Genomic DNA, 57,671 nt, shown 5'->3' on the forward strand with positions numbered 1-57,671 from the left:
GGATTAGAAAAGTCAACCTGAATCTTCCTGTTCCTTATGAACCACCTAGAAGAAAAGCGTCGTTAATGATACATTAAAGAACAGTCGAGATGAAAAAATCGTGTGACGCACCAAGGGAGGAGTATGCCCTTTTGAGGAAATCTAGCGAGGAAAAATGATACTGGAACAGCAGAAAGTAAAACTGGCCTCATGAGGAGGAAGAAAGTGGCTCATGAGGTCAGGGGTTTTGTAAGTTACATCTAGTTGAGAGAGGTATGAATGATTTGGGGGAAATCCTAATTTTTTTCTTACTGTTTTAATCCCTTTATTTATGGTAAAATAAGACTATTAAGTTTAAAGAGGATTCCCTATGAAATTACAAAAACCAAAAGGAACGCAGGATATTTTACCTGCTGAATCTGCCAAATGGCAGTACGTTGAGGGCTTTGCCCGTGAGATTTTCAAGCGCTATAATTATGCAGAAGTGCGCACGCCTATTTTTGAGCACTACGAAGTCATCAGTCGCTCTGTCGGAGATACAACGGATATCGTAACCAAGGAAATGTACGACTTCTATGACAAGGGTGACCGCCATATTACTCTCCGTCCAGAAGGAACTGCGCCCGTTGTCCGTTCCTATGTGGAAAATAGACTTTTCGCCCCAGAAGTGCAAAAGCCAAGTAAGTTCTACTACATGGGAGCTATGTTCCGTTACGAGCGTCCACAGGCAGGGCGTTTGCGCCAATTCCACCAGATTGGTGTTGAGTGTTTTGGTTCTAGCAATCCAGCTACCGATGTGGAAACCATCGCGATGGCGGCCCATTTCTTGAAAGAAATCGGTATCCAAGGTGTCAAATTACATCTTAACACTCTTGGAAATCCTGAGAGCCGTGCAGCCTACCGTCAAGCCTTGATTGACTATTTGACACCGCTCAAGGAGATCTTGTCTAAGGATAGCCAACGTCGTTTGGAGGAAAATCCTCTCCGTGTCTTGGACTCTAAGGAAAAAGAAGACAAGGTAGCAGTAGAGAATGCGCCGTCTATCTTGGACTTCCTTGATGAAGAAAGTCAAGCTCATTTTGATGCTGTGCGTCAGATGTTGGAAAATCTTGGAGTAGACTATATCATCGATACCAATATGGTGCGTGGTTTGGACTACTACAACCACACCATTTTCGAGTTCATCACTGAGATTGAGGGCAATGACTTGACAGTCTGTGCGGGTGGTCGCTACGATGGTTTGGTTTCTTACTTTGGTGGCCCTGAAACTGCTGGCTTTGGTTTTGGGCTTGGTGTAGAGCGTCTGCTTCTCATTCTTGAAAAGCAAGGTGTGGCTCTCCCTATCGAAAATGCCCTAGATGTCTATATCGCAGTTTTGGGCGAAGGGGCAAATGTCAAGGCCTTGGAATTGGTACAGGCTCTTCGCCAACAAGGTTTCAAAGCAGAGCGTGATTACCTCAACCGTAAACTCAAAGCTCAGTTCAAGTCAGCCGATGTCTTTGCGGCTAAGACCCTCATCACTCTAGGTGAGAGCGAAGTCGAAAGCGGACAAGTAACGGTCAAGAACAACCAAACCCGAGAAGAATTGCAAGTGTCACTTGATGCTATCAATCAAAACTTCTCAGAAATCTTTGAAAAATTAGGCTTTTAATAGTAGATAAACTGGTCAGGATTTTACTCCTGACCTTTTTCTTTTGCAAAATGACAAAAATCATAAACTTTTTGACAAATATGCTTGTCAAAAAGAAAAAGATGTGTTACAATATAAGCAAGTTAAGAAATAAAGAAATAGGAGGGAGCCACATGTGGGTATGGATTTTGTTTCCTTTTCTCGTCTTGATTTATATGAGTCAATCTAAGAAAATCAAGCGGATAGAGAAGAGGTTAAAGGTAATCGAAAGAAAAGAGAAAGGAAATATAGAAATGTCAAGAATCTTAAAAGAAATGATTGGAAAGAAACCAACAATCATTGGAGAACTATTTGGAACAAATTTTTGGGAAGTTGTGGATGTTGATGAGGAATGGGTCAAGCTACGATACGTAGATAAGACGGGAAAAGAAAAAATCAAGTTGCAACGTATTGAGGATATCCAAGCCGTTGAATTTGACGGAGAGTAGGTGTGTAACATGCAACTAAAAAATCGTCTAAAAGAGCTGCGGGCTCGCGATGGCCTTAATCAAACCGACCTAGCTAAGCTAGCAGGGGTTTCCAGACAGACCATTAGCCTATTAGAACGGGACGAATACACCCCGTCCGTTGTGATTGCCTTGAAAATATCTCAAATTTTCAACGAAACAGTCGAATCAGTATTTCGCTTGGAGGAGGACGAGTGATGAACAAGTATAAAGTGATTTATTATGTAGTTGCCATAGCTCTATTAGTCAGCGTATTTCTACTAATTGGAACAAATCTAGGATGGTTTGATCTCTATTACAGCGACCAATTTATCTGGGCCTATTTTGCCCTCATCCCAGTAATTGAATGGATTGAAAAGAAATCCAAAAATCTAGCAAGTGAAAAAGGAGAATGAATATGAAAAAGAAACGTAGATTGTTATTTTTGATGTCTATTGTCTTGGGGGGGTTCTTGGGCATGTTTGTAGGGATGTTTAAGGCACGTGTCGAATCCCACGAAATTATTTTAGATGTAAAAGCCTTGATGCCATGGATATCAGCTATTTGTTTACTGATAGGTTTCATTAGTATGTTTTTGACTTTCAATTTCTTAAAGAAAAGCAGAAAATTTCATTCCTTGTATCAAGAGGAAATGGATGACGATCTGAATGAAACCTATTATGTGCAAATGTACCGGAATCTTGAGTTTGGAACCATTGCTTTTAATATTACAGGTGTAGCGATTCCATTGGCTATTTTTATTTCATTAAGTGAGGTGATTATATTGCATACAAACCCTCAAACATTTTTCCTTTCTTTCTTACTCTTTGTGGTATTCTTAGTCGCTCAAAAATCTCTTTTTAAAACCATTGCGATTGTTCGTCAGTTTGATTTGGAATTTTTCGCTACACCAAAGGATGTCTTGAACTATATAAATTCTTATGATGAAGGGGAGCGTCAGGCTAATTTGGAACAGAGTTTTCGAATTTTATTCCAATTACACCAATATGTCTTACCAGCCTTATATATTTTTCTTATTATCATTTCTTTCTTGACAGGAGAGATTCAGTTACTAGCTTTCTTGCTTGTAGGAGCCATCCATGTTTATATCAATGTGATGCAGTTACCTATGGTAAAACGTTATTTCAAATAAAGGAGTTATTTATGAAATTACTTAAAAACCTTGGCTGGATTCTTCTAGCCCTTCTATCCTTTTTATTTATCTATGGCTTTATTCAGGGGCTCGCGACTGCGTCGCTTGCTTTAGGCGCTTCACCCTATGCTGTTACTCTACTCTATGTGGTCTTGGCTGGAGTATATGTGTACGGCATTTACAAATGGTATCAGAAAGCTCCTGTTTATATTGAGAAGAGCGGCTTTAACCGATTTATTTGGCTTCCTGCCTTGGTTTGGTTCTTATCTCTGGTCGTTCAATTCTTCTTGCCAGATGATCCTTCAGTAAATCAGCAAATAGCGACAGACTTGACCTTGTCTCAACCACTTTTCTCATTCTTTGCTGTGGTTATTTTTGCTCCTTTGACGGAAGAGATTGTTTTTAGAGGGATGTTAGCACGCTATCTCTTTCCTAAGCAGGACAATAGTAAACGAACCCTGATTTTTCTTCTGGTATCTAGTCTTCTATTTGCCTTGATTCATTTTCCAGGTGATGTGCAACAATTTTTTGTCTATTTTAGCCTTGGTTTTAGTTTGGGTTTGGCTTACATTAGCAGAAAAGGTCTGGTCTACAGTATTTCTCTTCACGCTTTGAATAATTTAGTCGGCTTTTTGATGATTCTCATGCTATAATAGAGTCAGGAGGTCACATGAAACGAGTAATTTTATTAGCAGTGATTCAGGCAGTCGTTCTATTTTTCATCATTGGAGCGCTAGCTTATGCCTTCAAAGGCGATTTCTTCTATAACTATCTAGCAGTTGTCTTTGCTCCTATTGCAGGTGTACTGCGTTTTGGGACGGCTTACATAACGGAAATTGTCTTGCCTCGAAAGGCAGCCGAAATCACTGAAAAGCGTAAAGCAGGCAACAATTCAAAATAAAAGAGTCCGGTGAACTTCATCGGATTTTTTGTATGGACGCTAATTTTTAGGGACTTTACCTGATTTTTAAAGACTGGCAAACTTTTCTGATGGATTTTCATGAAGAGCCTGCGCTTTTATGGTAAAATAGTAACAGAATAAAAGAGGAGAGAAACAATGAAACGTAGTATGTATGCTGGTCGTGTTCGTGAGGAACACATCGGAAAAGAAATGACCTTGAAAGGATGGGTTGGCCGTCGTCGTGACCTTGGTGGTTTGATCTTTATCGACCTTCGTGACCGTGAAGGAATCATGCAGTTGGTTATCAACCCTGAAAAAGTATCTGCAGAGGTTATGGAAACAGCTGAAAACCTTCGTAGTGAATTTGTTATCGAGGTGACTGGTCAAGTTGCTGCGCGTGAGCAAGCCAATGATAAGTTACCAACTGGTGCGGTTGAGTTAAACGTGACAGCTCTGACAGTACTTAATACAGCTAAGACAACCCCATTTGAGATTAAGGATGGTATTGAGGCCAATGACGATACACGTTTGCGTTACCGTTACCTTGACCTTCGTCGTCCAGAAATGTTGGAAAATCTTAAACTTCGTGCTAAGGTGACCCACTCTATCCGCAACTACTTGGATGAGTTGGAATTTATCGACGTAGAGACACCATTCCTTTCTAAGTCAACACCAGAAGGGGCGCGTGACTATTTGGTGCCATCTCGTGTCAATAAAGGGCATTTTTACGCGCTTCCTCAAAGTCCACAAATTACGAAACAGCTTTTGATGAATGCTGGTTTTGACCGTTACTACCAAATCGTCAAATGTTTCCGTGACGAGGACTTGCGTGGAGACCGCCAGCCTGAGTTTACCCAGGTCGACTTGGAAACGTCCTTCCTTACTGAGCAAGAAATCCAAGATATCACAGAAGGCTTGATTGCGCGCGTGATGAAGGAAACAAAAGGTATCGAAGTAACGCTACCGTTCCCTCGTATGAAATACGATGATGCTATGGCTCTTTACGGTTCTGACAAGCCAGATACTCGTTTTGACATGTTGCTTCAGGACTTGACAGAAGCGGTCAAAGGTGTAGACTTTAAAGTCTTTTCAGAAGCACCTGCTGTAAAAGCCATTGTGGTCAAAGGAGCTGCGGACAACTATTCACGTAAAGACATCGACAAGATGACGGAAGTAGCCAAACAGTATGGTGCCAAAGGTCTTGCTTGGGTCAAGGTGGTTGATGGAGAATTAAACGGACCAGTTGCCAAGTTCTTGACTGGTATCCAAGAAGAATTGACAACAGCGCTTGCTCTTGAAGATAAGGACTTGGTTCTCTTTGTGGCGGATACGCTTGAAGTGGCTAATGCAACACTGGGTGCCCTTCGTGGACGTATTGCTAAAGAGCTTGGCTTAATTGATAATGATAAGTTCAACTTCCTTTGGGTGGTTGACTGGCCGATGTTTGAATGGTCTGAAGAAGAAGGCCGCTACATGAGCGCCCACCATCCATTCACACTTCCACAGGAAGAGACTGCTCACGAATTAGAAGGTGATTTGGCTAAGGTTCATGCCATTGCTTACGATATCGTCTTGAACGGTTATGAGCTTGGTGGTGGTAGCCTTCGTATCAACCAAAAAGACCTTCAAGAACGCATGTTCAAGGCCCTTGGTTTCTCAGCTGAAGAAGCCAATGACCAGTTTGGTTTCCTTCTTGAAGCCATGGACTATGGTTTCCCACCACACGGTGGTTTGGCTATCGGGCTTGACCGTTTTGTCATGTTGCTTGCTGGAGAAGAAAATATCCGTGAAGTCATTGCCTTTCCTAAGAACAACAAGGCAACTGACCCAATGACACAAGCTCCATCAACAGTCGCTCTCAACCAACTAGAGGAACTCAGCTTACAAGTAGAAGAAGATGAAACAAGCAAAACGAATTAAGCGGTGGCGCTATTATCTGCGCCGCTTTGCTTATCAGATAAAAATTTTACGTGTCTTACAAAGTATTTCTCGAGAAAAGTATGATGAGAAGATTTCGGCCTCTCTGGTCTATGGTTTTTTATCAGCAGTAGCAGTTAATTTTTTTTTCCAACCAGGGCATGTGTATTCGAGTGGTGCAACAGGTATGGCACAGATTATCTCTGCCTTGAGTAATCACTGGTTTGGTTTTCATATTCCGATTTCGCTAACCTTCTACGCCATTAACTTCCCTTTGATGGTCTTAGCTTGGTATCAGATTGGCCATAAGTTCACCGTCTTTACCTTTATCACGGTATCTATGAGTTCCTTCTTTATCCAGTTTGTCCCTGTGGCAACCTTGACGGAGGATCCCATTATCAATGCCCTTTTTGGGGGTGGTGTTATGGGTTTAGGGATTGGTTTTGCTCTTCGAAACAATATCTCCAGTGGTGGGACGGATATCGTCAGCCTGACTATTCGCAAGAAAACAGGTAAGAATGTTGGTAGTATTTCTCTCTTGGTAAATGGGACCATCATGCTGATAGCAGGTTTGACCTTTGGTTGGAAATACGCTCTCTACTCTATGATTACCATCTTTGTCTCTAGCCGTGTAACAGACGCTGTTTTTACCAAGCAAAAACGCATGCAGGCTATGATTGTGACCAATCATCCAGATAAAGTAATTGAGAAAATCCATAAAAAATTGCACCGCGGAGCAACCATGATCCATGATGCAGAAGGAACCTATAATCACGAGAGAAAGGCAGTTTTAATCACTGTCATTACACGTGCAGAGTTTAATGAATTTAAACAGATTATGACACAAGTGGATCCAAGCGCCTTTGTCTCTGTCTCGGAAAATGTTCATATTCTAGGAAGATTTGTTGAGATAGATAATTAGTGACCAAAAAAACCAGCGTGAGCTGGTTTTTATTTTTCTATAATTTTATGGGCAATCAACTGGCGGTAACAAATTTGTTTATTGCTTTTAGCATCGTTGATAATCTGAAGAATCGTTTCAAATGATGTTTGACCAAGTTCTAGGCTATTGATATCGACATAGGCTGCCAAGTTGAGCTTGGGATTAACCGAGTCAAAGCTGAGAACAGGGACATTCAGCTGGTGTTTGGCAATATAGTTACAAACACCTTCAGCTAGGAGGCTATCGGTTGTGATGATAGCATCAATTTGTGGATCGTGCTTGAATAATCGCTTGCTAAATTTATAGCCCTTTTCTTCCAGAAACTCGTCGGCAAAGTAGATGCGATTGTTGTCAGTGGTCAGTTTGTAATGCTTAAGCGCCTGTTCATAGCCTGTTAAACGGTCTTTGGTCACGAAGAGCTTTTTACTTCCTCCGATAAAGGCAATGCGTTTGCAGCCTTTTTTGATGAAATATTCAGTCGCATCAAAACCAGCTTGAACATTGTCGTTGTCGACAAGTGGGATGAAAGGAGATAGAGATTTACCTAAGATAAGGAAGGGGAACTGTTCTTCTGCTACGAGTTTGACGAGGGGATCTTCTTCTTGGGCATAGAGAAAGATTAGCCCATCTACACGCTTGCCGTAGACCATTTGTGAAATAGCGTTGAGACGCTCCTTTTCATCTTTTCCTGTTGCTATCTGAATGGCATAGTGGTTTTCAGATGCGACTTGAGAGATGCCACGTAGAACCGATGGAAAGAAAGGATTCTGGTAGAAGGCGTCTGAGTCATCAGGAAGAACCAAACCAATCACCTGAGTGTAGCTGCTTACCAAGCTACGAGCGTTGAGGTTGGGGTGGTAATTGAGCTCCTTCATAGCCTTGCGAACGCGTTTTTTTGTTTCGTCGCTAATGGTTGATTTATTTTGAATAACACGGGTTACGGTTGAAGGCGAAACACCAGCAGCCTTGGCCACGTCTTTAATCGTAACGGGCATAAAAATCTCCTATTTATGGTAATTTGGATCACGGAAATGTGTTTTATAAAAGATAGTGACCAGATACAGAACAAAAAGAATATTTTGTACAGTAATCAGGGTTGTCATATTTTGGCCAAATAATCCCAAAATAAGTGTAATCAGAGTCGGCAATCCTAAACAGTTCAAGATAAAGTGATAGCACTCTTTAAAGGTTCTAAATGAAAAGAGGCGTGATTTCTTAGTGATATAAAGGAGAAGACTAGCTCCTAGAGAGACGATAAAGAAATTCAAACCAAAGAGGAAGCTGGCACCGAGAACTAGGAAGAGACTGATATAGACACGATTTTGTTGGTACCAGTCTTTAGAAATTGCTTGGGTCAAGCTGTCTTTGCTTTTGAAACTCTCAGTATCAATCGCTCGGTAAGAGACGCGGGTCAGCTCTTTGCTTTCCTTGCTGATGACTAGCTCATTTGTATCGAAATGCAGTTGCAAGTCTTTAGGTAATTCCTTGCTTTGGCTTGGACCAATCACAAGAGAAGGGGCTTGATTGGCAGTTCCTGTATAAGTTAAGTTGCCATCGACAATTGTAGCATGTTCAGAGAGATCCTGGACAACCTCATCTGTCAGAGGTTCATAGACATTATCGATAAAAGTTTCTAGCGGATAGGTCTCCTGGGAGCTGTTTTGGATGGCAATGGGTACCATAGACAAGCTGATAAGGAAGATACTGGTAAAGAGTAGTTGAAACCAGTTGAGTCCGAAACGTTTGGACAGGGGCTTACGAAATCCCCAAATACTTGAAAAATAGGAAAATGGATATGGAAGCATAGGTATCTTTCTAAAAGGTGTTTTCTATATGAGTATTATTATATAGTTAAATTCGCTTTATTTCAAGTCTAGGAGAAAAATTGCTTGTTGTAAGGACATTACTTACAGTGACAATCGCTAATAGTCAATGAAAATCAAAGTACAAACTAGGAAGCTAGTCGCAGGTTGCTCAAAGCACAACTTTGAGGTTGCAGATGGAAGCTGACGTGGTTTGAAGAGATTTTAGAAGAGTATAAAATGAAAAAGGGTGGCGGGGATAAATTATCCCTTGTCGCCACCACTTGTAAGTCCTGAAACAAAGTTCTTTTGTAGGAAGAAGAAGAGAATACAGATTGGAAGGGCGATGAGGATAGCACCTGCTGAGAAGTAGGCAATCTTCATGTTTTTCGCATTGTTAACGAAGGTTTGGAGACCTACGGCAACAGTAAAGTATTCTTTCTCACGAAGCAAGAAACTAGAGAGGATGTAGTCCCCGAAAGGTCCCATGAAGGCCCAGAGAGCTTGTACGGCAACCATTGGGCGAACAAGTGGAAGAACAATTTGCCAGAAGCGGCGGAAGTGTCCTGCACCGTCTAGTTTTGCAGATTCGTCTAAAGACATTGGCACTGTATCGAAGTAGCCTTTCATGAGCCAAGTATTCATCGGGATACCACCACCAACGTAGAGGAAGATGAGGAACCAGCTGTGGTTAAGGGCGTTCAACATAAGCGCCATAACGAAGAAGGCTGTCAAAGCGGCCATAGTTGGCACCATTTGGATAATCAAGAAGAAGACCAAACTTTGTTTACGAGCCAAGAAGTTGTAACGGCTGTAGGCATAACCAGCAAGTACGATGATACTTGTTTGAACAGCCATGGTAATCAAGGCAATGATCAAGGTGTTGAGGTACCAAGTACCGTACAAGGTTTCAGTGAAGAGGCCTTGGAAGTTAGCAAAACTAAAGTCGACGTTGCTGTCTAGTTTAAAGGCTACTACGTTACCAGTCTTGAAGGCTGACATAATGGTAATCAAAAGTGGATAGATAATGACAATTGATAGACCAATCAGGTAAAGGTATGTAAGGCTTTGAGTCAGTCTACGTTTGAGTTTAATTGAGTTATTCATCTTAGACGTCCTCCATATCAAATGCGTGTAGTTTCTTGAATGCGATCATAGAGATTGAGATGACAATGATAGAGATAATCAAGGTGACAGCTGCCGCCATTGAGTATTGAGGAGATGTACCTGTTGTCAAACGGTAAATCCATGAAATCAAGATATCGGTTGAACCAGCTCCACCACCGACACTACCAGGTCCTCCAGCGTTGAAGAGGTACATGATAGAGAAGTTGTTAAAGTTGAAGGTGTATTGGCTAATCAAAGTAGGTGCCGCAACAGCCAAGATCATTGGGAAAGTGATGTTGCGGAATTTTTGCCAAGCATTGGCACCGTCAATATAAGCTGCTTCGTAAAGGTCGTTAGGAATAGATTGCAAGATACCCAAGGTCAGAACGTAGATGTATGGGAATCCAAGCCAACCTTGCATCATAATCAAGGCAATCTTAGTCCAAGTTGGGTCTGTTTTCCAGGGAATAAGAGCGCCATCAAGGAAAGGAAGGAATTTAGCCAAGATTGGCAATACTTGGGTGTTGATAGCTCCGACACTATCGTTAAACATGTTTGAGAATGTCAAGATAGTGATGAAGGCTGGGACAGCCCAAGGAAGAAGGAAAATAACACCAAAGATACGTTTTCCTTTGATAAATGGTTGGTTAGCAATGATAGCTGTGAAGATACCAATCACAATCTGTAAAGTTGAGGCTGCCAAAGCCCAGATGATGGTCCAAGAAAGAACAGAACCAAAGGCAGAACGGAAGGTACTCAAACTCCAGATATTACTAAAGTTTGTCAAACCAACCCAGTCCAACAATTTGTTTGGTGGTAAGTGTTGGAAGTCATAGTTGGTAAAGGCGATCATCAAGGTTACGATAACTGGGAAGATAATCGCGAAGGTCATGGCAACATAAGATGGAATAATCAAGAGATAAGGGAAACCATTTTCATAAATCCCTTTGATCATGTCTTTGAGGGTACGTGGAACTGGAATTCCATTGTTAATGCGTTTTGCAATCGTATATGCATCTTTGATATTTGAGAAATAAAAGAGTACATAAACGACTACAAAGATTAAATGGAAGGCACCACGAATCAGCATAAAGAGGGAATTATCACGACCGGGCTTGTCACCAAGAGTGATGAGATTGCTCAATTCAGGTGCTGCAAGTGCTAGGAAATAAAGGACAAATACGATGGTTACACCAAGGAAGATAAAACCTTTGGCTTTTTGTTTATTATAAATCTGTCCTAACCCAGGAATGATAGACAGCAGGGCTGCTTTACTAGGTTGTTGCTTTTCCATAATAACTCCTTTCATAGGATACTACTTTTTTTATAAGAAAGCTAAATTATTTGTGTCTCTATTGATAAATTCAAAGGGGGATTTGAATTCCACCCCCCTTGAACAAATTTTTTATTCACCAAATTTTTGTTTGATTGTTTCTTTGATCAATGTTACAGCGTCGTTAGCAGCTGTTTTAGCATCTTTTTGACCACTTACAGTATCAAAGAGCATGTTAGCAGCTGGTTCCCAAACTGCAGACATTTGAGAGATGTTTGGAATTGGTTGAGCGTTCTTGAATTGTTTGATAACAGCTGTTGTCAACTCATCGTTTTTACCTTCAGCGTATGAACGAGCTTCAGTATTAGCTGGGATTTCGTTAGTTGCATCGTAGAAAGCTTTTTGTTGTTCAGTTGAAACAAGGAAGTCTACAAATTTCTGTGCGCCTTCAAGGTTCTTAGTACTTGAAGGAATGATCCAAGCTTTACCACCACCGAATGCAGCATATTCTTTTCCATTTGGAAGAGTTGGGATAGTCGCAACACCGTAGTTTACTTTAGCATCTTTGAGGGCTTGAGCTTTCCAAGGCCCATCAATGATAGCAGCTGTTTTACCTTCTTGGAATTGAGTTTGGATTAGGTTTCCAGCAGCTGTACCATCTTGCATACCTTTAGGCCATTTTTCGTACCAAGATTTAGCGTAGTTGATACCTGCGATAGAACCGTCGTTGGCAAGACCGATGTCTTTAGGGTCTTTACCGTTTTGTCCGAATACGTAAGCGCCGTTACCAGCAAGAAGTCCGTATGCATAGTAGAAGTTTGTCCAGTCAGCTAGGAAGGCAGAAGTTTTTCCATCTTCTCCAGCGAAGGCATATTTGCTATCTTTAGCAAGGTTTTCCAAGTCAGCAAATGTTTTGGGAGCGTCTTTTACCAAGTCTTTGTTGTAGTACATAACAAGTGACTCGATAACGGCAGGAGCACCGTAAACTTTACCGTCAGCAGCGGTTACAAGAGATTTAGTTGTATCTTCTGTTTTAGCACCATCGCTCAATTTCACTTCTGAAAGTTGTCCGTCAGAACCAAGGCTACCCACACGGTCGTATGGAGCCATCATAACGTCAGCAGCTTGACCAGATTGGTTGTCAAGAGAAAGTTTGTCAAGCCCACCAAGTTGGTCACCAGATTTGATGTTAACTGTTGTGCCTGATTGCTCTTTATAAGCTTTAGCAACTGTTTCAGCATAAGCTTTGTATTGGTCCTCAACGTAAAGAGTGATTTCTTTCGCTTCAGATGAACCAGACTCAGCAGGCTTATCAGCAGTTTTGCTTCCGCAAGCTACCAAGAGCAAGCTAGCAAGTGTAGCAGTTCCAAGCACCGCAGCGCTCTTCATGAATTTAGATGACATAGTGTATTCCTCCTAAAGAATAACAAGTTTTATTGATAAGGAAACGCAAACGTTTTCCTTTATGACCTTAGTATAGCACAAATAGAAAACGGTTGCAAGTGTTTTTGACAAAAATTTTAAAAAATTTTTAAGCTTGATTTGATAGCATGATTTTGCTTTTTAATAGAAGAAAAGTGTGAAATAGATAAGAATACAGTATTTTTAATAAAAAATAGATGTAATCTATCTAAAGAAGGAAATCAGGAGGGGCTACCTCCCTGTTTCTAATTCCTATCTATTTTCTATGGATCTTTGTGCCCCTTGCATCTAAATTCAAGTTTTCTAGAGGAGGAGTTGCACTTTGTAGACTGTTCCATGAGAGTTAAACTTTAGGATTAGATAGTTTTAATACTCTTCGAAAATCAAATTCAAACCGCGTCAACGTCGCCTTGCCGTACTCAAGTACAGCCTGCGGCTAGTTTCCTAGTTTGCTCTTTGATTTTCATTGAGTATAAGTTATCTTTGCTAAAATGGGTTAGTCTCCTTAAAAATAATCAAAAAAGTTTTTTAAAAACGCTTGCAATTATGCTTGAAAAGGAGTATACTTATAAGTAGCGCAAACGTTTGCGTCTGCAAAAATACGCAACGTTCCATTATTTTAACACACGAGGTGCTATTATGAAAAAACGTCAAAGTGGTGTGTTGATGCACATCTCTTCTCTTCCAGGAGCTTACGGAATCGGATCATTTGGTCAAAGTGCTTACGACTTCGTTGATTTCTTGGTTCGCACAAAACAACGTTACTGGCAAATCCTTCCATTAGGAACAACTAGTTACGGGGATTCTCCTTACCAATCTTTCTCAGCTTTCGCAGGAAACACTCATTTTATCGATTTAGATATCTTGGTGGAGCAAGGTTTATTGGAAGCAAGTGACCTTGAAGGAGTTGACTTTGGTAGCGATGCGTCTGAAGTTGATTATGCGAAAATCTACTATGCACGTCGTCCTCTTTTAGAAAAAGCGGTAAAACGTTTCTTGGAAGTAGGAGATGTTAAAGATTTTGAGAAATTTGCTCAAGACAACCAATCATGGCTTGAGCTCTTTGCTGAGTATATGGCTATCAAAGAGCATTTTGACAATCTTGCTTGGACTGAATGGCCAGATGCAGATGTTCGTGCTCGTAAAGCTTCAGCACTTGAAAGCTACCGTGAGCAATTGGCAGACAAATTGGTTTACCACCGTGTGACTCAATACTTCTTCTTCCAACAATGGTTGAAATTGAAAGCTTACGCTAACGACAACCACATCGAAATCGTTGGGGACATGCCAATCTACGTAGCGGAAGATTCAAGCGATATGTGGGCAAATCCGCATCTCTTCAAAACAGATGTCAACGGTAAGGCAACTTGCATCGCAGGATGTCCACCAGATGAGTTCTCTGCAACTGGTCAGCTTTGGGGTAACCCAATCTATGACTGGGAAGCAATGGACAAAGATGGTTACAAATGGTGGATTGAACGCTTGCGTGAAAGCTTCAAAATCTACGATATCGTTCGTATTGACCACTTCCGTGGTTTCGAATCTTACTGGGAAATCCCTGCTGGTTCCGATACAGCAGCACCTGGTGAGTGGGTGAAAGGTCCGGGCTACAAGCTTTTTGCAGCCGTTAAGGAAGAACTTGGTGAGCTAAACATCATCGCAGAAGACCTTGGCTTCATGACAGATGAAGTTATTGAGTTGCGTGAACGTACTGGCTTCCCAGGAATGAAGATTCTTCAATTTGCCTTCAACCCAGAAGACGAAAGTATCGATAGCCCACACTTGGCACCTGCTAACTCAGTTATGTACACAGGAACTCACGATAACAATACGGTTCTTGGTTGGTACCGTAACGAGATTGATGATGCGACTCGTGAGTACATGGCTCGTTACACGAACCGTAAAGAATACGAAACAGTGCCACATGCTATGCTTCGTACAGTCTTTTCATCAGTTAGCTTCATGGCAATTGCAACTATGCAAGATTTGCTAGAATTGGATGAGGCGGCTCGTATGAACTTCCCATCTACCCTTGGTGGAAACTGGTCTTGGCGTATGACTGAAGAGCAATTGACACCAGCTGTTGAGGAAGGTTTGCTTGACTTAACAACAATCTATCGCCGAATCAATGAAAATTTGGTAGAATTAAAGAAATAATACAATATCAGGAGACATCTTAAACATGTTATCACTACAAGAATTTGTACAAAATCGTTACAATAAAACCATTGCAGAATGTAGCAATGAAGAGCTTTACCTTGCCCTTCTTAACTACAGCAAGCTTGCAAGCAGCCAAAAACCAGTCAACACTGGTAAGAAAAAAGTTTACTACATCTCAGCTGAGTTCTTGATTGGTAAACTCTTGTCAAACAACTTGATTAACCTTGGTCTTTACGACGATGTTAAAAAAGAACTTGCAGCTGCAGGTAAAGACTTGATCGAAGTTGAAGAAGTTGAATTGGAACCATCTCTTGGTAATGGTGGTTTGGGACGTTTGGCTGCCTGCTTTATCGACTCAATTGCTACTCTTGGTTTGAATGGTGACGGTGTTGGTCTTAACTACCACTTTGGTCTTTTCCAACAAGTTCTTAAAAACAACCAACAAGAAACAATTCCAAATGCATGGTTGACAGAGCAAAACTGGTTGGTTCGCTCAAGCCGTAGCTACCAAGTACCATTTGCAGACTTTACTTTGACATCAACTCTTTACGATATTGATGTTACTGGTTATGAAACAGCGACTAAAAACCGCTTGCGTTTGTTTGACTTGGATTCAGTTGATTCTTCTATTATTAAAGATGGTATCAACTTTGACAAGACAGATATCGCTCGCAACTTGACTCTCTTCCTTTACCCAGATGATAGTGACCGTCAAGGTGAATTGCTCCGTATCTTCCAACAATACTTCATGGTTTCAAACGGTGCGCAATTGATCATCGACGAAGCAATCGAAAAAGGAAGCAACTTGCATGACCTTGCTGACTACGCAGTTGTGCAAATCAACGATACTCACCCATCAATGGTGATTCCTGAATTGATCCGTCTTTTGACTGCACGTGGTATCGAGCTTGACGAAGCAATCTCAATCGTTCGTAGTATGACTGCTTATACTAACCACACAATCCTTGCAGAAGCGCTTGAAAAATGGCCTCTTGAATTCTTGCAAGAAGTGGTTCCTCACTTGGTACCAATCATCGAAGAATTGGACCGTCGTGTGAAAGCAGAATACAAAGATCCAGCTGTTCAAATCATCGATGAGAGCGGACGTGTTCACATGGCTCACATGGATATCCACTACGGATACAGTGTTAACGGAGTAGCAGCACTTCACACTGAAATCTTGAAAAATTCTGAGTTGAAAGCTTTCTACGACCTTTACCCAGAAAAGTTCAACAACAAAACAAACGGTATCACTTTCCGTCGTTGGCTTATGCATGCTAACCCAAGATTGTCTCACTACTTGGATGAGATTCTTGGAGATGGTTGGCACCATGAAGCAGATGAGCTTGAAAAACTCTTGTCTTATGAAGACAAAGCAGCTGTCAAAGAAAAATTGGAAAGCATCAAGGCTCACAACAAACGTAAATTGGCTCGTCACTTGAAAGAACACCAAGGTGTGGAAATCAATCCAAACTCTATCTTTGATATCCAAATCAAACGTCTTCACGAGTACAAACGACAACAAATGAACGCTTTGTACGTAATCCACAAATATCTTGACATCAAAGCTGGTAACATCCCTGCTCGCCCAATTACAATCTTCTTTGGTGGTAAAGCAGCTCCAGCCTACACAATCGCTCAAGACATTATCCACTTGATCCTTTGCATGTCAGAAGTGATTGCTAACGATCCAGCAGTAGCTCCACACTTGCAAGTAGTTATGGTTGAAAACTACAACGTTACTGCAGCAAGCTTCCTTATCCCAGCATGTGATATCTCAGAACAAATCTCACTTGCTTCTAAAGAAGCTTCAGGTACTGGTAACATGAAATTCATGTTGAACGGAGCTTTGACTCTTGGTACTATGGACGGAGCTAACGTGGAAATCGCTGAGTTGGTTGGCGACGAAAACATCTACATCTTTGGTGAAGATTCAGAAACTGTTATCGACCTTTACGCAAAAGCAGCTTACAAATCAAGCGAATTCTACGCTCGTAAAGCTATCAAACCATTGGTTGACTTCATCGTTAGCGATGCAGTTCTTGCAGCTGGAAACAAAGAGCGCTTGGAACGTCTTTACAATGAATTGATCAACAAAGACTGGTTCATGACTCTTCTTGACTTGGAAGACTATATCAAAGTCAAAGAGCAAATGCTTGCTGACTACGAAGACCGTGACGCATGGTTGGATAAAGTTATCGTTAACATTTCTAAAGCAGGATTCTTCTCATCTGACCGTACAATCGCTCAGTATAACGAAGATATCTGGCACTTGAACTAATACTCTTCGAAAATCTCTTCAAACCATGTCAGCTTTATCTGCAACCTCAAAGCTGTGCTTTGAGCAACCTGCGGCTAGCTTCCTAGTTTGCTCTTTGATTTTCATTGAGTATAAGATACAAGATTTATACTAATACATTTTGTAAAAAAGCGAGTTTCAATTGAAATTCGCTTTTTTAAATGTTGTGGATTTTAGTCAATCCTGTCTAAAAATAGAGAAATTATAGATACAGTGAAGGCTTTAAATGCTGGTTTTTACTGTCTTCAGCCTTATACCCCTTGTATTCGCTTACATAAAGTATTATAATATAATTGTAGGAAAGAAGGTGTTTTTATGTGGAAAAAATATTTTTCAAAATATAAATGGACGGATTTATTTTGGATTTTATTTGTTATTTTGACCTGCCTCTATATAGGTAACCATGATTTGTTTCCTCTCAATCATCAAGAAATCTCTCTTCGAGGTAGTTTCTGGGGGTCTGTACTTGCCTTATATCACTTGCTATTTATTGATAAGTTTGTTATCTCGAATCGAAAATAAAGATTAGAACTATGCTTGACTGCCTACTTTTATGATTGATTTTGGAGGAAGATTTTGTCTCTATTATTTATTATTTTAAATTTATCTATTTTGTACAAGATTTATTCTTTGAGACGGGAAAAATCGAAATACTTGATTTATACGGCCTATATCATATTTGGGGTAAATGTACTATATGGTATTCAATGGTTATTAAAAGAACTGATTTCAACTATTTCCACTTAATATGTATGGAAACTCCAGTGATTTTTGCATAACAAAACGCATAAGATTAAGGTTTGAGTACCTGTTCTTATGCGTTTTTGTAATATTGAAGATTTTCGGTAAGTTTTATACCTTTGGGAAGTCTAGTTTAGAATGCTTTCCCAACCAGAATCTCAGCCTCAATAGTAATCTCTGTCAGTTGGCTCCAGTCAATCTTGCTCTGGTCAACGTGAAAGAGGAGAGGAGTCATACTGAGTAGGGCTTGGAGTTGTTCTACTGTGATAGTCTTAGTCAGAGAGGCAGTTTGGTTAGATAGGATGGTAAAGTGTTCTTGGAAATGATTTTTGATATTTTGGTTGGAATAGTCCTTGTTTGTCAGCTGGTCTTGTACCTTCTGACGGATTTCCTTGAGGTGATTTTCAGTTGGGATAACCTTGATCAAGATACCGTCTTTGGATAAAACGCGACGAAATTCTCCATAGTTGGCAGGCGAAAAGATATCAAGCAGAATGTCCATGCTGGCATCTTTTATAGGAAGACGAGCCAAGTCACCAACGAACCAATTGACTGCCCAGTTTGGTTCACTCTTGGCAGCGATTTGGACGGAATCTTTGGAAATATCAAAGGCATAGAAAGTTTTTTCAGAGTGACTTTCTTGGAGTTTTCGAGAGTAGAAACCTTCGCCACAACCAATATCCAAAATTGTTTTGGCAGTTTTTGAGCTTGAAAGTAAATTTGAGATGGCTTCTAAAATAGCTTGGTAAAAACCAGCTTCTAGAATTTGTTGGCGGTTTTGAAAGTTTTCCTTGTCGTAGTTGGCAGATTGCTTGATTTGAGGTGCCAGATTGACATAGCCAAATTTTGCTAAGTCGAAAGAATGGCGATTGTTGCATTTGAGACTGCTCTCTACCAGAGTCAGATTTTCTTGACAGATAGGACAGGCAAAGGCAGTCGCAGAAGCAAAACGATGAAGTTTGGGTTTGAGATTTGTATTCATAGTTTAAGTGTATCAAAAGAGGCAAATGAAAGCAACTTTAGGATGATTTGTAATAGAATTAAATAGTAGTATCATTACTTTTCAAAGTGCCAAAATTAAATTGCTTTTATATCTAAATTGCTATATAATAATGATAAGGAGGAAATAAGTATGTTAAAAGAAGTACTAACCGTTGCAAAAGTTGCGAAAAAATCATCACTCTTTTTGGGTGGTGTCGCATTTGGTACCCTTGGTTTGAAAATCTTAGCAAGTAAGGAAGCTAAAAAAGGTTATTCTAAAGCCTTGGCTAAGGCTTATAAGTTAAAAGACGAGCTAGATGCATCTGTTTCTGTTGTGAAACAACATGGAGACGATGTCTTGCAAGATGCCAAATATTTGTACGAGCAAGAGAAAAAAGAAGAGCAATTAGATAGCCTTATAGGAGAATAATATGTCTTTTAAAGTGCTACATAGAGGATACCAACATATCCGACTATCATCTTCTTTTTCACTCACCTTGGATATTCAAGACTATCTTCGTTCCTTGGCGAGAGATGAAAAGGGGATTGAGTCTATCCAGTTTTACATGGATCAACAGCACTTTACTCTACGCATAAAAGAAGGCTTTTCTGTATTAGATAATGCAGAAGCCTTTTTAAAAAGAATTGATAAAGGGAAAGTTTCTGAGTTGATGACTCTTCCCATTCGTAGAGAAGAGAGTGCTTATTCTATTGTTTCAGGTGCAGCGATTAAGCGTGTGCTTTTTCGTAGTTTTGTGCCGTATCCTATTCGCTATATATGGACTTGTTATCAGGCTTTGGGTTATGTTAGAGAAGCCTATCAAACACTAGCGCGTAAGGAACTAACGATGGAAGTCTTGGACTGTTCGGCGATTTTATTGTCCTTGTTTATGAACCAATCCAAGACAGCTAGCAATATCATGTTTATGCTTGATTTGGGGAATCATTTAGATCAGTGGTCCTTGAAAAAAACGGCAACAGATTTAGAACAGAGCCTTCTTGCAAAAGAGAGCGATGTATTTCTAGTACAGGGGGATACGGTCGTTAGTATCAAGAGTTCCGATGTTCAAATAGGAGATGTCTTGGTCCTATCTCAAGGAAATGAAATTCTGTTTGATGGACAAGTAGTTTCAGGTTTAGGTATGGTCAACGAAAGTTCCTTGACGGGAGAGAGTTTTCCAGTTGAAAAAAGAGAGTCTGATTTGGTTTGTGCAAATACAGTATTAGAAACTGGAGAGTTACGCATTCGTGTAACCGATAATCAGATGAACAGCCGGATTTTACAACTGATTGAGTTGATGAAGAAATCTGAAGAAAACAAGAAAACGAAACAACGCTATTTCATCAAGATGGCGGATAAGGTCGTCAAATATAATTTCTTGGGGGCTGGTCTGACTTACCTATTGACAGGTTCTTTTTCTAAGGCTATTTCTTTCCTATTGGTCGATTTCTCCTGCGCTTTGAAAATTTCTACTCCTGTAGCTTATTTGACAGCTATCAAGGAGGGGTTGAACCGTGAAATGGTGATTAAGGATGGGGATGTTCTGGAGAAATATCTGGAAGTTGATACTTTCTTGTTTGATAAGACAGGAACAATCACAACTAGCTATCCGATAGTTGAAAAGGTGTTACCTTTTGGGGACTATAGTGAGGAAGATATTCTCAGAATCAGTGCCTGTCTTGAGGAACACATTTATCATCCTATTGCTAATGCCATCGTCAAGCAAGCCGAGATAGAGGGAATTGAACATGAGGAAATGCATGGGAAACTCCAATATATCGCAAGCAAGGGGATTAAATCTCATATAGATGGGCAACCAGTTCTTATTGGGAATTATGTCTTGATGCAGGATGAGCAAATTCATATCAGTTCAGAACAAAATGCTTTAATTGAAGAGTACAAGAGTCACTACAATCTCTTATTCTTAGCCTACCAGAATGAATTGATTGGAATGTTCTGCATTCATACTCCTTTGAGAAAAGAAGCAAAAGCAGCCTTGGAGAAACTTAAGGCACAAGGGAAAAAATTGATTCTGGCAACAGGGGACACCTTGGTTAGAACAGAGGCATTAGTCAAAGATTTGCCCTTTGATCAGGTCTATACAGACTTGAAACCTGATGGAAAATTTGAGTTAGTAGAGGAACTACAGAAAGCAGGTCACACTATTTTGATGGTTGGAGATGGATTGAATGACTCAGCGGCTCTAACCCTATCAGATATCGGTGTGGTGATGAATGAGAGTGCAGATATTTCTAAGCAGATGAGTGATATCTTATTGTTAGATAATCGTTTGGATTTCTTCCAAGAGTTGGATTGGCTATCATCATCTTTGCAAACACTCATCAAGAAGAATATTCAAGATACCGTTGTCGTAAATAGTAGTTTGATTGGCTTTGGCTTATTTAATTGGCTCAGTCCTTCAAATCTCTCTATCTTACATAATCTAACAACCTTGCGCATTGTACTGCGTAGCCTGTCTATTAAGGGATAGGTGGGGACTATTCACAGCAAAAAGGAGTTACCTTTCTCGAGGGTAACTCCTTTTTTTATAGGTAAATGTTGAACAATTTAGTAAGTTAATACAAAGTATTTTTTCTTTCCACGACGGATAACAGTCAGTTCATTCTCTAACTTATCTGCGTCACTCAAGACATAGTCAAGGTCTTGGATACGGTCGCCGTTGACGTAGATAGCTCCGTTTTGGACATCTTCACGGGCTTGGCGTTTTGAGTTAACCACACCAGATGACACGAGCAGTTCCACGATATTGTGGTTTTCGTCTGCTTGAACTTGGTAGTTTGGCACACCACGAAGTCCTTGTTTAAGTTCTTTAACAGAAAGGTTTTTGATGTTTCCTGCAAAGAGCTGCTCAGTGATGTTGAGGGCTTCTTTGTAGGCTTCTTCGCCGTGAACAAGTGTAACGACTTCACGAGCCAAGACTTTTTGAGCCAAGCGTTCGTGTGGCGCTGCTTCAAATTGTTTACGAATGTCTTCAATCTCATCAAGTGACAAGAAAGTAAAGATCTTCAAGAAGCGAACAGCGTCAGCGTCCATAACATTCATCCAGAATTGGTACATTTCGTATGGAGAGGTCTTTTCAGGATTGAGCCAGACTGCGTTTCCTTCTGATTTACCAAACTTCTTACCAGTTGCATCTGTGATAAGCGGAACTGTGATAACGTGTCCAGTCTTGTCAGCTTTACGACGAAGCAATTCGGTACCAGCTGTCATATTTCCCCACTGGTCAGAACCACCGATTTGAAGAGTGACATTATGGTCTTGGTTAAGGACGAAGAAGTCGTACCCTTGCATGATTTGGTAAGCGAACTCAGTGTAAGAAATCCCTGTTTCAATCCGTTTTTTCACAGACTCCTTACTCATCATGTAGTTGACAGTGAAGTATTTTCCAATATCACGGAGGAAGTCAATGAAGCTGATGCTGCCAAACCAGTCGTAGTTGTTGACCATGACAGCCTTGTTTTCCCCATTTTCAAAGTCAAGAAAACGAGAAAGTTGTCCTTGGATAGACTTGACCCAGCCATCTACTGTGTCTTTTGTTTGGAGACTACGTTCAGCATCTTTGAAGGACGGATCTCCGATGAGACCTGTAGCACCGCCAACGAGCGCATAAGGTTTGTGACCTGCTAGTTGCAAGCGACGACTTGTCAAGATTGCGACAAGATGGCCTAGGTGAAGGCTGTCAGCAGTTGGATCGTAGCCAGTATAATAAGAAACTTGACCTTCTTCTAGGGCTTTACGCAAAGCTTCTTCATCAGTCGTTTGAAAAATCAAACCACGCTCTTTTAGCTCATCAAAAATGTGCATGTGTCTTTTCTCCTTTTTAAAATTATTGTTTCTACCTATTGTATCACAAACTTGGGCAATAGCCTAGCAGAATAGGGAAGAAAGTGGCTATTTTATTGAAAGTTTCCCTTTTGTGGTATAATAGATAGAGTGAGGAAGTCCATGCAAAATCAATTAAATGAATTAAAACGAAAAATGCTGGAATTTTTCCAGCAAAAACAAAAACATAAAAAATCAGCTAGACCTGGCAAGAAAGGTTCAAGTACCAAAAAATCTAAAACCTTAGATAAGTCAGCCGTTTTTCCAGCTATTTTACTGAGTATAAAAGCCTTATTTAACTTACTCTTTGTACTCGGTTTTCTAGGAGGAATGTTGGGAGCTGGGATTGCTTTGGGGTACGGAGTGGCCTTATTTGACAAGGTTCGGGTGCCTCAGACAGAAGAATTGGTACATCAGGTCAAGGACATCTCTTCTATTTCAGAGATTACCTATGCGGATGGGACGGTGATTGCTTCCATAGAGAGTGATTTGTTGCGCACTTCTATCTCATCTGAGCAAATTTCGGAAAATCTGAAGAAGGCTATCATTGCGACGGAAGACGAACACTTTAAAGAACATAAGGGTGTAGTACCCAAGGCGGTGATTCGTGCGACCTTGGGGAAATTTGTAGGTTTGGGTTCCTCTAGTGGGGGTTCAACCTTGACCCAGCAACTGATTAAACAGCAGGTGGTTGGGGATGCGCCGACCTTGGCTCGTAAGGCGACAGAGATTGTGGATGCTCTTGCCTTGGAACGCGCCATGAATAAAGATGAGATTTTAACGACCTATCTCAATGTGGCTCCCTTTGGCCGAAATAATAAGGGGCAGAATATTGCAGGAGCTCAGCAGGCGGCTGAGGGGATTTTCGGTGTCGATGCCAGTCAGTTGACTGTTCCTCAAGCAGCATTTTTAGCAGGACTTCCACAGAGTCCCATTACTTACTCTCCTTATGAAAATACTGGGGAGTTGAAGAGTGATGAAGACCTAGAAATTGGCTTAAGACGGGCTAAGGCAGTTCTTTACAGTATGTATCGTACAGGTGCCTTAAGCAAGGACGAGTATTCTCAGTACAAGGATTATGACCTTAAACAGGACTTTTTACCCTCGGGCACGGTCACAGGAATTTCACGAGACTATTTATACTTTACAACTTTGGCAGAAGCTCAAGAACGTATGTATGACTATCTAGCTCAGAGAGACAATGTCTCCACTAAGGAATTGAAAAATGAGGCAACTCAGAAGTTTTATCGTGATTTGGCAGCCAAGGAAATTGAAAATGGTGGTTATAAGATTACTACTACCATAGACCAGAAAATTCATTCTGCCATGCAAAATGCGGTTGCTGACTATGGCTATCTTTTAGACGATGGAACAGGTCGTGTAGAAGTAGGGAATGTCTTGATGGACAACCAAACAGGTGCTATTCTAGGCTTTGTAGGTGGTCGTAATTATCAAGAAAATCAAAATAATCATGCCTTTGATACCAAACGCTCACCAGCTTCTACTACCAAGCCTTTGCTGGCCTACGGTATTGCTATTGATCAGGGCTTGATGGGAAGCGAAACGATTCTATCTAACTATCCAACAAACTTTGCTAATGGTAATCCGATTATGTATGCTAATAGCAAGGGAACAGGAATGATGACCTTGGGAGAAGCTCTGAACTATTCATGGAATATCCCTGCTTACTGGACCTATCGTATGCTCCGTGAAAAGGGTGTTGATGTCAAGGGTTATATGGAAAAGATGGGTTACGAGATTCCTGAGTACGGTATTGAGAGCCTGCCAATGGGTGGTGGTATTGAAGTCACAGTTGCCCAGCATACTAATGGCTATCAGACCCTAGCTAATAACGGAGTTTATCATCAGAAACATGTGATTTCTAAAATTGAAGCAGCAGATGGTAGAGTGGTGTATGAGTATCAGGATAAACCAGTTCAAGTCTATTCAAAAGCTACTGCGACAATTATGCAGGGCTTGCTGCGAGAAGTTCTATCCTCTCGTGTGACAACAACCTTCAAGACGAATCTGACTGTTTTAAATCCTACTCTGGCTAATGCAGATTGGATTGGGAAGACTGGTACAACCAACCAAGACGAAAATATGTGGCTCATGCTTTCGACACCTAGATTAACCCTAGGTGGCTGGATTGGGCATGATGATAATCATTCATTGTCACGTAGAGCAGGTTATTCCAATAACTCTAATTACATGGCTCATCTGGTAAATGCGATTCAGCAAGCCTCACCAAGCATTTGGGGGAACGAGCGCTTTACTTTAGATCCTAGTGTAGTGAAATCGGAAGTCTTGAAATCAACAGGTCAAAAACCAGGGAAGGTTTCTGTCGAAGGAAAAGAGGTAGATGTTACAGGTTCGACTGTTACCAGCTATTGGGCTAATAAGACAGGAGCGCCAACGACTAGTTATCGCTTTGCTATTGGTGGAAGTGATGCGGATTATCAGAATGCTTGGTCTAGCATCGTGGGGAGTCTACCAACTCCATCAAGCTCCAGCAGCTCAAGTAGTAGTTCTAGCGATAGCAGTAACTCAACTACTACACGACCTTCTTCTTCAAGGGCGAGACGATAATTCTCTAAATGAAGTGGCCAATCAATGGATTGCCACTTTTTTCCTTTCGTGTTACAATAAGGGTATGAATCAGTATCAGAAAAAGATTGTTAACGGAAAAATTTATTCGCTCCTATCCGGCTTAATATGGGGAATCTGTGGAATTTTAGGAGAGTACTTCTTTACTCATTATCAGGTGTCTTCGGGCTGGATTACCTCTATGCGTTTGACACTGGCAGGGAGTCTTGTACTCATTTGGTCTGCAATACAATTAAAATCGCAAGTGCTAGATATTTGGCGAGACAAGAAAAATTACCTGCCCTTTTTAGCCTATGCTATTTTGGGGATTTTTTCAGTTCAGTATTTTTTCTATCTCTGTGTAGAATACTCAAATGCTACGACAGCAACTATTTTACAGTTTATTAGCCCTGTCTTTATCCTCTTTTACAATCGCTTGGTTTATCAAAAACGAGCGTCAAAAAGCGCTGTTTTCTATGTTTTGGTTGCCATGCTGGGTGTTTGCTTGATGGCGACAAAGGGAGATCTCTCTCAGTTATCCATGACACCACTAGCCCTTGTGACGGGCTTACTGAGTGCTATGGGTGTTATGTTTAATGTTATCTTGCCCCAGCCTTTTGCGAAGCGCTATGGTTTTGTACCCACGGTTGGGTGGGGGATGATTTTGGCAGGTTTATTTAGCAATGTTCTCTCGCCAGTGCATCAGCTTTCCTTTACTCTTGATATTTGGAGTATCTTGATTTGTCTCATTATCGCTTTCTTTGGGACGGCTTTTGCTTTTTTTATTTCCATGAAGGCGGTGTCCTTGGTTTCTCCTTTGGTGGTTTCCGTTATCAGTGCCAGTGAACCTCTCTCTTCTGCTCTCTTGAGTGTTTTGTTCTTAGGCCTGGTAGTGGATTGGTCACTCCTTCTAGCTATGGCCTTGATTATTTTACCCATGATATTTTTGTCTATAGAAGAAGCGAAAGAAAGTAGATAAAAAGTCTTTTCTTAATTCTAAAAGTGTGCTATACTAGAATAGTCAATAAAACACGGGGAGATAGTTGTGAAGAGTGTTTTTAGGTTGTATCGGTAGGGGTTTGCTTTTACCGACAGCACGTTTTATCTCACATCCCTAAAAAATCATACCTAAAAACAGACAAAAAGGCTTCAAATTTGAGGCTTTTTTTGGTAGAATAGTTATCATTATAAAGAATGAGAGGTTTTTTTATGACTGCTACAAAAATGAATGCTCAAGAAATTATCCAATTTATCGCTAATGCTGAGAAGAAAACCAGTGTGAAAGTAACTTTTGAGGGACAACTCGCAACTGCTGTACCTAGCTCGGTTGTTAGACTAGGGAATGTTTTATTTGGAGACTGGAAGGACGTGGCTCCGCTTCTCAATGGTTTGGTAGAAAATCAAGACTATGTTGTTGAGCAAGATGCTCGCAATTCTGCAGTTCCTTTGCTAGATAAACGTGCTATCAACGCTCGTATCGAGCCAGGCGCTATTATCCGTGACCAGGTAGAAATTGGTGACAATGCTGTTATCATGATGGGAGCTGTTATCAATATCGGTGCTGAAATCGGTGCAGGAACCATGATTGACATGGGGGCTATCCTTGGTGGCCGTGCCATCGTTGGGAAAAACAGCCACGTTGGTGCAGGTGCAGTTTTAGCAGGTGTGATTGAGCCAGCTAGCGCAGAACCAGTCCGTGTTGGAGACAATGTTCTTATCGGTGCCAATGCAGTGGTTATCGAAGGAGTCCAAATCGGTAGTGGTTCAGTTGTCGCAGCAGGAGCTATCGTTACCCAAGATGTTCCAGAAAATGTAGTAGTAGCAGGTGTTCCAGCTCGAATTATCAAAGAGATTGATGCCCAAACTCAACAAAAAACAGCGCTAGAAGATGCGCTTCGTACCTTGTAATTGTAAAAGAAAAATAGAGGCGGAACCCTTTTCCAGCCTCTTTCTGCTATATGGGAGGATAGATAGATGTTAGATTTGATTCAGATTAGACGAGATTTGCACCAGATTCCAGAGATTGGCTTGGAGGAGATCAAAACTCATGCTTATTTGCTGGATGTGATTGAGAAATTGACTGCGGGCAAGGAGTTTGTTCAAGTTCGTACTTGGCGGACAGGTATTTTGGTTTACTTGCAGGGAAGTCAGCCAGAGCGTACTATTGGTTGGCGGACGGATATTGATGGTCTGCCTATCGTTGAACAAACAGGACTTCCTTTTGCTTCTCAGCATCAAGGTCGCATGCACGCTTGTGGCCATGATTTCCACATGACTATTGCCTTAGGCTGTCTCGAGCGCGCCCTTGAGGAACAACCTAAAAATAATCTACTCTTCCTGTTTCAGCCTGCTGAAGAAAATGAAGCTGGTGGCATGCTCATGTATGAGGATGGTGCTTTTGGAGACTGGTTGCCAGACCAGTTTTATGGGCTTCATGTTCGACCAGATTTGAAGGTTGGTCAGATTGCGACCAATACTCATACACTCTTTGCAGGAACTTGCGAGGTGAAGATCCGTTTCAAAGGAAAAGGAGGACACGCAGCCTTTCCACATGAAGCTAATGACGCCTTGGTGGCAACTAGTTACTTTGTGACCCAGGTGCAGTCAGTTGTCAGCCGCAATGTCAACCCAATCGAGGGAGCGGTGGTGACCTTTGGAGTTTTCCAAGCTGGAACAACCAACAATGTTATCACAGATACAGCCTTTTTGCATGGAACTATTCGGGCCTTGACTCAGGACATGAGTCTCTTGGTACAAAAGCGGGTCAAAACAGTTGCAGAAGGAGTTGCAGCTGCCTTTGATATGGAAGTCGAAGTGGAACTCAAACAAGGTGGATACCTACCTGTTGAGAACCATCCAGCCTTGGCGCGTGAACTAATGGACTTTTTTGAAGAGAAAGACGGAATTGAGTTGATTGATATCGAGCCTGCTATGACAGGCGAGGACTTTGGTTATCTCCTTTCAAAGGTTGATGGCGTGATGTTTTGGCTGGGTATCGATAGTCCCTACGCCCTTCATCACCCTCAGATGGCTCCTAAGGAAGAAGCATTAGCTATTGGGGTGGATGCGGTCTCTAGTTTCCTGAAAAAGAAGGCAGCAGAGTAGAGGGGTTGTCTATGAAATCGGAACTACGCAAGCAAGTCTTGCAAGAAATGAAGGCTATATCTCAAGAGCAAAAACAGGCTATAGAGCAAGCTTTAACCGAGCGGCTTTTACACCATCCCTTCTACCAAGAAGCCAAGGTCATCGCAACCTATCTCTCTTTTCCGCACGAATTTCAAACGCAGGGATTGATTGAGCAGGCGCTGAGGGACGGCAAGAAGGTTCTGATACCCAAAACCTATTCCAAGGGGCGCATGGACTTTGTGGTCTATGATCTGCAACAACTGGTCAAAACTTCCTTTGGCTTACTGGAACCACAGGGAAATTTGGAAGTGGTAGATGCCTCTCAGATTGATTTGATTCATGTCCCAGGGCTGGCTTTTACGATGGAAGGCTATCGGATTGGCTATGGCGGAGGTTATTATGACCGCTATCTGGAACAGTTTACTGGTCATACTTTGAGTACGGTTTATCATTATCAAGTTCAGGACTTTATCCCTGAAAACCATGATATTCCTGTTCAGGAGGTTTTGATTGATGAAGGAAATCTTTGATAGGCGTTACCCTGTGACGAGTTTCTTTCTTTTAGTGACGGCCGTGGTATTTCTACTAATGTTGGTAACTACAGGAGGAAACTTTGACAGGGCGGATACTCTATTTCGATTTGGAGCCATGTATGGGCCTGCCATTCGCCTCTTTCCCGAGCAAATTTGGCGTCTCTTTTCGGCTATTTTTGTTCATATTGGGTGGGAGCATTTCATTGTTAATATGCTTTCACTTTATTATCTTGGAAGGCAGGTAGAGGAGATTTTCGGTTCTAAGCAGTTTTTCTTTCTCTATCTTTTATCAGGAATGATGGGCAATCTCTTTGTTTTTGTATTTAGTCCCAAATCCTTAGCAGCAGGTGCATCCACCTCTCTTTATGGTGTATTTGCCGCGATTATCATTCTTCGCTATGCAACTCGTAATCCTTATATCCAACAGCTAGGACAGTCTTATCTGACACTTTTTGTGATTAACATTATTGGAAGTGTTCTGATTCCAGGAATCAGCCTAGCAGGCCATATCGGAGGTGCAGTTGGTGGCGCATTTCTAGCAATTATCTTTCCAGTTAGAGGAGAAAGACGGATGTATAGTGCTAGTCAGAGACTGGTAGCGTTAGTCTTGTTCGTAGGACTCGCAGTCTTACTTCTCTACAAGGGAATGGGATGAAAATTTGTGGAATGAAAAAAGATAAGGCATTTTTTGAACCTTATCTTTTTTTATTTTATACTCAATGAAAATCAAAGAGCAAACTAGGAAGCTAACCGCAGGCTATACTTGAGTACGGCAAGGTGAAGCTAACGTGGTTTGAAGAGATTTTCGAAGAGTATTATTCCTTCTCAGCCAATTCTTTTCCCAGTTGGATGAGGTAATCTTTTAAGTCATCTTTGACTTGTGGATGTTTGAGGGCGTAGTCAATAGATGTTTTCATAAATCCAAACTTATCCCCAACGTCGTAACGAGCTCCTGTAAATTCACGGGCGAAAACACGTTGTGTTTTATTAAGGGTATCAATAGCGTCGGTAAGCTGGATTTCATTTCCCGCACCAGGAGCTTGCTTTTCGAGGATGTCGAAAATTTCTGGTGTGAGAAGATAACGACCGATAATTGCTAAATCACTTGGTGCATCTTCGGGAGCTGGTTTTTCAACGAAAGTTTCGACACTGTAGAGACCATTAATCCCTTCACCTTGAGGAGCGATAACTCCATATGATGAAACATCTTCGTGTGGTACGGGCATGACAGCAATGGTTGATGCGTGTGTCTTTTCGTAATCATTCATCAGTTGTTTTGTCAAAGGAACGGCATTCTCGTCTGTGATGTCCATAAGGTCATCACCCAGCATAACAACGAAGGGCTCATTCCCCACAAAAGCTTTGGCTTGTAAGACAGCGTCTCCAAGACCACGAGGGTGAGTTTGGCGGATGAAATGAAGGCGCATACCAGTTGCTTCATCTACTAATTTTAACAGATCTGTTTTCCCTTTTTCTTTGAGATTATATTCCAATTCAAAGTTTGAATCAAAGTGGTCCTCAATAGAACGTTTTGATTTACCAGTGACAACCAGAATATCTTCAATACCTGATTTGAGAGCTTCTTCCACGATAAACTGGATAGTTGGTTTGTCTACAATTGGCAACATTTCTTTAGCAAGGGCCTTGGTTGCTGGTAAAAATCGAGTTCCTAGTCCAGCGGCAGGAATGACTGCTTTTCTAACTTTCAGTGCCATAAGAATCCTTTCTCTAGAGGGTTAAGACCACTCATTTTCTGCTTTAAATTCATTGTTCATGATATTATAAATGGCATCTTTGATATTGGTTCCTTGGTAAATAACTTGGTAAATGGCATGCGTAATCGGCATATAGACTCCAAGTTCTTGCGCTAGCTCATAGGCTGCTCGAGTCGTTGAAATTCCTTCAATCACCATGCCCATATTGGCTTCGATATCAGCTAGGGATTCTCCACGACCAAGAGCATCTCCGGCTCTCCAGTTACGAGAGTGGATGGAGGTTCCTGTTACGATCAAATCTCCCACACCAGATAAGCCGCTATAGGTCAGTGGATTAGCCCCGAGTGCTACCCCTAGGCGGGTGATTTCTGCCAAGCCTCGAGCGATGATGGCTGCCTTAGCGTTGTCACCAAATCCCAAACCATGTAAAGCTCCGGCACCGACAGCGATAATATTTTTGAGAGCACCAGCGGTTTCGACCCCGATAACATCCGTATTGGTATAAAGTCGGAAGTAGTGATTACTAAATAGCTCCTGAACGTATTGAGCTGTTTGTAAATCTTTAGAAGCAGCAGTTATTAAAGTTAGGTCACGCACAATGGTCTCTTCTGCATGACTAGGTCCTGAAACAACGACGATATCACTACGGAGATGTTCAGGAATTTCTTCTTCAAGAATGGTTGATAATCGTTTATGGCTATCAGGTTCTAATCCCTTTGATGCGTGCATGATGATAACCTTATGGTCCAAGGTTTGTGCAACTTGTTGGGCAACAAGTCGTGTCACTTTTGTTGGGACAACAAACAAAATCGCATCCACATCTCTCAGTGCCTCTGCTAAGTCGGTGTAGGCAATGATATTTTCATCTAGAACGACATCTTTAAAGTAGTGTTTGTTAGTATGATAGGTATTAATTTCATTGATTTGTTCGGGAAGATTTCCCCAAATACGTACCTCGTGTCCATTGTCATTTAAGACTTGTGAAAGGGCAGTTCCCCAGGAACCAGGCCCCAAGACGGCGACGGTTTGTTTTTTCATGATTTCCTCCTTAATAGAGTCCTTTCTCTTATTCTATCATATTCTAGAGGATTTTGCACTTGCATTGCTGGGAAGTGGTGTCTTTGTGACTTCAAAAATACACAAAAACCGAGATGAAGGGATAAACTCTTAGTCTTTAGTTAAAGTGAGAAGAAATCTGATAGATAGTTTGATTCAGTATATGCTTATAATAGAGGTAAACAACTCAGGAGGTTCTTGTAGCTTGCGAGAGTTTGGCGAAAAAATTAAAAGATTACGTTTGGCTAAAAAAATCAGTCGTTCAGAATTTTGTGGTGATGAGTCTGAATTGAGTATCCGTCAATTAATTAGAATTGAAAATGGAGAATCCAGACCAACACTAACAAAGTTAAAATATATCGCTGAGCGTTTGGGGGTTGAAGATTACAAGTTGATGCCAAGTTATATAGAGTTGGATAAGGAATACCTAAAATTGAAGTATTTCTTGATGAGGACTCCTACATACGAAGATGAAACTATCGCCCAAAAGAAAGAGAGTGTTTTTGATAAGATTTTTGAAGAGTATTATGATAGGCTACCTGAGGAAGAAAGATTTATCATCCCAAATTATTCATATCTGGCACTAACGAACTACACAGTTCAAAAATCACCAGAAAAGCTAGTTAAACTACTGTCCTTCTGGTGATTTTGCTTGATTTCTAATATTTGAGACATGATTGAGGAGATTTGTCTTGATTTTTTCCTAAAAAAGGGCAGACTCCTCCCTTGGTTTGATGCTCGATTTCTAAAATAAGGTGACTTATTCTGTTAGGCATGTTTTCCCCTGCTCTCTAGCTCTATATGGAACAGGGAGTATCAGATTTATCTGGCAGATTGTATCAAATAAGGCTTGAAACTGTTTTGAATAGGCGTATAGACTTGAGAATTTGAGAATATGTCGTCTAGCAGTAGAGACATATTTTCGGCAATATGAAGGAAGAGAGGTCGAAAACGCTTGATAGTCAAGGCCTTTACTTCATCACCAGCTAGCTGCTTTAAAAAGAGGTAGAGATTATAAGCCAGATAGCCCATCATCATACGTACTTCATTCTTAACCATGGTCGAACTATCTGTCTTATCCCCAAAGAATCCTGCTTTCCTTTCTTTGATAAAGTTTTCAGCATTCCCTCGTTCACGATAGAATTGAAACAGCTCCTCACTATCTACACTGCTTAAATTGGTCAAATGAACTTTTTTACAACCATAAAAAAGAGCACTTAATCGTACTCTTCTCTTTTAAGGATTAGTTGAATTAATTCAAATCCACTAGTTCTCCTGTTTCTAGGTAGACTAGGCGTTCACAAATGTTAGCAATGTAATCAGCGAAGCGTTCCAGATGCCCTATGATATAAAGGTATTGAGTTCCATTGGGAATTGAGGTTTCTTGGTCTTTCATAAGTCCAATGATTTCCTTTGATAAGGCATAATAATATTGGTCAATCTGTTCATCTTTTTGAGCAATACTAATAGCTTTTGAGGCTTGGTGCAAAGGAAAGGCAACCAATAAATCGGCTAGCATGCTGAGGGATAATTTACCCATTTGGTGTAACTGTTCTTCGTCAGGGGCTAGTTGATTTTCTTTTAGTTGCAAAACAGCTTTGGCAATGCCTGCCATATGGTCTCCCATACGTTCAAGGTCTGAACAAGAAGACATGATGCTAATCACAAATCGAAGGTCAGACACTTGTGGCTGCTGCAAGGCCAACAAACGGGCACAGGTCAATTCGATAGCGCTTTGACCTTGGTTGATAGCATGATCCTTATTGATAATTAGCTCTGCCATCTCCTTGTCTTTGGAGGCTAAGGCCAGTAAGGTTTTTGAAGCTGTTTCAAGGACAAGTTGCCCTAGTCCTAAAAAGGATTGTTCTAATTCATGCAATTCTAAATCAAATTGATTTCTCATAGGTTTTTCCTTCCTTATCCGAACCGTCCTGAAATATAGTCTTCTGTGCGCTGATCTTTTGGATTGGTAAACACGTCAACGGTATCTCCAAATTCGCAAATTTCTCCTGTTAAGAAAAAAGCAGTTTTATCTGAAATACGTGAAGCTTGTTGCATGTTATGGGTAACAATGATAATTGTATAATCCTTTTTTAGTTGCTGAATGAGGTCTTCAATTTTTAAAGTGGAGATAGGGTCTAAGGCTGAAGTCGGCTCATCCATTAACAGAATATCAGGTTCTACTGCTAAAGCTCGCGCAATGCAAAGGCGTTGCTGCTGACCGCCTGATAAGGACATGGCACTCTTTTTAAGATTATCTTTGACTTCGTCCCAAATGGCTGCCCCTTTTAAAGATTTTTCCACTAAGGCATCTAATTGTTTTTTGTCTCGAATACCATGTGTCCTTGGGCCATAAGCCACGTTATCATAGATAGACATGGCAAAGGGATTAGGCTGTTGAAAAACCATCCCTACACGCTTACGTAGCTGATTAAGGTTGAATTTGCTACTATAAATATCTTGCTCATCTAAGAGGACTTGGCCTTCAATATGGCAAGAAGGAACCAAATCGTTCATCCGATTAAGGGTTTTTAGAAAAGTTGATTTACCACAACCAGATGGGCCTATCAAGGCAGTAATCTGTCTTTCTGGTAATTGAATCGAAATATTTTTTAAGGCTTGAAAGTCCCCGTAAAATAAGTCTAGGTGTCTGACTGAAAATGTTCCCATACTAGGAAGCTCCTTTCACAAGTTTTCGAGATAATAAGCTTGATAGAGTATTTATCATTAAAACAGTAATAATCAAAATCACACCGGTAGCATAGGCTTCATTGACATGTAGCCCCTCACTTGACAGCATATACATATGCAGGGCTAGAGAACGACCTGAAGACATGAGACTACTTGGCGTATTGGTAGAGGTACCTAATGTATACATGAGGGCAGCTGTCTCACCAACGATACGGCCAATAGCTAGTATCACTCCAGCTAAAATACCTGGCATGGCAACTGGTAGAACAATTCTAAAAACAGTCCGTAACTTACCTGCCCCAAGTCCATAACTTGCTTGACGCATGCTATCACTAACAGATAAAAGGGCTTCTTCTGTTGAGCGAATAATGACTGGCAACACCATGATGACTGAGGTTAAGATTCCTGATAACAGAGAGTATTGAAAACCTAAGAAGACTACAAAGAAGAGCATGCCAAACAGACCAAAAACAATGGAAGGAATCCCAGACAAGGTATCTGAGGCTAATCGCATGATTTTAACACAAAGGGAATCTTTTTTTGTATATTCCACAAGATAAAAACCAGCAAAAATCCCTATGGGCAAGGCTAAAAGAAGAGCACCAAAGACCAGAATAACGGTGGAAATAATCGCTGGCATAAGGGAAATGTTCTCAGAAGTATAAGTCCAAGAAAAGAGGGATAGACTTAGATGAGGTAAGCCTTTGATGAGGATAAAACCAATGATTAAAAAGAGAGAGCCAAAGGTTAAAGCTGAAAAACAATAAACGAGAAGTTTTAGCAGGTATTTACTCATAAGATGATTTTCCTTTCAAGTAGGCAAAGTAGGCATTAATCAAGAGAATAAGGAAAAAGAGAACTGCTGAGGTTGCAATAAGGGCTTCCCTATGCTGACCTGATGCGTAAGCCATTTCCAGAACAATATTGGTTGTTAAGGTTCTGGTTCCTGAAAAGAGTCCACTTGGAATAATCGGCTGGTTGCCTGCCACCAAAATAACTGCCATGGTTTCACCTACTGCGCGACCGATTCCTAAAATAACTGCTGATAAAATACCAGATCTCGCAGCTGGCAAGATGACACTAAAAATACTCCGTTCATGACTAGCTCCTAGAGCCAAGCTACCAGAATAATACGTTTTGGGAACTGTTCGGATAGCAGATTCTGACAAACTGATAATGGTTGGCAAAATCATTATTCCTAATAGTAACGAAGCGGTTAGGACACTCATGCCATTTCCTAAAAAGCTTCTAATCCAAGGCACCAATAATTGTAGGCCGAAAAAACCATAAACAATAGATGGAATGGCCGCCATCAAGTTAATAGCTGATTTTAAGAAGCCATAGACGGGCTTTGGACAATAATAAACCATAAACACCGATGTCAAGATGCCTGTTGGCACCCCAATCACAATCGCTCCTAAGGTAATTAATAAGGAACCAACGATCATTGGTAAAATACCATAGCTTGCCGGAATGTTCGTTGGCGACCAATCACTGCCTAATAAAAAACGGGCAAAGCCGTAGTTAGCCATGAAAGGTAAGCCATTACTAAAAATAAAGAAACAGATTAGCAAAATAGCTACAACAGCTACTGTTGCACTCATGAAAAAAATTGCCCTAAAAACTGCTTCTTTGAAGGCTTGTTTTGTCACATCTTGTCCTTTCTAGTGAAGAAAGTAAGGGAGATACGACACCTCCCTACTTGCCTTCTTTATCTTATTGTACGATGAAACGTCTGCATCTCTTTAGAGATTTATGGAGCAAACATTTTATTTAATCTTGTCCCAGGTGGTTAATTTGCCACTAAAAACGTCTGCAAGTTCAGCCATACTGACTTGGCTTGCCTTATTGTCATTATTGACCACAACAGCAATACCGTCTAAAGCAATAGCATCATGGCTGAGACTCTTACCTTCTTCAGGAGTTAATTCCCTAGAAACCATACCAATATCAGCGGTTTTCTCCTTAACAGCGGTAATACCTGCTGAAGACCCATTAGAGGTAATATCAATCGTAACTTCTGGATTTTCTTTTTTATAAGCTTCTGCTAATTTTTCCATTAAAGAAGATACTGAAGTGGAACCTACAACAGACAACTTGCCTGATAAGTGTTGGCTTGTATATTCTGTGGTTTCGGTTTTAGCTTCAATAAATTTATTATCTGTGACCACTTGTTGACCTTGTTTGGAGTGGATAAAGCTGATAAAATCTTGACCTAGCTTGGAAAGATTAGAAGACCAAACAATGTTGAAGGGACGTTGAAGAGGGTATTTACCATCTAAAACTGTGTCTCGACTAGCCTTGATACCATCAATCTCTAAAGCCTTGACAGATTTCGTTAAAGATCCCAAGGAGATGTAGCCGATAGCATTAGCATTCCCTTGAACTGCTGAGAGAACACCTTCTGTGCTATTTTGAATCACAGCTGTTTTGGCAGTGTTGTCAATTTTTTTATCACCGTCTTTTTTGAGAATCCCTGTGATTTCTGTGAAGGCACCCCGTGTTCCAGAGCCATTTTCTCGTGAAATCACCTCAATCGTTTCTGAAGCTGACTGTTTGGAAGCAGATGACTGATTGCCACAGGCAACAAGCCCAAATCCTGATAAGCCAATGGCTGCAAGAGTAAGCATTTTTTTGAATTTCATAATAATCACCTTTATTTCTATGTATTTTTCTTGTGTAGGATTACTACACTTATAGTCTAACAAGTCTTTGTAAAGGTTTATCCCTGATTCATGTAAAGATTGTGTAAAGAATCAAAAAAAGCCACTTTTGAAAAGTGGCTGCTCCTAAAAATAGCTTTAAAAATTATTAGTCCTGTGCGAAAGATTGGTTAGGAAGAAAAATCGTGAAGCAACTGCCTCTGCCAAGCTGACTCGTCACCGTGACTTGGCCACCTAATAATTGACTAAGTTCTTTGACAATAGCAAGGCCAAGACCAGTGCCACCAGTTTGTCTGCTTCGACCTTTATTAACTCGGTAAAAACGTTCAAAAATACGATCCTGCTCTAATTGACTAATACCAATCCCTGTATCTGACACAGAAATCTTAATGCCTTCGTTCACCTTTTGGGTCTTGACCTCAATTTTTCCCCCTTGTTCAGTGTAACGGATGGCATTGGTTAAAAGATTGAGTAAGATTTGGGAAAGTAATTGACTATCTGATACGAGGGTGACATCATCTGGCACCTGCACCTTTAGCTGTAAATCCTTCTTCTTGAGCTGAGGTTGCAAGCTTTGAGTCAAATCCTGTACAAATTCTGCCAAAGAAAGGGTCGTCCATTGTACAGGCATTTGTTGAGCCTTAGATAAGGTAAGAAGATGCTCAACAATATGCTCAAGACGCAAGCTTTCTTTGTAAATAATGTCTAGAAAGTCATCCTTGAGCGCTTCTTCTTCAACTGACATCCCCTTAATGGTTTCAGCAAAGCCCTTAATCGAAGTAACTGGTGTCCTCAATTCATGGGAGGCATTTGAGACAAAGGCTAAATTTAACTTTTCATAAGTTCTAATCGTTGTTAAATCATATAGCAAGACGAGCACAGCTTCCACAGATTGGGTCGGGCTAAAAACGGGAACTGCTGTCACTTCTAAAATCAAGTCACCCTCATGAAACCCACTTACTTCTTGTTTTAACCTTGTTTTTTGATCAAAGGCTTGGTGAACTAAATTCCGAATATCCATCCGTTTGAGGTCATCAAGTGAACTTATGTCGCCGTCCACATCGGGAAAATAATGAGGCAGAGAGCGACTGGATAATAACATCTGACCTTGAGCGGAAACTAAAAACGTCCCCATGGTTAGGTGCGACAGAAGAACCTCCATTGTTTCGGCTAGGTCCTTGTATTGCTGATCCTGTTGGGAGACTTTGGTTTTTAGGCCAGACACATACTGAGCCAAAGACTTTAAGTCTTCTTGCCCTTTTTCTAAAAAGTATTCACTACTGGTCAAGAGAGGTTGGTGCAAGGTCTCAAAAGCAACTTCCCATTTCCAAAGGCAAAAGAGCCAGTAGCCACCCAGTCCCAAAGAAAGGGCTAGAAGAAAGAGACCGATGCCTTTACTGATCCAAGTTAATGCCATCCCTGCAATCAGAATGAGGCTAACACTTAGATTGACTAGCCAAAATTGAAGGTAGCGTTTCATCTATAACTCCTTGAACTTATAACCATAACCCCGAATGGTTCGAATAAATTGAGGGGCTTTAGGATTGTCTTCAATTTTTTCCCTCAACTTACCAATATGAACGTCCACCAAACGTGTTTCCTGCCCAAAGTCATACCCCCAGATACGTTCCAAAAGACGCTCTCTAGTCAGTGTCATGTTGGGATGTTTCATAAGATAGAGCAAGAGTTCAAATTCTTTTGGGGTCAAACTCAGTAACTTATTCGCCTTGTAGACTTCATGACGCTCAGGGTATACTTTCAAGGTCCCAAATAGCCAAGAATCGTCAGCGATATTATCTGAATCATCTCCTTCTTGTTCTCCTTTAGTTCGCCTGAGGACAGCCTTGACACGCGCCAGCAATTCTCTAGGGCTAAAAGGCTTGGTCAGGTAGTCATCAGCCCCTAATTCCAAGGCCAAAACCTTATCAAATTCATCACTTTTCGCAGAAACCATCATAATTGGAGTTTTGACGCCTTTGGCTCTCAGCCGCTTACAAACTTCTATGCCATCTAATTGTGGTAACATGATATCAAGCAAGATAAAATCAAAGGGTTCTGTTTCTGCCAAAGCTAAGGCCTTCCGTCCATTTGTTACCAATTGAGTAGAAAAGCCTTCCTTACTTAAATGGTAGTCAAGCAATCTCAGAATGTGTTCTTCATCATCCACTAATAAGACTTGTTTTGTCATCTATTATCTCCTATTGGTAACATTATAACACAATTATCAGAAATCCTAACATTGCTAAATCAGATTAAATTTGCTTATCAAGACTAGGATCTGGTCAAACGCTCAATCATCTCCTTGTGCTCTAGATAGGTCGCCAGTAGATCTACCCTTTCAAATAATTCAAAATCCTCAAATTCAAAACCAGGAGCAACAAGACAAGAAACCAGAGCATAATCCTTATCAACTTCAAGAACTCCTCTCAGTTCTGAGGACACGGTAATGATTGATGCGACGGAAGTAAAAATCAATCGTCCTAAAAAACAATTAGCGAATGATTCTGGTAAAAAGAAATGCCACGCTATGAAGGCTCAGGCGATTGTCACAAGCCAAGGGAGAATTGTTTCTTTGGAGATCACTGTGAACTATTGTCATGATATGAAGTTGTTCAAAACGAGTCGCAGAAATATCGGACAAGCTGGTAAAATCTTGGCTGACAGTGCTTATCAAGGGCTTATGAAGATATATCCTCAAGCACAAACTCCACGTAAATCCAGCAAACTCAAGCCGCTAACAGCTGAAGAGAAAGCCTATAACCATGCGCTATCTAAGGAGAGAAGCAAGGTTGAGAACATCTTTGCCAAAGTAAAAACGTTTAAAATGTTTTCAACAACCTATCGAAATCATCGTAAACGCTTCGGATTACGAATGAATTTGATTGCTGGTATTATCAATCATGAACTAGGATTCTAGTTTTGCAGGAAGTCTATTATTTGGTTAGGTGAATTAGTGAAGCGTTTAGGCAAGTGTCTCTGGTTACGACGTAAAGAAACATAAATCGATAATATTTATGTTTCTTTACTAGTGAAGCGTCTAAGCAAATCCCTGATAGGATTTGGCGTTAGTTGCTTAGACTACTTTGCAATCAAGTAATTAAAAGATTACGACATGAACCAAATCAAATCGATATTATTTGGTTAGATGAATTAGTAAAGCGTTTAGACAAGTGTCTCTAGTTACGACGTCATGGTCTCTAAATCGATTATATTTAGAGACCATGACTAGTGAAGCAGTTAGCTAGTCCGCATATAAGCGGCTAGCGTCTAACAATTAGGAACTTTAGTTCCAATAATTTTAAGATTACGACGTTTTAGAACATAAATCGATCATATTTATGTCCTAAAACTAGTGAAGCGCCTAGCCAAAGTCCGAATAGGATTTGGCGTTAGTTGCTTAGACTACTTTACAATAAAGTGATTAAAAGATTACGACATGAACCAAACCAAATCGATATTATTTGGTTTGGTGAATTAGTAAAGCGATTAGGCAAATCGCCATAGTTACGACGTCATGGTCTCTAAATCGATTATATTTAGAGACCATGACTAGTGAAGCAGTTAGCTAGTCCGCACATACGCGGCTAGCGTCTAACAATTAGGAACTTTAGTTCCAATTGTTAGTACTGAATCACATCTTCTCTGGCGCTTCTACTCCAAGCAAGCGAAGGGCTTCTTTGAGAACGACTGCGGTTGCGTAGCTGAGGGCTAGACGGCTGTCGCGTTCTGGGCTTTCATCCAAGATACGTGTATGTGCATAGTATTTGTTAAAGGATTGAGCTAGGTTAATTGCAAATTTAGCAATGATAGAAGGTTCAAAGTTATCTGCCGCACGGTTGATAATACGTGGGAAGTCTTGAATGAGTTTAATGATTTCCCAGCTTTCAGTATCATTCAAGCTATAGTTGCCAGCTGTTTCTGGTTTGAAATCGGCTTTGCGTAAGATAGATTGGATACGAGCGTAGGCATATTGAACGTAAGGTCCAGTTTCACCCTCGAAGGATACCATAGCTTCTAGGTCGAAGTCGTATCCATTTGTACGGTCAGTTTTGAGGTCATAGAATTTAATGGCTCCAACCCCAACAGCATGTGCTACTTGGTCTTTGTTTTCTAGTTCAGGATTTTTAGCCTCGATTTGGACCTTGGCACGGCTAACAGCCTCTGCAACAGTAGGCTCTAGCAAGATGACATTCCCTTTACGAGTAGAGAGCTTCTTCCCTTCTTTTGTAACCAGACCAAAAGGAACGTGGGTAATGTCGTCACTCCAATCGTAGCCCATCTCTTGCAAGACAGCTTTGAGTTGTTTAAAGTGGGCAGATTGCTCTTGACCAACGACGTAGATAGATTTAGCAAATTGGTATTCATTTTTACGGTAGAGGGCTGCAGCCAAGTCACGTGTGATATAGAGAGTTGCACCATCAGACTTCTTGATGAGGGCTGGATGTTCAATTCCATATTTCTCAAGATTCACAACTTGGGCACCTTCTGATTCAAGAAGTAGTCCTTTTTCAGAAAGAATGTCTACAACTGCATCCATCTTATCATTGTAGAAGGCTTCTCCGTTATAGCTGTCAAATTCAACCTTCAATTCATTGTAAAGGCGGTTAAATTCCACCAAACTTTCATCACGGAACCATTGCCAGAGAGCGAGGGCTTCCTCATCTCCATTTTCCAGTTTACGGAACCATTCGCGTGCTTCTTCATCCAAGCTAGGGTCATTTTCAGCCTCAGCATTGATGCGGACATAGAGTTTAAGAAGTTCATCAATTGGATGAGCTTTTACAGCTTCTTCGTCGCCCCATTTTTTGTAGGCAACAATCAACATCCCAAACTGTTTACCCCAGTCTCCCAAGTGGTTGACCTTGACTGTTTGATAACCGATTTTTTGGAAAATATGTGACAAGCTATCTCCGATAACAGTTGAGCGTAGGTGGCCAATAGAGAATGGCTTAGCGATATTGGGACTAGACATGTCAATAACAACATTTTCTTGTTTACCAATATTTTGGTCAGCATAGTGTTCTTTTTCAATGATAACAGCTTGCAATACTTGAGCAGAAATGGCAGATTTATCAAGGAAAAAGTTGACGTAAGGTCCTGTTGCAACAACCTTTTCAAAGGCTTGGCTGTTAATTTTTTCAGCCAGTTCAGCCGCAATCATTTGAGGTGCTTTACGTTCGACTTTTGCAAGAGAAAAAGCAGGGAAAGCAATGTCTCCCATTTCTGAGTTTTTAGGGGTTTCCAGTAAATTTAAAATAGCCTCTTGGTCCAGGCTATCAATGACGCTAGCCAATTCGCTAGCAATCAATTCTTTTGTATTCATTAAGAGCTCCTTTTTGGACTTTTCTACTATTTTATCACAATTTTAAAGAAAGAAGAAAAAATTTTTGAAATCTCCTATTTTTTTGGTATAATATAGTTATAAAAATAGTTATAAATATTCACATAAGAGGATTTTATGAGAAAAAGAGATCGTCATCAGTTAATAAAAAAAATGATTACTGAGGAGAAATTAAGTACACAAAAAGAAATTCAAGATCGGTTGGAGGCGCACAATGTTTTTGTGACGCAGACAACCCTGTCTCGTGATTTGCGCGAAATCGGCTTGACCAAGGTCAAGAAAAATGATATGGTGTATTATGTACTAGCAAATGAGACAGAAAAGATTGATTTGGTGGAATTTTTGTCTCATCATTTAGAAGGTGTTGCAAGAGCAGAGTTTACCTTGGTGCTTCATACCAAACTGGGAGAAGCCTCTGTTTTGGCAAATATTGTAGATGCAAACAAGGATGAATGGATTTTAGGAACAGTTGCTGGTGCCAATACCTTATTGGTTATTTGTCGAGATCAGCACGTTGCCAAACTTATGGAAGATCGTTTGCTAGATTTGATGAAAGATAAGTAAGGTCTTGGGAGTTGCTCTCAAGACTTATTTTTGACAAGGAGAGACGGAAAATGGCGACAGAAAAGCTATCACCCGGCATGCAACAGTATGTGGATATTAAAAAGCAATATCCAGATGCGTTTTTGCTCTTTCGGATGGGTGATTTTTATGAATTATTTTATGAGGATGCGGTCAATGCTGCGCAGATTCTGGAAATTTCCTTAACGAGTCGCAACAAGAATGCCGACAATCCGATTCCTATGGCGGGTGTCCCCTATCATTCTGCCCAACAGTATATCGATGTCTTGATTGAGCAGGGTTATAAGGTGGCTATCGCAGAGCAGATGGAAGATCCTAAACAAGCGGTTGGGGTTGTGAAACGAGAAGTTGTTCAGGTTATTACGCCAGGGACAGTGGTCGATAGCAGTAAGCTGGACAGTCAGAATAATTTTTTGGTTGCCATAGACCGTGCTAGCAATCAATTTGGCCTAGCTTATATGGACCTGGTGACGGGTGACTTTTATGTGACAGGTCTTTTGGATTTCACGCTGGTTTGTGGGGAAATCCGTAATCTCAAGGCGCGAGAAGTGGTGTTGGGCTATGACTTGTCTGAGGAAGAAGAACAAATCCTCAGCCGCCAGATGAATCTGGTGCTCTCTTATGAAAAAGAAAACTTTGAAGACCTTCATTTACTGGATTCGCGATTGGCAACGGTGGAGCAAGCGGCATCCAGTAAGCTGCTACAGTATGTTCATCGGACTCAGATGAGGGAATTGAACCACCTCAAGCCTGTTATCCGTTATGAAATTAAAGATTTCTTGCAGATGGATTATGCGACCAAGGCTAGTCTGGATTTGGTTGAGAATGCCCGTTCAGGCAAGAAGCAAGGCAGTCTTTTCTGGCTTTTGGATGAAACCAAGACGGCTATGGGCATGCGTCTCTTGCGTTCTTGGATTCATCGTCCTTTGATTGATAAGGAACGAATCGTCCAACGTCAAGAAGTAGTGCAGGTCTTTCTCGGCCATTTCTTTGAGCGTAGTGATTTGACAGACAGTCTCAAGGGTGTTTATGACATCGAACGTTTGGCTAGTCGTGTTTCTTTTGGCAAGACCAACCCAAAGGATCTCTTGCAGTTGGCGACTACCTTGTCTAGTGTGCCACGGATTCGTGCGATTTTAGAAGGGATGGAGCAACCTGCTCTAGCCTATCTCATCGCACAACTGGATGGAATCCCTGAGTTGGAGAGTTTGATTAGCGCAGCGATTGCTCCTGAAGCTCCTCATGTGATTACAGATGGTGGAATTATCCGGACTGGCTTTGATGAGACTTTAGACAAGTACCGTCGCGTTCTCAGAGAAGGGACTAGCTGGATTGCTGAGATTGAGGCTAAGGAACGCGAAAACTCTGGTATCAGTACGCTCAAGATTGACTATAATAAAAAGGATGGCTACTATTTCCATGTGACCAATTCACAACTGGGAAATGTGCCTGCTCACTTTTTCCGCAAGGCGACGCTGAAAAACTCAGAACGCTTCGGTACCGAGGAATTAGCCCGTATCGAAGGCGACATGTTGGAGGCGCGTGAGAAGTCAGCTAACCTAGAGTACGAAATTTTTATGCGCATTCGTGAAGAGGTCGGCAAGTACATTCAGCGTTTGCAGGCTCTAGCTCAAGGAATTGCGACCGTTGATGTCTTGCAAAGTCTGGCGGTTGTAGCTGAAACCCAGCATTTGATTCGACCTGAATTCGGAGATGATTCGCGAATTGATATCCAGAAAGGACGCCATGCTGTCGTTGAAAAGGTTATGGGGGCTCAGACCTATATTCCCAATACGATTCAGATGGCAGAAGATACCAGTATTCAACTGATTACAGGACCCAACATGAGCGGGAAGTCAACCTACATGCGTCAGTTAGCCATGACGGCGATAATGGCCCAGTTGGGCTCTTATGTGCCAGCAGAAAGCGCCCATTTACCTATTTTTGATGCTATCTTTACCCGTATCGGAGCAGCCGATGATTTGGTTTCAGGCCAATCAACCTTCATGGTGGAGATGATGGAGGCCAACAATGCCATTTCGCATGCAACAAAGAATTCCTTGATTCTTTTTGATGAGTTAGGTCGTGGAACTGCAACTTATGACGGGATGGCTCTTGCCCAGTCCATCATCGAATACATCCATGAACATATCGGAGCCAAGACCCTCTTTGCGACCCACTACCATGAGTTGACTAGTCTGGAGTCTAGTTTACAACACTTGGTCAATGTCCACGTGGCAACCTTGGAGCAGGATGGGCAGGTCACCTTCCTTCACAAGATTGAACCAGGGCCAGCTGATAAATCCTACGGTATCCATGTTGCCAAGATTGCTGGCTTGCCAGCAGACCTTTTAGCAAGGGCGGATAAGATTTTGACTCAGTTAGAGAATCAGGGTACAGAAAGTCCTGCTCCTATGAAACAAACAAGTACTGTCTCAGAACAAATTTCACTCTTTGATACGACTGAAGAACATCCTATCCTAGCAGAATTAGCTAAACTGGATGTTTACAATATGACACCTATGCAGGCTATGAATGTCTTGGTCGAGTTAAAACAGAAACTATAAAGAGAAAATTACTAGTCATTCTAGCTGTATCAAGGAGACTTCTTTGACAATCCCCCACTTTTTTGCTAGAATAACATCACACAAACAGAATGAGAAGGAGCTGACACATTGTCGCTCCCTTTTGTCTATTTTTTAAGGAGAAAGTATGCTGATTCAGAAAATAAAAACCTACAAGTGGCAGGCCTTGACTTCGCTTCTGATGACAGGCTTGATGGTTGCTAGTTCACTTCTGCAACCGCGTTATCTGCAGGAAGTCTTAGACGCCCTCCTTGCTGGAAAATATGAAGCTATTTATAGTATCGGGGCTTGGTTGATTGGTGTGGCCGTAGTCGGTCTGGTTGCTGGTGGTCTCAATGTTGTCCTTGCAGCCTATATTGCCCAAGGAGTTTCATCTGACCTTCGGGAGGATGCCTTCCGTAAAATCCAAACCTTTTCTTATGCTAATATTGAACAATTTAATGCGGGAAATCTAGTCGTTCGCATGACAAATGACATCAACCAGATTCAGAACGTGGTCATGATGACCTTCCAGATTCTTTTCAGACTTCCCCTCTTGTTCATCGGTTCCTTTATCCTGGCGGTTCAAACCCTACCTTCTCTGTGGTGGGTAATTGTTCTCATGGTAATCTTAATTTTTGGCTTGACTGCCGTCATGATGGGAATGATGGGGCCTCGTTTTGCCAAGTTTCAAACCCTTCTTGAACGCATCAATGCCATTGCCAAGGAAAATCTGCGTGGCGTTCGTGTGGTCAAGTCCTTTGTCCAAGAAAAAGAGCAGTTTGCTAAGTTTACGGAAGTTTCAGACGAGCTTCTCGGTCAAAATCTTTACATCGGTTATGCTTTTTCAGTAGTGGAACCTTTCATGATGTTGGTCGGTTATGGGGCGGTATTCCTCTCTATTTGGCTAGTTGCAGGGATGGTTCAGTCGGATCCATCAGTTGTTGGCTCTATTGCTTCCTTTGTTAATTACCTGAGCCAGATTATCTTTACCATTGTTATGGTTGGATTTTTAGGGAATTCTGTCAGCCGTGCCATGATTTCTATGCGTCGTATTCGAGAAATTCTTGACGCAGAGCCAGCTATGACCTTCAAGGATGTGCCAGATGAAGAGTTGGTCGGAAGTCTTAGCTTTGAAAATGTAACCTTTACCTATCCAATGGATAAGGAACCGATGCTGAAAGATGTGAGCTTTACTATTGAATCTGGTCAAATGGTTGGTGTCGTTGGAGCGACTGGTGCAGGGAAGTCAACCTTGGCTCAATTGATTCCACGTCTCTTTGATCCGCAAGAAGGCTCTATTAAAATCGGTGGCAAGGATATTCGAGAAGTGAGTGAAGGAACCCTGCGTAAAACAGTGTCTATCGTTCTCCAACGTGCCATTCTCTTCAGTGGAACGATTGCAGATAACTTGAGACAGGGTAAGGGAGATGCTACTCTATTTGAAATGGAGCGTGCAGCCACTATTGCCCAAGCCAGTGAATTCATTCATCGTATGGAGAAAACCTTTGAAAGTCCAGTTGAGGAACGGGGAACCAACTTCTCAGGTGGGCAAAAGCAAAGGATGTCGATTGCGCGTGGAATTGTCAGCAATCCACGTATTCTGATTTTTGACGATTCGACCTCGGCCTTGGATGCTAAGTCAGAGCGCCTAGTGCAAGAAGCCTTGAATAAGGACTTGAAGGGGACGACAACCATTATCATCGCGCAAAAGATTAGCTCGGTTGTTAATGCAGATAAAATCTTGGTTCTAGATCAAGGACGATTGATTGGTCAAGGTACGCATGCAGACTTGGTTGCCAACAATGCTGTTTACCGTGAAATCTACGAAACACAGAAAGGAAAGGAGGAGTAAAATGAAGACAGTTCAATTTTTTTGGAATTATTTTAAAGTTTATAAGCTATCATTTGTAGTTGTTATCCTGATGATTGTTCTGGCGACTCTTGCTCAAGCCCTATTTCCGGTCTTTTCTGGACAAGCAGTGACGCAACTAGTTAATTTAGTCCAAGCTTATCAAGATGGCAATCCAGAACTTGTTTGGCAAAGTCTATCAGGAATCATGGTCAATCTTGGTCTGCTGGTTTTGGTTTTATTTATTTCTAGTGTCATATACATGTGTCTCATGACGCGCGTGATTGCAGAATCGACCAACGAGATGCGCAAAGGTCTCTTTGGTAAGCTTGCTCAGTTGACGGTTTCTTTCTTTGACCGCCGACAAGATGGCGATATCCTATCTCGTTTTACCAGTGATTTGGATAATATCCTCCAAGCCTTTAATGAAAGTCTGGTTCAGGTCATGAGCAATATTGTTTTATACATTGGTCTGATTCTTGTCATGTTTTCGAGAAATGTGACGCTGGCTCTCATCACCATTGCAAGCACCCCATTGGCTTTCCTTATGCTGATTTTCATCGTGAAAATGGCACGCAAATACACCAATCTCCAGCAGAAAGAGGTAGGGAAGCTCAACGCCTATATGGATGAGAGTATCTCAGGCCAAAAAGCCGTGATTGTGCAAGGAATTCAAGAGGATATGATGGCAGGATTTCTTGAACAAAATGAGCGCGTACGCAAGGCGACCTTTAAAGGAAGGATGTTCTCAGGAATTCTGTTCCCTGTCATGAATGGGATGAGTCTGGTTAATACAGCCGTCGTTATCTTTGCTGGTTCGGCCGTTCTATTAAACGATAAGACTATTGAAACAAGTACAGCCCTAGGTTTGATTGTGATGTTTGCCCAATTTTCACAACAGTACTACCAGCCTATTATTCAAGTTGCAGCTAGTTGGGGAAGTCTTCAGTTGGCCTTTACAGGGGCTGAACGGATACAGGAAATGTTTGATGCAGAGGAAGAAATCCGACCTGAAAAGGCTCCAATCTTCACTCAGTTGCAAGAAGGTGTTGAAATCAGTCATATCGATTTTTCATACTTGCCTGATAAACCTATTTTGAAAGATGTCAACATTTCTGCCCCTAAAGGCCAGATGACTGCAGTTGTTGGGCCAACGGGTTCAGGGAAAACCACTATTATGAACCTCATCAATCGCTTTTATGATGTTGATGCTGGCGGTATTTATTTTGATGATAAAGACATTCGTGACTATGATTTAGATAGTCTTAGAAGTAAAGTGGGAATTGTCTTGCAAGATTCCGTTCTTTTTAGCGGAACCATTCGAGACAATATCCGTTTCGGTGTGCCAGATGCCAGTCAGGAAATGGTTGAGTCAGCAGCCAAAGCAAGCCACATTCACGACTATATCGAAAGTTTGCCTGATAAGTACGATACTCTTATTGATGATGAGCAGAGTATCTTCTCGACAGGGCAGAAGCAATTGATTTCCATTGCTCGAACCCTGATGACAGATCCAGAAGTTCTCATTCTCGATGAAGGCACTTCAAACGTAGATACGGTGACAGAAAGCAAGATTCAGCATGCCATGGAGGCAGTTGTAGCAGGCAAAACCAGTTTCGTTATTGCCCACCGCTTGAAAACTATTCTCAATGCTGATCAGATTATTGTCCTTAAAGATGGAGAGGTCATTGAACGTGGTAACCACCATGAACTCTTGAAACTAGGTGGATTCTACTCAGAACTCTATCACAATCAATTTGTTTTTGAATAAGAAAGAAGTTGTCCTATGGGGCAGCTTTTTCTTGTCCATAAAAAATTTTTATCACAGTCTTAAAAAAAACATATTAGACGAAAGACGCTTTGAGTGATATGATAGGACTATCGTTATACTCAATGAAAATCAAAGAGTAAACTAGGAAGCTAGCCNNGTCAGTAACATATATACGGTAAGGCGATGCTGACGTGGTTTGAAGAGATTTTCGAAGAGTATTAATATTCGAAAGGAGAGACATCATGCCTAGAACCGTTGTAGGAGTTGCTGCAAATCTATGTCCCGTAGACACAGAAGGCAAAAACATTCATTCATCTGTATCTTGTAGATTCGCAGAGAGCATTCGTCAAGTCGGTGGTCTCCCTCTAGTCATTCCTGTTGGTGATGAGTCAGTTGTACGCGATTATGTAGAAATGATTGACAAATTGATTTTGACAGGAGGCCAAAATGTTCATCCTCAGTTTTATGGAGAGAAAAAGACCATCGAGAGCGATGATTATAATCTGGTCCGTGATGAATTTGAATTGGCACTCTTGAAAGAAGCACTCCGTCAGAATAAACCAATTATGGCAATCTGTCGCGGTGTTCAACTTGTCAATGTTGCCTTTGGTGGAACCCTCAATCAAGAAATCGAAGGTCACTGGCAAGGACTCCCTTTCGGAACATCTCACTCTATTGAGACAGTGGAAGGAAGCGTGGTTGCCAAGCTATTTGGAAAAGAAAGTCAGGTCAATTCCGTCCATCGTCAGAGTATCAAAGAATTGGCATCTAATTTCCGTGTAACTGCTATTGATCCGAGAGATCAAACCATTGAAGCGATTGAATCTATCGACGAACACCGCATTATCGGTTTGCAGTGGCATCCAGAGTTTCTGGTTAATGAAGAAGATGGTAATTTAGAATTATTTGAGTATTTATTGAATGAACTGTAACGACTGGAACATCTAGTCGTTCTTTCTTTTATTTTTTCAAAATTTTTGGAATGTGGGATTTTTACGCAAACGTTTGAATTCTGATAAAAATTGGAGAAATTCGACAAAAAAACTTGAAAAAAACGAAGGTAAGCGTTATGATAGAAAAGAAGAAATATTGGAGGAATAACATGTCACATATTAAATTTGATTATTCAAAAGTTTTAGACAAATTTGTTGCACCACATGAAGTGGAATACATGCAATCACAAGTAACAGCAGCAGATGAATTGATCCGTAAAGGGACTGGTGCTGGTAGCGACTTCTTGGGATGGTTGGATCTTCCTGAAAACTACGACCGTGAAGAATTTGACCGTATCTTGAAAGCTGCTGAGCAAATCAAATCAGACAGCGATGTCTTGGTTGTAATCGGTATCGGTGGATCTTACCTTGGTGCCAAAGCAGCAATCGACTTCTTGAACCACCACTTTGCTAACTTGCAAACAAAAGAAGAACGCAAGGCACCACAAATCCTTTACGCAGGAAACTCAATCTCATCTACTTACCTTGCTGACTTGGTAGAGTATGTTGCAGACAAAGACTTCTCAGTAAACGTGATTTCTAAATCAGGTACAACAACTGAACCAGCTATCGCTTTCCGTGTCTTCAAAGAACTCTTGGTTAAGAAATACGGTCAAGAAGAAGCCAACAAACGTATCTATGCAACAACTGACCGCCAAAAAGGTGCTGTTAAGGTTGAAGCAGATGCTAACGGTTGGGAAACATTTGTTGTTCCAGATGACATAGGTGGACGCTTCTCAGTCTTGACAGCTGTTGGTTTGCTTCCAATCGCAGCATCAGGAGCTGACATCAAAGCCCTTATGGAAGGTGCGAACGCAGCTCGCAAAGACTACACTTCAGATAAAATCTCTGAAAACGAAGCTTACCAATACGCAGCAGTTCGTAACATCCTTTACCGTAAAGGTTATGCAACTGAGATCTTGGTAAACTACGAGCCATCACTTCAATACTTCTCAGAGTGGTGGAAACAATTGGCTGGTGAATCAGAAGGAAAAGACCAAAAAGGTATCTACCCAACTTCAGCCAACTTCTCAACTGACTTGCACTCATTGGGTCAATTTATCCAAGAAGGAACTCGTATCATGTTTGAAACAGTTGTCCGTGTTGACAAACCTCGTAAAAACGTGATTATCCCTAGCTTGGAAGAAGACCTTGATGGACTTGGTTACCTTCAAGGAAAAGACGTTGACTTTGTAAACAAAAAAGCGACTGATGGTGTTCTTCTTGCCCACACAGATGGTGATGTACCAAACATGTACGTGACTCTTCCAGAGCAAGACGCCTTCACTCTTGGTTACACTATCTACTTCTTCGAATTGGCTATCGCCCTTTCTGGTTACTTGAATGCTATCAACCCATTTGACCAACCAGGTGTTGAAGCCTACAAACGTAACATGTTCGCCCTTCTTGGAAAACCTGGATTTGAAGAGCTCGGTGCAGAACTGAATGCACGTCTTTGATTCTCATATATGTTGAGCTAATTCAGAATAAAAAAGATCCACAAGTTCATTTCTTGTGGATTTTTAGTACAAGCCTTTTAATTAGTTTATCATTTTTTTGAACAGTGTAAAAAAGAGTGTCTTAATTCTTTTATGAAAGCGCTGTATAATTGCCTTGTAAATAAAACTTGAGAGGTATCAAAATGAATGATTGGTTAAATATAAAAGGCAAAACAGTTCTTGTGACGGGTGCGTCATCTGGGATCGGTAAGGCAATCGTTGAAGAATTGCTGGAATTAGGTGTCAATGTAGCGAATTTTGACCTTAGCGACAACGATTTGCGTCACCCGAATCTATTATTTGTAAAAGTTGATGTAACTTCTCGCTCTGAAGTAGAAGTAGGAGTCGCTAAAATAGTTGAAAGATTTGGCAATATTGATGCGGTGGTCAACAATGCGGGGATTAATGTCCCTAGATTATTAATTGATGCAGAAAATCCTAAAGGTCCTTACGAGTTAGACGATGAAACGTTTGAAAAAGTAACAATGATTAACCAAAAAGGTCTGTATTTGGTTAGCCAGGCAGTAGGCCGGATTCTGGTTCAAAATAGAAAAGGTGTAATTGTAAACATGGCTTCAGAAGCAGGCTTGGAAGGTTCTGAAGGACAAAGTGCCTATGCTGCCACGAAAGCAGCAGTCTATAGTTACACTCGTTCATGGGCGAAAGAGCTTGGTAAACATGGTGTACGTGTGGTTGGAATTGCTCCAGGAATTATGGAAGCTACGGGTCTTCGAACTCTTTCTTACGAGGAAGCTCTTGCTTATACCCGTGGAAAGACGGTAGAAGATATTCGAGCTGGTTATGCTTCAACTTCAACGACTCCATTGGGACGGAGTGGGAAACTACGGGAAGTAGCTGATCTTGTAGCGTTCTATATTTCAGACCGTTCTAGCTATATAACAGGTGTCACTACAAATATTGCCGGAGGTAAAACTCGCGGTTAAAAAAATGAAGGTGAGGAAGAGAGTTGACCTTAGTAAATCGATGGTATAACATTTTAGAAAAAATGGTCTCACAGCCAACTTATTTCTTGGTAGATATGCGCTCGGAGCTGGATATTAGTATGCAAACCTTGCAAAAGAGTATCCAACAATTAAATGATGTTTTGGCTCCTAATATCCAGATTATCTCACAAGATGATCAATTAATGTTAGAAGTGTATGACTATACAGAGTTGGAAAAGATTTTATCTGGTAGTTTAAAACAGGAGAGTGACTTCAATTCTTCCAGTAAAAGAATCGCCTATTTGCTAAAACGTTTAATTGAGTCAACCTCCCCTCTTCTTATTGACGATTTGGCTGAGGAAGTAGGTGTTAGTAGAAGTACCCTTAATAAGGATTTAAAACAAGTAAAATCTTTGGCAGAGAGTTACTCTATCACTATTTCAGGAAAGCCCAATCGTGGGCTGGAGGTCTTGGGGAGCGAGCTGAATTTGCGCTTGCTCTATATTCACCAAGTGGCTCCTTACTTTGAAGGAAGGACACTCACTGAGGCAACATCTTCTTTTCTGGAGACGCTAGTCCAGGATTATAAAATCCCTAAAGAAACACAGGAGCTCCTTCGAAAGACCCTTTCAATTATGGTGGATCGTATTCATACATCTAGGGTGTTGAATTGTCCTATTCCCTACTATAGGAATGATTTAACAGAGACACATTTGGCTGAGAAATTAATCTATCATATTGAGGTGACTTATAAGATTTCCCTCAGTCAGTTTGAGATAGACTTTTTGTGTTTTCCGTTTAATGTCCGTTTTATTGACACTTTAAGCAAGCCGTCTTATCAATCTGAACAGCTTGCATACATTTTTCAAGGGATTGTCAAGAAAGTCAAAGAAACTATGTTGGTTCACTTTGATGATGAAGAATTATTTGAAGAAATCAAGTCTCATTTAGGGTCCTTAATCAATCGACTGATTTTCCATGTGCAAGCTAATGATATATTTCATGGCGAGGTTCAAACTCAATATCCTTTTGCTTTTGAAATGGCGAAAATTGCTGGAGAAGAACTATCTACAATTTTTGGTTCTGAATTGGAATTATCTGAAATCGGATATCTGGCTTTGTATTTTGAAATGATTTTAAGAAAACAAAATTCTGCTGTTAAGGGTTCTCGCAAGCAGATAGCTGTGGTTTGCACAACAGGAAGAGGAACTGCTGCGATGATTATCCAGCAACTCAGACGAGTCATTGGAAATGATGTAGACATTACTCAGTATTCTGAAGAGGATTTTAATGTGGAATTGAATCAGGACTATTTCGCGATTTTTACGACAGTTCCTCTAAAATATAAAGATTCTAAATCTCCAGTCATTCAAGTTAATCATCTTTTTGATGATCAATGGCTGCAGGAAGAATGGCAGAAAGCCAATGCTTTTCATCAAAAAAATCTAGAAACAGTCAGCTTACGTTTTATTCGATTAAGCCCCCAAAAAACCTATCAGCAATACTTGCTAAATATGTCTGCGGAGTTAGAGAAACTTCAGATGATTGATGAAGGTTTTAGAAATCGGATAATTGATAGGGAGAAAAAGCAATCAACCATTTTTGGTGGAGGAATTGCGTTCCCCCATACAATTAACCAGGGTTATGCAAAGACTATTTTAATGTTCGGAAAACTAGAAGAGCCTTATCAAAAAGGAGATGAATGGATTGAATTTATCTTTCTAGTCGCCATACCCTCAGAAATTGAAAGAAAAATGGAAAGTGAATTGCTGGAATTGTATGACGACATTTTTCGAATTGCAGGAGAGCCTTCTCTAAAAGAAGCATTGAGGGCTGTAGAAACAGAGACAGAGTTTCTATCATTTTCTAAGAGCAAAGGAGTATTTTAATGAATTCGATAATAATTTTCGCTGTATTTGTCATGGCAGCTTATATATTTCAAATGTTCCTCGGCTGGCAGCAACTGAAAGACTTCAATAAGACCTATACGATGCTCCGGAAACTGGGGCGCGTAGCGATTGGCAGGAAATCCGGAAGAATCAAATCCGGTACGATTGTCATGTTCGCGGTTGATGAAAACGGTCGGGTTCTTAAAGCTAGCAAAATGCAAGGAGTCACAATCTTAGCGCGTTTTCAAAATATGGACGATTATGTTGGAGAAGACATCCATTATTTTGACAAGTATAATCCTCTTGTGAGAAAAGAAAATAAGTTGATGCAATCAGCTATAGAAGATGCTAGAAAAGTCTATCTTTGGCATGAGGCAGGTATTGAGAAAGAGACAAGTTCTTCTGATTCTTTTCTGGGATTCGGCTTTTATGCGGCTTACTTACAATTATCTATTAAACAGTTATTTAAAAAAAAATAAGAAAAGGAGTTCCTTATGAATTATATTACAGAATTTGCAGAGAGTTTTATGAAACTCTTCCAATTAGGTGGAGAAACCTTTATTAGCTGGATGACAAATATTGTACCTCTTGTCTTGATGCTATTGATTGCAATGAATACCCTTATCGCTTTCTTGGGAGAAGAGAAGGTCAATTCCCTAGCTAAGATTTCTGCCAAAAATCCTGTTAGCCGGTATATGATTTTACCTTTCATTTCAGCCTTTATGCTGGGGAATCCGATGGCGATTAGTATGGGACGTTTCTTACCAGAATATTATAAACCTAGTTTTGTAGCAGCTCAGATGCAGTTCTGCCATACTTCAAATGGTGTATTCCCGCATATCAATCCTGGGGAGTTGTTTGTATGGGTGGGAATTGCAACAGGAATTCAAAATTTAGGTTTAAGTCAAACGGACTTAGCCATTCGTTACATGCTTGTTGGGATTGTCATGAACTTTGTAGGCGGTTGGGTAACCGATTTTACAACTGCTTATGTAGCAAAACAGCAAGGTGTTACCTTGAGTAAAACATTTGATTGATAGAAAGAGTGAAATTATGTCATATAAGAGTATAAAAGTTGTTAAAGGAAATGGTGGTTTCGGGGGCCCTTTGGTCATTACACCTAGTGAGGCTAAGCATAAATTCATCTATATCACTGGTGGCGGAGAAAAGCCAGATATTGTAGATAAAATTGCTGATTTGACCGGTATGGAAGCTGTTAACGGGTTTAAAACTTCTATCCCAGATGAGGAAATTGCTTTAGCAATCGTAGATTGCGGCGGTACTCTTCGCTGCGGTATTTATCCTAAAAAGGGGATCCCTACAATCAATATTGTCGCTACAGGGAAAAGTGGCCCTCTAGCTCAATATATCACCGAGGAAATCTATGTGTCAGCAGTTGGCCTTAATCAAATTTCTGCTGCTAATGAAGACGAAAAAGCGACAACTGTGGTAACTGAAAAGCCAACTTACGATACTAGTAAAAAAATTACAGAGCAAAAAGCTGAAACAAGTATTGTAGCACGAATTGGGATGGGCGCTGGGAAGGTCGTTGCGACTTTCAACCAGGCTGCTCGTGAAGCCATTCAGACAATGCTCAATACAATCATTCCTTTCATGGCCTTTGTTTCCTTGCTGATTGGGGTTATTCAAGGTTCAGGTGTTGGAAATTGGCTGGCAAAATTAATGGTTCCCCTGGCGGGGAACATCTGGGGGCTCATTTTGATTGGCTTTATCTGTTCCTTGCCATTCCTATCTCCTTTGTTAGGCCCCGGAGCTGTTATCAGTCAGATTATCGGAACCTTAATTGGAGTCGAAATCGGAAAAGGAAATATTCCACCCCAAATGGCTCTACCAGCTATATTTGCTATCAACACCCAAAACGGTTGTGATTTCATCCCTGTAGCACTCGGTCTATCTGAAGCCAAAGCTGAAACAGTTGAGGTTGGTGTTCCTTCTGTACTTTATTCACGCTTTCTAAATGGTGTTCCGCGGGTGCTAGTAGCTTGGATAGCTAGTATTGGCCTTTATCAGTAGAACTTTGATAGATGCACGTAAACACAGCAACTATTATGTTAAACTTATCTATAAGCATAAGTTTATGACAGATTTGAGAAAGGATGAATAGGAATTAGATGAAGAAAATTTTTGAAGCTAAAGTAATTCAAGTGGGGCTTGAAGCTCAGAATATGATTCAAGACGCTAATATGCTCATTTTATTTGGAGAAGAAGCTCCGGAAGATTTAGCAGAGTATTGTTTTAAAATCGATAACAAAAATCTTCTAGGTGCAATACTAGAAGGTGGAAAGCTGGTCGTAGATAGTCAGGAATATTCGATTACTGCCGTAGGAAATGTAGTAGAAAAAAATTTAACTGGACTGGGGCATATCACGATTTCTTTTGATGGTTCAAAAGAGGGGAGCCTTCCTGGTACACTCCATGTCGCAGCAGACCAAGCAGTAGTACTTGAGAAAGGTTCTACCATTCAGATTTTCGAAGCTGCCTAAGTAAGATAAAATATCTAATTAAGAATACTAGAAAAATAAGAGTCTAAAAACTTGAATCAGAGCCTGGGCAAAAAGTCCAGGCTTTTGAGTCTAAATTTAAAAAAACAGATAACTTAGTGGTTGATTGGCATCTTCCTTCGCTTTGTAAGTCCCAAAGATTGCCTGATCAACTGTGCGGGGGGAGGTGGAAGACGAACTTTTTAACTTGTTTGAAGTTCTTTCCCACTCTCTTTTTTGATAGGAAAAATAATTTATATTATAATATTGTGAAATTTGTCATTGTTTTTCAATGTTTTCGCAATATGACAAATCAACAAAATTTATAAGGAGAAAAGCATGCCAGAATAAGACGGTCAAGGTCAAGCGCAAAGGGCTTGGCAAGTCAATCAAACTAGCCAGCCAGTGCAAGGGAATTTCCAGCAGATGCATCTACAAGGGGTGCCTGAACAGAAGGAAAAGATCAAAAAGGTATCTACCCAACTTCAGCTAATTTCTCAACTGACTTGCACTCATTGGGTCAATTTATCCAAGAAGGAACTCGTATCATGTTTGAAACAGTAGTCCGTGTTGACAAACCTCGCAAGAACGTGATTATCCCTAGCTTGGAAGAAGATCTTGATGGACTTGGTTACCTTCAAGGAAAAGACGTTGACTTTGTAAACAAAAAAGCGACTGACGGTGTTCTTCTTGCCCACACAGATGGTGACGTACCAAACATGTACGTGA

General features: G+C 40.9%; 50 protein-coding genes and 4 pseudogenes (1 of these 54 running past the window's edge). 35 read left to right on the forward strand and 19 right to left on the reverse strand.

The window, feature by feature from the left end:
• Positions 1–349: 349 nt before the first annotated feature.
• The 9 genes from hisS (at position 350) to HT691_RS05270 (ending at position 6,987) form a co-directional block, all read left to right on the forward strand.
• On the forward strand, positions 350–1,630 hold the full coding sequence (hisS, locus tag HT691_RS05230; RefSeq protein ID WP_172921742.1) for a histidine--tRNA ligase: 1,281 nt from the start codon (positions 350–352) through the stop codon (positions 1,628–1,630).
• Entirely contained in the window at positions 1,630–2,097 is a 468-nt protein-coding gene (locus HT691_RS05235; protein WP_162467686.1) for a hypothetical protein, read from the forward strand. Before hisS ends, HT691_RS05235 begins: the two co-directional genes overlap by 1 nt.
• Positions 2,098–2,106: 9 nt before the next feature.
• Positions 2,107–2,313 carry a helix-turn-helix transcriptional regulator gene (locus HT691_RS05240; RefSeq protein WP_001176230.1) on the forward strand — a complete coding sequence of 69 codons (207 nt, stop codon included), beginning with the start codon at positions 2,107–2,109 and terminating at the stop codon, positions 2,311–2,313.
• On the forward strand, positions 2,313–2,510 hold the full coding sequence (locus HT691_RS05245; RefSeq protein ID WP_001046136.1) for a hypothetical protein: 198 nt from the start codon (positions 2,313–2,315) through the stop codon (positions 2,508–2,510). Before HT691_RS05240 ends, HT691_RS05245 begins: the two co-directional genes overlap by 1 nt.
• Positions 2,511–2,512: 2 nt before the next feature.
• Positions 2,513–3,247 carry a DUF3169 family protein gene (locus HT691_RS05250; protein WP_000730279.1) on the forward strand — a complete coding sequence of 245 codons (735 nt, stop codon included), beginning with the start codon at positions 2,513–2,515 and terminating at the stop codon, positions 3,245–3,247.
• Positions 3,248–3,258: 11 nt separating this feature from the next.
• Complete coding sequence (locus HT691_RS05255) at positions 3,259–3,900, forward strand: type II CAAX endopeptidase family protein (protein WP_000771243.1); 642 nt, start codon at positions 3,259–3,261, stop codon at positions 3,898–3,900.
• 17 nt (positions 3,901–3,917) lie between these two features.
• A complete protein-coding gene (locus HT691_RS05260) occupies positions 3,918–4,148 on the forward strand; it encodes a hypothetical protein (RefSeq protein WP_000832183.1) in 231 nt (76 codons plus the stop codon).
• A 156-nt stretch (positions 4,149–4,304) separates the two neighbouring features.
• The gene (aspS, locus tag HT691_RS05265) at positions 4,305–6,068 is read left to right on the forward strand and encodes an aspartate--tRNA ligase (RefSeq protein ID WP_000830859.1); all 1,764 of its coding nucleotides are present in this window, start codon (positions 4,305–4,307) and stop codon (positions 6,066–6,068) included.
• Complete coding sequence (locus HT691_RS05270) at positions 6,046–6,987, forward strand: YitT family protein (RefSeq protein WP_172923332.1); 942 nt, start codon at positions 6,046–6,048, stop codon at positions 6,985–6,987. Before aspS ends, HT691_RS05270 begins: the two co-directional genes overlap by 23 nt.
• Positions 6,988–7,016: 29 nt before the next feature.
• Here the strand turns inward: HT691_RS05270 and HT691_RS05275 are convergent, their stop codons facing one another.
• The 5 genes from HT691_RS05275 to HT691_RS05295 form a co-directional block, all read right to left on the reverse strand.
• Positions 7,017–8,003, reverse strand: coding sequence for a LacI family DNA-binding transcriptional regulator (locus tag HT691_RS05275; RefSeq protein ID WP_023939941.1), 987 nt, complete (start codon positions 8,001–8,003; stop codon positions 7,017–7,019).
• 9 nt (positions 8,004–8,012) lie between these two features.
• Positions 8,013–8,813: a DUF1189 domain-containing protein gene (locus tag HT691_RS05280; protein WP_023933833.1), complete on the reverse strand. Its 801-nt coding sequence runs from the start codon at positions 8,811–8,813 to the stop codon at positions 8,013–8,015.
• 261 nt (positions 8,814–9,074) lie between these two features.
• On the reverse strand, positions 9,075–9,917 hold the full coding sequence (locus HT691_RS05285; RefSeq protein ID WP_001065638.1) for a sugar ABC transporter permease: 843 nt from the start codon (positions 9,915–9,917) through the stop codon (positions 9,075–9,077).
• Between the two features lies 1 nt (position 9,918).
• Positions 9,919–11,211: a sugar ABC transporter permease gene (locus HT691_RS05290; protein ID WP_000414964.1), complete on the reverse strand. Its 1,293-nt coding sequence runs from the start codon at positions 11,209–11,211 to the stop codon at positions 9,919–9,921.
• Between the two features lie 111 nt (positions 11,212–11,322).
• Complete coding sequence (locus HT691_RS05295) at positions 11,323–12,594, reverse strand: extracellular solute-binding protein (protein ID WP_000095469.1); 1,272 nt, start codon at positions 12,592–12,594, stop codon at positions 11,323–11,325.
• Between the two features lie 609 nt (positions 12,595–13,203).
• On the opposite strand from HT691_RS05295, the gene malQ reads away from it, so the two are divergent.
• The 3 genes from malQ to HT691_RS11645 all read left to right on the forward strand — a co-directional run bounded on the left by malQ (position 13,204) and on the right by HT691_RS11645 (position 17,593).
• Positions 13,204–14,769, forward strand: coding sequence for a 4-alpha-glucanotransferase (gene malQ, locus HT691_RS05300; protein WP_284730333.1), 1,566 nt, complete (start codon positions 13,204–13,206; stop codon positions 14,767–14,769).
• 25 nt (positions 14,770–14,794) lie between these two features.
• A complete protein-coding gene (gene glgP, locus HT691_RS05305) occupies positions 14,795–17,053 on the forward strand; it encodes a glycogen/starch/alpha-glucan family phosphorylase (RefSeq protein ID WP_023933826.1) in 2,259 nt (752 codons plus the stop codon).
• A gap of 333 nt (positions 17,054–17,386) precedes the next feature.
• Positions 17,387–17,593: a hypothetical protein gene (locus HT691_RS11645; RefSeq protein WP_000265678.1), complete on the forward strand. Its 207-nt coding sequence runs from the start codon at positions 17,387–17,389 to the stop codon at positions 17,591–17,593.
• A gap of 352 nt (positions 17,594–17,945) precedes the next feature.
• Here the strand turns inward: HT691_RS11645 and HT691_RS05310 are convergent, their stop codons facing one another.
• Positions 17,946–18,794 (reverse strand): putative RNA methyltransferase, encoded by an 849-nt coding sequence (locus HT691_RS05310; protein ID WP_138706004.1) that lies wholly within the window; start codon positions 18,792–18,794, stop codon positions 17,946–17,948.
• Positions 18,795–18,944: 150 nt separating this feature from the next.
• On the opposite strand from HT691_RS05310, the gene HT691_RS05315 reads away from it, so the two are divergent.
• Positions 18,945–19,223, forward strand: coding sequence for a DUF6110 family protein (locus tag HT691_RS05315; protein WP_000910909.1), 279 nt, complete (start codon positions 18,945–18,947; stop codon positions 19,221–19,223).
• A 1-nt stretch (position 19,224) separates the two neighbouring features.
• On the forward strand, positions 19,225–21,285 hold the full coding sequence (locus tag HT691_RS05320; RefSeq protein ID WP_023933681.1) for a heavy metal translocating P-type ATPase: 2,061 nt from the start codon (positions 19,225–19,227) through the stop codon (positions 21,283–21,285).
• Positions 21,286–21,362: 77 nt separating this feature from the next.
• Here HT691_RS05320 and tyrS read toward each other — a convergent pair whose 3' ends face one another.
• Complete coding sequence (tyrS, locus tag HT691_RS05325) at positions 21,363–22,619, reverse strand: tyrosine--tRNA ligase (protein WP_000546884.1); 1,257 nt, start codon at positions 22,617–22,619, stop codon at positions 21,363–21,365.
• A gap of 141 nt (positions 22,620–22,760) precedes the next feature.
• On the opposite strand from tyrS, the gene pbp1b reads away from it, so the two are divergent.
• The 6 genes from pbp1b (at position 22,761) to HT691_RS05355 (ending at position 29,537) form a co-directional block, all read left to right on the forward strand.
• Positions 22,761–25,226, forward strand: a complete 2,466-nt coding sequence (pbp1b, locus tag HT691_RS05330) for a penicillin-binding protein PBP1B (protein WP_054388468.1) — start codon at positions 22,761–22,763, stop codon at positions 25,224–25,226.
• 64 nt (positions 25,227–25,290) lie between these two features.
• Complete coding sequence (locus HT691_RS05335; RefSeq protein WP_054388467.1) at positions 25,291–26,202, forward strand: DMT family transporter; 912 nt, start codon at positions 25,291–25,293, stop codon at positions 26,200–26,202.
• Positions 26,203–26,432: 230 nt separating this feature from the next.
• The gene (dapD, locus tag HT691_RS05340) at positions 26,433–27,131 is read left to right on the forward strand and encodes a 2,3,4,5-tetrahydropyridine-2,6-dicarboxylate N-acetyltransferase (RefSeq protein WP_000127477.1); all 699 of its coding nucleotides are present in this window, start codon (positions 26,433–26,435) and stop codon (positions 27,129–27,131) included.
• 66 nt (positions 27,132–27,197) lie between these two features.
• Positions 27,198–28,328, forward strand: a complete 1,131-nt coding sequence (locus HT691_RS05345) for an N-acetyldiaminopimelate deacetylase (protein WP_023933685.1) — start codon at positions 27,198–27,200, stop codon at positions 28,326–28,328.
• 11 nt (positions 28,329–28,339) lie between these two features.
• Positions 28,340–28,879 carry a 5-formyltetrahydrofolate cyclo-ligase gene (locus tag HT691_RS05350; RefSeq protein ID WP_000834335.1) on the forward strand — a complete coding sequence of 180 codons (540 nt, stop codon included), beginning with the start codon at positions 28,340–28,342 and terminating at the stop codon, positions 28,877–28,879.
• The gene (locus HT691_RS05355) at positions 28,863–29,537 is read left to right on the forward strand and encodes a rhomboid family intramembrane serine protease (RefSeq protein ID WP_054392634.1); all 675 of its coding nucleotides are present in this window, start codon (positions 28,863–28,865) and stop codon (positions 29,535–29,537) included. Before HT691_RS05350 ends, HT691_RS05355 begins: the two co-directional genes overlap by 17 nt.
• A gap of 160 nt (positions 29,538–29,697) precedes the next feature.
• Here the strand turns inward: HT691_RS05355 and galU are convergent, their stop codons facing one another.
• Both galU and HT691_RS05365 read right to left on the reverse strand, forming a co-directional pair.
• A complete protein-coding gene (gene galU / locus HT691_RS05360) occupies positions 29,698–30,597 on the reverse strand; it encodes a UTP--glucose-1-phosphate uridylyltransferase GalU (protein ID WP_050392047.1) in 900 nt (299 codons plus the stop codon).
• 21 nt (positions 30,598–30,618) lie between these two features.
• Positions 30,619–31,635: an NAD(P)H-dependent glycerol-3-phosphate dehydrogenase gene (locus HT691_RS05365; RefSeq protein WP_119919435.1), complete on the reverse strand. Its 1,017-nt coding sequence runs from the start codon at positions 31,633–31,635 to the stop codon at positions 30,619–30,621.
• 223 nt (positions 31,636–31,858) lie between these two features.
• Here HT691_RS05365 and HT691_RS05370 point away from each other — a divergent pair, with 223 nt between their 5' ends.
• Entirely contained in the window at positions 31,859–32,299 is a 441-nt protein-coding gene (locus tag HT691_RS05370) for a helix-turn-helix transcriptional regulator (RefSeq protein ID WP_023939918.1), read from the forward strand.
• 114 nt (positions 32,300–32,413) lie between these two features.
• Here HT691_RS05370 and HT691_RS05375 read toward each other — a convergent pair.
• From HT691_RS05375 to HT691_RS05415, 9 genes and pseudogenes are all read right to left on the reverse strand, one after another.
• A pseudogene (locus HT691_RS05375) lies at positions 32,414–32,844 on the reverse strand (transposase); the annotation flags it as partial.
• 61 nt (positions 32,845–32,905) lie between these two features.
• Entirely contained in the window at positions 32,906–33,556 is a 651-nt protein-coding gene (gene phoU / locus HT691_RS05380; protein WP_001245788.1) for a phosphate signaling complex protein PhoU, read from the reverse strand.
• Positions 33,557–33,570: 14 nt separating this feature from the next.
• Positions 33,571–34,323 (reverse strand): phosphate ABC transporter ATP-binding protein PstB, encoded by a 753-nt coding sequence (gene pstB, locus HT691_RS05385; protein ID WP_000536446.1) that lies wholly within the window; start codon positions 34,321–34,323, stop codon positions 33,571–33,573.
• 1 nt (position 34,324) lies between these two features.
• A complete protein-coding gene (gene pstA, locus HT691_RS05390) occupies positions 34,325–35,140 on the reverse strand; it encodes a phosphate ABC transporter permease PstA (RefSeq protein ID WP_000049768.1) in 816 nt (271 codons plus the stop codon).
• Entirely contained in the window at positions 35,133–35,996 is an 864-nt protein-coding gene (gene pstC, locus HT691_RS05395) for a phosphate ABC transporter permease subunit PstC (protein ID WP_000165892.1), read from the reverse strand. The genes pstA and pstC overlap by 8 nt, the downstream gene beginning before the upstream one ends.
• A gap of 117 nt (positions 35,997–36,113) precedes the next feature.
• Complete coding sequence (locus tag HT691_RS05400; protein ID WP_000669500.1) at positions 36,114–36,989, reverse strand: substrate-binding domain-containing protein; 876 nt, start codon at positions 36,987–36,989, stop codon at positions 36,114–36,116.
• 166 nt (positions 36,990–37,155) lie between these two features.
• Entirely contained in the window at positions 37,156–38,487 is a 1,332-nt protein-coding gene (locus HT691_RS05405) for an ATP-binding protein (protein WP_000833271.1), read from the reverse strand.
• Positions 38,488–39,195 (reverse strand): response regulator transcription factor, encoded by a 708-nt coding sequence (locus HT691_RS05410; protein WP_000166478.1) that lies wholly within the window; start codon positions 39,193–39,195, stop codon positions 38,488–38,490. It abuts the gene before it with no gap.
• An 83-nt stretch (positions 39,196–39,278) separates the two neighbouring features.
• Positions 39,279–39,419, reverse strand: a pseudogene (locus tag HT691_RS05415) (cupin domain-containing protein); the annotation flags it as partial.
• On the opposite strand from HT691_RS05415, the pseudogene HT691_RS05420 reads away from it, so the two are divergent.
• Positions 39,412–39,924, forward strand: a pseudogene (locus HT691_RS05420) (transposase); the annotation flags it as partial. The pseudogenes HT691_RS05415 and HT691_RS05420 overlap by 8 nt on opposite strands.
• A gap of 714 nt (positions 39,925–40,638) precedes the next feature.
• On the opposite strand, the gene argS reads toward HT691_RS05420, so the two are convergent.
• On the reverse strand, positions 40,639–42,330 hold the full coding sequence (gene argS / locus HT691_RS05425) for an arginine--tRNA ligase (protein WP_138700209.1): 1,692 nt from the start codon (positions 42,328–42,330) through the stop codon (positions 40,639–40,641).
• 135 nt (positions 42,331–42,465) lie between these two features.
• Between argS and argR the strand changes: the two genes are divergently transcribed.
• The 13 genes and pseudogenes from argR to pgi all read left to right on the forward strand — a co-directional run.
• Positions 42,466–42,912 (forward strand): arginine repressor, encoded by a 447-nt coding sequence (argR, locus tag HT691_RS05430; protein ID WP_001231476.1) that lies wholly within the window; start codon positions 42,466–42,468, stop codon positions 42,910–42,912.
• A 50-nt stretch (positions 42,913–42,962) separates the two neighbouring features.
• The gene (gene mutS, locus HT691_RS05435) at positions 42,963–45,497 is read left to right on the forward strand and encodes a DNA mismatch repair protein MutS (RefSeq protein ID WP_138700210.1); all 2,535 of its coding nucleotides are present in this window, start codon (positions 42,963–42,965) and stop codon (positions 45,495–45,497) included.
• A gap of 145 nt (positions 45,498–45,642) precedes the next feature.
• The gene (gene patA, locus HT691_RS05440) at positions 45,643–47,349 is read left to right on the forward strand and encodes a multidrug efflux ABC transporter subunit PatA (protein WP_138700211.1); all 1,707 of its coding nucleotides are present in this window, start codon (positions 45,643–45,645) and stop codon (positions 47,347–47,349) included.
• A 1-nt stretch (position 47,350) separates the two neighbouring features.
• Complete coding sequence (gene patB / locus HT691_RS05445) at positions 47,351–49,117, forward strand: multidrug efflux ABC transporter subunit PatB (RefSeq protein WP_023934052.1); 1,767 nt, start codon at positions 47,351–47,353, stop codon at positions 49,115–49,117.
• A gap of 242 nt (positions 49,118–49,359) precedes the next feature.
• A complete protein-coding gene (locus HT691_RS05450) occupies positions 49,360–50,049 on the forward strand; it encodes a gamma-glutamyl-gamma-aminobutyrate hydrolase family protein (protein ID WP_023934053.1) in 690 nt (229 codons plus the stop codon).
• Positions 50,050–50,219: 170 nt separating this feature from the next.
• Entirely contained in the window at positions 50,220–51,569 is a 1,350-nt protein-coding gene (locus HT691_RS05455; RefSeq protein WP_023934054.1) for a glucose-6-phosphate isomerase, read from the forward strand.
• Positions 51,570–51,751: 182 nt separating this feature from the next.
• Positions 51,752–52,552, forward strand: a complete 801-nt coding sequence (locus HT691_RS05460; RefSeq protein WP_023934055.1) for an SDR family oxidoreductase — start codon at positions 51,752–51,754, stop codon at positions 52,550–52,552.
• 62 nt (positions 52,553–52,614) lie between these two features.
• Positions 52,615–54,441 (forward strand): PTS sugar transporter subunit IIA, encoded by a 1,827-nt coding sequence (locus tag HT691_RS05465; RefSeq protein WP_080673552.1) that lies wholly within the window; start codon positions 52,615–52,617, stop codon positions 54,439–54,441.
• A complete protein-coding gene (locus HT691_RS05470) occupies positions 54,441–54,920 on the forward strand; it encodes a transcriptional regulator GutM (protein ID WP_023934056.1) in 480 nt (159 codons plus the stop codon). Before HT691_RS05465 ends, HT691_RS05470 begins: the two co-directional genes overlap by 1 nt.
• 15 nt (positions 54,921–54,935) lie before the next feature.
• Complete coding sequence (locus HT691_RS05475; RefSeq protein WP_023934057.1) at positions 54,936–55,478, forward strand: PTS glucitol/sorbitol transporter subunit IIC; 543 nt, start codon at positions 54,936–54,938, stop codon at positions 55,476–55,478.
• 16 nt (positions 55,479–55,494) lie between these two features.
• Positions 55,495–56,475, forward strand: coding sequence for a PTS glucitol/sorbitol transporter subunit IIB (locus tag HT691_RS05480; RefSeq protein ID WP_020992831.1), 981 nt, complete (start codon positions 55,495–55,497; stop codon positions 56,473–56,475).
• Positions 56,476–56,573: 98 nt separating this feature from the next.
• Positions 56,574–56,945 (forward strand): PTS glucitol/sorbitol transporter subunit IIA, encoded by a 372-nt coding sequence (locus tag HT691_RS05485; RefSeq protein ID WP_023935311.1) that lies wholly within the window; start codon positions 56,574–56,576, stop codon positions 56,943–56,945.
• 446 nt (positions 56,946–57,391) lie between these two features.
• Positions 57,392–57,671: pseudogene (gene pgi, locus HT691_RS05490) on the forward strand (glucose-6-phosphate isomerase); its annotated part runs 197 nt beyond the window's last position; the annotation flags it as partial.

This window comes from Streptococcus sp. 477 (assembly GCF_013277295.1).
In the GTDB taxonomy this organism is placed as follows: domain Bacteria; phylum Bacillota; class Bacilli; order Lactobacillales; family Streptococcaceae; genus Streptococcus; species Streptococcus pseudopneumoniae.

Bases quoted from the DNA above. Each gene is read 5' to 3' on its own strand.
- HT691_RS05240 (WP_001176230.1), top strand. From the start codon at position 2,107: ATGCAACTAAAAAATCGTCTAAAAGAGCTGCGGGCTCGCGATGGCCTT.
- HT691_RS05255 (WP_000771243.1), top strand. From the start codon at position 3,259: ATGAAATTACTTAAAAACCTTGGCTGGATTCTTCTAGCCCTTCTATCC.
- argS (WP_138700209.1), bottom strand. From the start codon at position 42,330: ATGAATACAAAAGAATTGATTGCTAGCGAATTGGCTAGCGTCATTGAT.
- argR (WP_001231476.1), top strand. From the start codon at position 42,466: ATGAGAAAAAGAGATCGTCATCAGTTAATAAAAAAAATGATTACTGAG.
- HT691_RS05270 (WP_172923332.1), top strand. From the start codon at position 6,046: ATGAAACAAGCAAAACGAATTAAGCGGTGGCGCTATTATCTGCGCCGC.
- pstB (WP_000536446.1), bottom strand. From the start codon at position 34,323: ATGGGAACATTTTCAGTCAGACACCTAGACTTATTTTACGGGGACTTT.
- HT691_RS05410 (WP_000166478.1), bottom strand. From the start codon at position 39,195: ATGACAAAACAAGTCTTATTAGTGGATGATGAAGAACACATTCTGAGA.
- HT691_RS05470 (WP_023934056.1), top strand. From the start codon at position 54,441: ATGAATTCGATAATAATTTTCGCTGTATTTGTCATGGCAGCTTATATA.
- pbp1b (WP_054388468.1), top strand. From the start codon at position 22,761: ATGCAAAATCAATTAAATGAATTAAAACGAAAAATGCTGGAATTTTTC.
- HT691_RS05345 (WP_023933685.1), top strand. From the start codon at position 27,198: ATGTTAGATTTGATTCAGATTAGACGAGATTTGCACCAGATTCCAGAG.
- pstA (WP_000049768.1), bottom strand. From the start codon at position 35,140: ATGAGTAAATACCTGCTAAAACTTCTCGTTTATTGTTTTTCAGCTTTA.
- HT691_RS05250 (WP_000730279.1), top strand. From the start codon at position 2,513: ATGAAAAAGAAACGTAGATTGTTATTTTTGATGTCTATTGTCTTGGGG.
- hisS (WP_172921742.1), top strand. From the start codon at position 350: ATGAAATTACAAAAACCAAAAGGAACGCAGGATATTTTACCTGCTGAA.
- HT691_RS05405 (WP_000833271.1), bottom strand. From the start codon at position 38,487: ATGAAACGCTACCTTCAATTTTGGCTAGTCAATCTAAGTGTTAGCCTC.
- patA (WP_138700211.1), top strand. From the start codon at position 45,643: ATGCTGATTCAGAAAATAAAAACCTACAAGTGGCAGGCCTTGACTTCG.
- HT691_RS05455 (WP_023934054.1), top strand. From the start codon at position 50,220: ATGTCACATATTAAATTTGATTATTCAAAAGTTTTAGACAAATTTGTT.
- HT691_RS05260 (WP_000832183.1), top strand. From the start codon at position 3,918: ATGAAACGAGTAATTTTATTAGCAGTGATTCAGGCAGTCGTTCTATTT.
- galU (WP_050392047.1), bottom strand. From the start codon at position 30,597: ATGGCACTGAAAGTTAGAAAAGCAGTCATTCCTGCCGCTGGACTAGGA.
- mutS (WP_138700210.1), top strand. From the start codon at position 42,963: ATGGCGACAGAAAAGCTATCACCCGGCATGCAACAGTATGTGGATATT.
- phoU (WP_001245788.1), bottom strand. From the start codon at position 33,556: ATGAGAAATCAATTTGATTTAGAATTGCATGAATTAGAACAATCCTTT.
- HT691_RS05355 (WP_054392634.1), top strand. From the start codon at position 28,863: ATGAAGGAAATCTTTGATAGGCGTTACCCTGTGACGAGTTTCTTTCTT.
- HT691_RS05290 (WP_000414964.1), bottom strand. From the start codon at position 11,211: ATGGAAAAGCAACAACCTAGTAAAGCAGCCCTGCTGTCTATCATTCCT.
- HT691_RS11645 (WP_000265678.1), top strand. From the start codon at position 17,387: ATGTGGAAAAAATATTTTTCAAAATATAAATGGACGGATTTATTTTGG.
- HT691_RS05465 (WP_080673552.1), top strand. From the start codon at position 52,615: ATGGTCTCACAGCCAACTTATTTCTTGGTAGATATGCGCTCGGAGCTG.
- HT691_RS05460 (WP_023934055.1), top strand. From the start codon at position 51,752: ATGAATGATTGGTTAAATATAAAAGGCAAAACAGTTCTTGTGACGGGT.
- HT691_RS05280 (WP_023933833.1), bottom strand. From the start codon at position 8,813: ATGCTTCCATATCCATTTTCCTATTTTTCAAGTATTTGGGGATTTCGT.
- HT691_RS05285 (WP_001065638.1), bottom strand. From the start codon at position 9,917: ATGAATAACTCAATTAAACTCAAACGTAGACTGACTCAAAGCCTTACA.
- HT691_RS05400 (WP_000669500.1), bottom strand. From the start codon at position 36,989: ATGAAATTCAAAAAAATGCTTACTCTTGCAGCCATTGGCTTATCAGGA.
- HT691_RS05480 (WP_020992831.1), top strand. From the start codon at position 55,495: ATGTCATATAAGAGTATAAAAGTTGTTAAAGGAAATGGTGGTTTCGGG.
- dapD (WP_000127477.1), top strand. From the start codon at position 26,433: ATGACTGCTACAAAAATGAATGCTCAAGAAATTATCCAATTTATCGCT.
- HT691_RS05485 (WP_023935311.1), top strand. From the start codon at position 56,574: ATGAAGAAAATTTTTGAAGCTAAAGTAATTCAAGTGGGGCTTGAAGCT.
- patB (WP_023934052.1), top strand. From the start codon at position 47,351: ATGAAGACAGTTCAATTTTTTTGGAATTATTTTAAAGTTTATAAGCTA.
- HT691_RS05295 (WP_000095469.1), bottom strand. From the start codon at position 12,594: ATGTCATCTAAATTCATGAAGAGCGCTGCGGTGCTTGGAACTGCTACA.
- glgP (WP_023933826.1), top strand. From the start codon at position 14,795: ATGTTATCACTACAAGAATTTGTACAAAATCGTTACAATAAAACCATT.
- HT691_RS05310 (WP_138706004.1), bottom strand. From the start codon at position 18,794: ATGAATACAAATCTCAAACCCAAACTTCATCGTTTTGCTTCTGCGACT.
- HT691_RS05475 (WP_023934057.1), top strand. From the start codon at position 54,936: ATGAATTATATTACAGAATTTGCAGAGAGTTTTATGAAACTCTTCCAA.
- HT691_RS05335 (WP_054388467.1), top strand. From the start codon at position 25,291: ATGAATCAGTATCAGAAAAAGATTGTTAACGGAAAAATTTATTCGCTC.
- HT691_RS05365 (WP_119919435.1), bottom strand. From the start codon at position 31,635: ATGAAAAAACAAACCGTCGCCGTCTTGGGGCCTGGTTCCTGGGGAACT.
- HT691_RS05245 (WP_001046136.1), top strand. From the start codon at position 2,313: ATGAACAAGTATAAAGTGATTTATTATGTAGTTGCCATAGCTCTATTA.
- HT691_RS05320 (WP_023933681.1), top strand. From the start codon at position 19,225: ATGTCTTTTAAAGTGCTACATAGAGGATACCAACATATCCGACTATCA.
- HT691_RS05450 (WP_023934053.1), top strand. From the start codon at position 49,360: ATGCCTAGAACCGTTGTAGGAGTTGCTGCAAATCTATGTCCCGTAGAC.
- aspS (WP_000830859.1), top strand. From the start codon at position 4,305: ATGAAACGTAGTATGTATGCTGGTCGTGTTCGTGAGGAACACATCGGA.
- HT691_RS05315 (WP_000910909.1), top strand. From the start codon at position 18,945: ATGTTAAAAGAAGTACTAACCGTTGCAAAAGTTGCGAAAAAATCATCA.
- HT691_RS05350 (WP_000834335.1), top strand. From the start codon at position 28,340: ATGAAATCGGAACTACGCAAGCAAGTCTTGCAAGAAATGAAGGCTATA.
- HT691_RS05275 (WP_023939941.1), bottom strand. From the start codon at position 8,003: ATGCCCGTTACGATTAAAGACGTGGCCAAGGCTGCTGGTGTTTCGCCT.
- tyrS (WP_000546884.1), bottom strand. From the start codon at position 22,619: ATGCACATTTTTGATGAGCTAAAAGAGCGTGGTTTGATTTTTCAAACG.